The sequence below is a fragment of the Polynucleobacter sp. AP-Feld-500C-C5 genome, from assembly GCF_018882265.1.
Classification (GTDB): Bacteria; Pseudomonadota; Gammaproteobacteria; order Burkholderiales; family Burkholderiaceae; genus Polynucleobacter.
Genome location: NZ_JACVOW010000022.1, coordinates 114,964 through 170,734, shown reverse-complemented (window position 1 = coordinate 170,734; position 55,771 = coordinate 114,964). Strand labels below are relative to the sequence as shown.

The following is a 55,771-nucleotide window of genomic DNA, read 5'->3' as shown; positions in this document are numbered from 1 at the left end:
GTAACTGGGCCATACGAATTGCAAAATTACCTAGGCCACTGCCAATTTCCAAAATTCTGAGCTTTTTACCAGGCAAAAGCTCAGAAACTGCATTCCAAACCTCGGGCTTGGAGGGGTAAAAGGGCACTTGAGTGATAAAAACCGACCAAAAAAGGGCTGCGGTGAGTAGAAAGCCAATTAAAAAATAGCCAGTCGGAATATCCAGTGCCAGCGCAACCCAAATAGCCAAGGGAAAAAGCAGGTGAATATAGCGCCACCAATGGGCCATTCGAAAGGTAATGCTTAAAAAATAGGCAATGATTCCTTGTGCTATTAAAAGAACTGCCAGATTGGGAAAGGCACTAGGTAAAAAGCCTGGGAAATGAAAGTCTAGTTGTATCGCAAGCCAACATAAGGCAGCCGCCAGAACAAAAGCGCAGCCTTGGACTATCAGGGCAATCAGCGCATGCGGAACCTTGCCAAATAAAAAATGCTTTGCCATTAAATCGGTGACTTCTGAAAATTCATTTCACTAAATCCTCATCAATCGCAATTTTGAGCCGTAAAGGGAATATAGGAATCCATACAAGCGCGCCATATTAAGCAGTGCGGTATCAAAACGTTTGTTGGTATTGAAGTGTTCAAATGAAGCAGTGTCGAAGTTTTTGGGCTAAGGATATGTTGCGTTTAAATTATCTTTCATTATTGATTGCGAGTCTTCTGATTTGTTCAGGATGCACTTCTGCGAGCTCGCCCTATGCAGTCAATTGTGATAATTGCAACTCACAGCCTTACTATTCAGTCATGATTATTCAGCCAGGAATGTCCAGTGATTTTCCGGTGAGTTATCGCGTTCGACTGCCTGATAGCGATACCAAGGTCAATAAGATGATGCCAACTGAGACCGTAAGTTCTAGATCGGTTGCGCAATGAAACTACTATTAAGCACACTCTTCGCCATGGGGCGTGGCACCTTTGCCTGCACTTTATTGACTGCATTCACTTGCCTCACTTCTGCTCATGCACAGACCCAGCCAGGTCAAGAAAAGACAGTTTCACCTTATCCGTTTCGCTATGAGCCCATTTCTCTAGTGCCAAGTACTTCATCAACCGGGGCACTCAATACGGCTTCGATGTTTATTGCTGAGCAGCTTGAGCGCAATCTTTCCCCGGAGATGAGAAGTCGCGCTTTAGTAGTAACTGATTTTGTTGCTCTGAATACCTTGAATGAGACTTCTCAGTTGGGCCGTCTCTTAGCGCAAAACTTAATGCATGAAATGCAATTAAGAAATTGGTCCGTCACAGATATCACCTTCAGAAAAAATATTCTGATTGAAGCTAGTGGTGAGTTTTCTTTGAGTAGGGATGTCAAACAACTCAAGCCACCAGTGCAAACTGGCAGCATCATCACTGGTACTTATGTGAATACTGCTGAAGGTTTGATTTTGAACGTCAGAATGATTCAGGTGATCAGTGGCACGGTGGTCTCTACGGCGCAAGTGAAGTTGCCTGCTGACCGTCTGATCTCGCATTTGTTGGATGGTCCTCCAAGACCGCCAACCATGACAGTCTTAAATCTCACTAATTAATCGTACTAGCATCCACTAGTAGAATACGACTTTTATTGATATTCTGAATCGATATGTCTATTCGTCCTGCCTCTCGCTTTACTTTCTTACCTCTAGCCGTTGTTTTGCTGAGCGTGCTTTTAGGTCTGACAGCTTGTGGCACTACCAGTCGCAGTGATGCGCAATGCCTCACGTTTGAAGATAAGCTGCAAGCAACCGATTTGACTGCGCTGGTATCCGGCATGGCAACCGAACTGAATACGGCATTACCTAAGTTTGATCCTAATGGCCCAGATGAATATGGCGTATTGCTCGTTGCCGATTTTGTGAATGTCAATACACTCAAAGCAGAACCAAATGTCTTAGTGATGAGCGAGATGATGCGTACTTATTTAGCGCGCATACCAGGCAAGAGAGTTGTGCAAGTTGAGTTTGGTAAAGATATTCGTATCAGCGATACCGGTATTGTGTCTTTGACTCGTAAGATTGGTCAGACTGGCAATACTAAGGTTGGCGCTAGCCAGGTGATTGTTGGCACTTATCTCAACATGCCTAATAAGCTGGTGATTAATGTCAAAGCCATTGACCCAAGCAATCAAATTATTAGTGCAGCGATTGTGCGCGAGTTGAACTACACGTGCAGCGGTGGCAAATTAAGACTAGATAAATAGCAGGCTATTTCATCCAAAGAGCGAGTTGCTTGACTAGCTCTTGAGGGGCCACTGTTTTAGCAATACAGCCATTCATTCCGTGATCAAGGCATTGCTGAGAGGTATCAGCGCATACTCTGGCACTCAGCCCAATAATTGGTAAATGCTGAAGATGTTCTTGTTGTCGAATGAGTTTGCATGCTTGCAAGCCATCCAATACAGGCATGTGAATATCCATCAACACCGCGTCGTATTGCTTAGTCTTGAGTAGCTCTAAAGCATCTTGACCATTGCTGGCCACGTCAATGCTCGCCCCAAAGATTTCTAAAAATTCTTTGAGAGCCTCTTGTGCTGTCACATTATCTTCAGTGAGAAGAATGATGCGATCTTGCAGTAGCTTATCTTGGAGATCTTGCTTGACAGTACTGCGCTCTGAGCGCGCTTCCGATTGATCAAGATATTGTTTTACTTTGATCCGCGTGGTCGTGAGTGTCTCTAAAAAATGGTGGTAGTTCTCTGTTTGGAGTTGACCTAGTTTTAAATCTGCCTCTAGAAATTCAGCGGCAGCAAAAACTGCTTCAGCACCAATCGTGGCTGCAGATCCTTTAAACCCATGAATGCGACTTTGTGCAGCTTGGTAATCGTTCATGGCAATTTCATTTTGAAGGCCCACACTGCAATCGCGACAATCTAATGCAAAGAGATTCAGTAGTTTATGAGTCAAAGAAATATCAGCCATGAAGAGGGCTAGTTTTTTGAGGTTAAATCCCGATAGTTCTCCCAGGGGACCGTCGGCAAGATCTTGCTCGGGCGCCATGCTTGAATAGGGAGTATGTAAATCAGTATCGGAAACCTTCAATTGCGAAATCCAACTCACCAATGTTTGATATAGCTTGTCTGGGTCGATGGGTTTGCTAATAAAGTCATTCATCCCATGGTCAAGGCATTGCTGAACTTCATCTGCAAATACCCCTGCACTGAGTCCAATGATAGGTAAAGACTTCAGATGTTCTTGTTCTCGAATTTGTTTGCATGCTTGCAAGCCATCGAGCACGGGCATCTGAATATCCATTAAGACTGCGTCATATTGCTTGATCTTTAATAGCGCTAAAGCATCTTGGCCATTACTAGCGATATCAATACGAGCGCCCGCGCGAATTAAAAATTGCTTTATGACGGTTTGATTGATGAGGTTGTCCTCAACAATCAGGACTTGAGACCTTGCTAACACCAAATGGGGGTGATTTTTTAAATCCTCAGCAGATGTGGTGTTGTTTATAGTCACAACTTCACGCTTTATTTGCTGTGAATTGAGTGAGGTAAATCTGCTGATCTTGACTTACAGGCTGCAGAGCAGGGCAGTAGAGCAATGTACCCAAGTCTTTGTTGGCAGCTAAGTTTTGAATGCTTTGCGGCGTATGCAAAATCTAGTCTCCATGTCTGCTCTAGCTTGATGGCTCGGGCTTCTGCTGGCTATTTGAATAGCCATTCTTGTATCCATTTTCTAAGATCAACTGCGCGACATTGCCGCTCATTAATCCCTACTCAAAATGGATTTTATACATATTTGTAAGTATTTTCCTTACTAAATTTGTAGCATTTATCTCATTTAGAAAAAAAATGGGTCGGGCAAACTACATCCATCGCGAAAGTACTAAATCGCATAAATTAAGTGAGATAGAACATGCAACTGATTGATAAATCACAAGAAAGCATTATGACAGAAATTCGTGAAGCGAATCTGAATTATTTAATGCTGGCTCAACAGATGATTCAAGCAGACAAGGAGCAGGCTGTTTTCCGCCTTGGCGTGAGCATGGATATCGCTGATTTAATTGGGGATTTAAGCAATTCTCAGCTGATTAAGTTGGCCAGCTCCAACATGATGCTGATGCGCTTCCGCTTTGACGATGCTGCTATGTTGGGTATGCTGACCAAAAATACTAAGGGTTTATCCCAATCTATCGTCCACAGCTCTATTTTGATGGCCGGCCAAAAAGCCGAAGCCATTGCCTAAGTTCTGCAATATTCATAACGAAAGCGGAATTTAGATCATGAAAGTCAAAAGCATTGTTGGTGAAACTAAGCAGCTGCAATTAGCGATTCAGTTAATTAATTTGGGTGCGCGTCTACAGTTGTTGGAGTCACACACCTCTCTATCACGCGAGCGTTTGACTAAGCTTTATAAAGAATTAAAGGGAATCTCGCCTCCCAAAGGCATGCTGCCATTTTCAACCGATTGGTTTTTGACCTGGCAGCCGAATATCCATTCTTCTTTATTTCTCAATATTTACAATTTCTTAAAAGAAAATACTGGTGTGACCGGTATTCAGGCACTCATTAAGTCATATCAGCTCTACCTTGAGCAATATCACATCATTGAGCAGGCTGATGACCATCCGATCAGCGATGAGCCAGTCATTAGTTTGATTCGCGCTTGGACACTGATTCGTTTTGTAGAGCAAAAACTCCTGAAAACTGAAACTTGTTCATGTTGTAAAGGCAAGTTTGTGGTTGATGTGTATGACCTCCACGAAGAGTACGAGTGCAATCTGTGCAATGTGCCCTCTAGAGCCGGCAAGTATCAGAAGAACAAGAAGTATCTTCTAGCTGCCTAAAACTGCCTAAGGTAAGTTATCTAAATGGGCTTTGCCCGCCTGTAAGACCCTCTAAAGGAATTATTTCCCAAAAAGTTTAGAAGTTAAGACGATTAACTCCGTTTTTTTCTAGGCATTGTCTTCAGCATTTTCATCTCGATGAGCCTCAAATTGTTCAGGCAGGCCAGCAATCTTCAGAATGGCATTAGCAGTATGGTGCGAGAGTATTTTGCTATCTAATGGGAAGTAGACGCTTGTTATTGGTGAAAACCAAATATCGTGATTGCCTCTGTGAGCTGGCGCATGATAGTGGCAGCCAGCCTCTTTAAGTATTGCAACTAAATCTGGAGAAAAAGAGTTTCCACGATAAGATCCGATGACTTTAGCCATGATTACACCTCAGTTGGGATATGAGCGGTAGCGCATTTACGGGCCAGCACTTCATACACAATTTCAGGTTGATCCGTCAGTTTATTTAAGAGCATTAATTCTGGAAGCATGGAAGAGAGTTTATTAAAAAGGACTTCAATTGAATCGGCTTCGGTTGCTAATCCCGCCACATCATCCGAGGTAGCTGACCAAATGCTTGCATCGTTGTCCCATTCTGCGCGAATGATAAATACTTTTTGCATATGATCTCCAGTAACTAGCGTATGGCAGTCTTAAGGTGATAAAAAGCCTTCTGTGGTCAATATAATAGAACGAAAAAAGTTTCTAATAGAAAAACTTATTGGGTTTAAAGAATTTCTCAATACTATTTCATCTACGCTGCAAAATTCGCTTGCTTAAGTTATACATTTCATTCGTCAGAATTTCTGCTCTAGAATGAAGTTTTGCCAAATCGGTGGGTAAATCTATAATTCGACCTTATGACTAGCTCCAATCATTCCCCCGATATTAGCAATCAAGCGGCGAAGTTACTCGAGGATCCCTCTTTCTCCATTGTTGATCGCGAGGAATTTGTCAGGTTGGCTGGCGTCGTGATTGCGAATACGAATGATATTGTCGTGATCACAGATATTCCCACTGACGATCAAGAGCCTCGCATTGTGTATGTGAATGAAGCTTTTGTACGCGAAACAGGTTATGCGCCACACGAAGTGTTAGGAAAAAATCCTCGCATGCTTCAAGGGCCAAGATCTAACCCGGAGACTAAAAACAGAATTTTTAAAGCTCTGGGAGAGTGGAAGCATATTCGTGAAGAAATCTTAAATTACAGAAAAAATGGTGAAGAGTTCTGGCAAGAGCTCAATATTTTTCCGATTGCCAATGAATCCGGTTGGTTTACCCATTGGGTTTCGATTCAGCGTGATATCACTGAGCGCAAAGTATCCGAAAAGATTATTTTTGAAACCAAGAATCGCTTAGAGCTAGCAGCTCGTGCGGGTGGTGTCGGTATTTGGGAATACGACTTCTTTAACAATCGCTTGGTTTGGGACGGGCAAATGCTCAAGCTCTACGGCATTACTCGGGATCAGTTTGCCGGTACCTATGCTGATTGGGCTGAAAGGCTTCACCGGGATGATAGGGAGAGTGCGGAGTCGGCAATTACCAAAGCTCTTGAAGGGGCTAGTGAATTTAATACTCAATTTAGAACGATTTGGCCCAACGGTAGCATCCACTTTATTCGTGGTTTAGCACTTGTAGAAAGAGATGCTGACAATAAACCCCTGCGGATGGTCGGCACTAATTGGGAAATTACTGAGCTAGTGCAGGCAAAGACCGATGCTGAGTCTGCACTCAATATCAAAACCCAGTTTTTAATGAATATGTCTCATGAGATTCGCACTCCTATGACGGGGATTATTGGCTTATCTGCTTTGGCCTTGTATGAGCCTTTAAGCCCGGTAGTTCGAGAGTATTTGCAAGGAATTGAATCTTCAGCCAAGTTACTGCTTGAGATTGTGAACGACATTCTGGATTTCTCTAAATTAGAAGCTGATAAGGCGCATATTAATACTGCGCCATTCACCATTGAAGACCTCTTTACTAGGGTGCGTGCTTTATTTTTAGAAAGTGCCAAGGCTAAGGGCTTACAATTGAATCTTATTTGCAACTTAGAACCTAAAACACAATTGATTGGTGATTTTTTTAATCTCAGTCTTGTAGTTAATAATCTGGTTGGTAACGCAATCAAGTTTACTGAGCAAGGTTCAGTAGATCTATCGATTCAGACGCTTAAGCTAGAGAATTCCACATTAACTTTGCGCTTTACCGTCAAAGATAGCGGGATTGGTATTTCACAAGAGGCTCAACAAAAAGTACTTGAGCCATTTGCTCAAGCCGACGGATCAATCTCTCGGCGCTTTGGAGGTACGGGCTTGGGCTTGACGATTGGCAATCGTATTTTGGAGCTGATGGGTAGTAAGCTCAATATCCACAGTATTGAAGGGCAGGGATCAAGCTTTAGTTTTGACCTGGTATTGGTCCAAGAGCGTCGTAAATAAAGAATGTCTAAACAAACTTACTAGCTTATTTAGGTCTGCACAAATAAGTAAATGCTTTGAAATTTAGCACGTTAGGTGGAATGCTGATCCAATTTTCTGGTTTGTTAGATGAAAAGATGCGATCACCTTCCCCATTCTTTTCGGTATAGGCATATTTTTCTAGAAAACGGGCTTTATTTTCTGTGCAGTCATATTCGTAAAGCGCTACCCCAGAATAAAAATCTCTATCGCCTTCAAAGATTTGTTGTGGTTTCTTAAGGTCGTATAAAACCCAAGCTTGAATGGAGTAGGGGTTACGTTTAATCGTGCTGGTATCGATCTTGATCACGGCGGTATCGTTGCTACCCAGTTCTAACCAATTAGCCATAGCTACAGAACTAAAACAACACAGCATGATGATGACTAATTTTTTCATTGAGGCGCTCTCATTCAATTGAAGAATTGGATACTTCAAAATATTTTATTCTGTATTTTATGATCAATGTAGTCCTCATCTTTGATTTGGGTCCAAGCCATTCCCTGGAAGAGGGTATCAAGCCAATCTGGATATGACCTCAAAGAGGAAAAGGGTTCGGATTTAGTGCAGATAAACGGCTAAATTATGAGCCAATTGTGGTAAAAATGAGGTTAACGCTTTACTCGTTTTTATTACTTTAGTTATGGCACTCTTCAAGAAAAAAGCGCAATCTGAACCAATTCAGGCTCCTAAAGGGCCGGAGAAAATTGTGCCTGAAAATCCTTATCTTGGACGCGAACCTATTATCAGCAGGGAACAAGCGATTATTGGGTATGAGCTTTTCTTTCGACCAGGTACCACACTCAAGGCTAAACGGCTGAACGATCGCAATGAGGTATTGGCACAAATTGCTAAACGCTTTGCTGAGGACCCTAAGGCCGAAGTAAGTTACCCAGAAGATGTGACTGACGCCAACCTAAGGGATGACGATGGCAAAGAGGTGACCCAAGTCACTCTCCCTGAAATCTTCTATTCCCTCAAGACCAAGGGTGTCACCCAATCTTTAGGTCAGCACTTAGGTTTTATTGATATTCGCGTCGATCAACTAGGTGATGAACTCAGAGGTTTTCCGGCGATTAAGTTTCCGCTGCAAATTCATCTTGCAGAGATCCTAGAGGCAATCAAGACAGAAGCAAGTCAGGCTGCAGAAGCTGTAGAAGATCCTGAGGCCAAGAAAGATCTTGATGATTCTGGCGAGCCCCCCGTTCCTGAAATTTTGCAAAAGCTTGAGCGACTGAGAAGCGCTGGCTATAAATTTGTATTAACGGGACTGACCGAAGTCTTTGATGGCCTTGATGATATATTGCCCAAATTTCGTTATATCAAATTGGATCTACAAAAAGTCGCTAAGCCATCCAGTCTGATTGATTACTGCAAAGGCATTCCACTGCCGCGCGATGAAAAGTCCAAGGGTGCTACCAATGTATTACAAATTATTGCAGTGAACGTTCATGAGCCAGAAGAATTTCATCAGGCGCGTGATGTAGGTTGTGATGCATTCGAAGGTTTCTACTTCGTTAAGCCCGATCCCGAGCTTTCTTTGCATCGAGGTGAGGAGTATCGCAAGTTATTACAGCTGTTGACCTTGTTGCTTTCTTCTCCAGAGTTAAAAGACTTGGTGACTGCAATTGAGGCTAACCCAGTTGTTTCTAAGCATCTGATGGTAATTGCTGAGATTGACTCGCGTCGCAAGCGCGATAAGCCTGAGAATATCCGAGATGCTGCTGTGATCTCTGGGGTCAAGCGGATTACTCGCTGGACGCAGCTTTTGCTTTATGCAGATGCTAAGGCCAAGGTGGCTTTGGATGCTACACCTTTGTTGCAACTGGTTTGTGTGCGAGCTTTCTTTATGGAATCTCTATCGACTAAGTTGGGAGCAGGTGGCGGTTTAGGTTCTAGCGATTTAGCCTTCTTGGTAGGTGGCTTATCCTTAATTGATAACCTGTTTGATGAGTCAGCCCGTGAGTTGCTATCGCACTTCAATCTGCCCAGTGTGGTGGTTGACGCCATTGTTGATCGGTCAGGCATTTTGGGTCAGTTGCTCTCTCTAGCTGAAGCGGCAGAAGTGGGTGATCTGGAAAAATGTCGTCACCTTTGCGCCGATGAGTTAAAGACGGTGACCTTGGATGATGTTGCCCAAGATTCATTATTGGCAATTAAGAACTTCGTCTCCCAAACCCAGTTTGCACCTGAAGAGGATGTTTGGGAAAACGCCAATTCGGTGCCTGAGGAATCAAGCCAAGAGCTATGAGGCCGTTGAACGCCCGATCACTCATGCTGAACCTAAAAATTGTCATCCAATTGAAATACTTGCATTGTGACAATTAGTGTATACACTATCCTAAGTTTATGATTGTTATGGGCAATGTGCAGCAGGATCCGGTTTTCCATATCCACTATTGATGGTCATGATTGCTAAAAATATGTTTCGACATCAGTTGATTTAGCGATGGCGTTGTTGGGCAAGCAATCGATGATTTGCTAACCCTTTAAGGAGATTTTGTTGTCCGACAAGCAGAAAAATCCATTGCCCAAAATCCTGGGAGAGCGTTTTAAGGATGCTAGAGAAACGCTGGGCTTGTCGGTCGAGGAGTTAGCAAAAAAAGCTATTCTGTCGAATAGTCAAATTCGGCAAATTGAAGGTAAAGAGCAGGGCGCATTTTATTCACCGCTCATCAAGTATTCGAGCGCTCAGAAGGTTGCTAAAATTCTGGGGCTACCTGAAGATCAAGCATTTGATGCAAGCCAAGCAGTGCTAGAAGATGAACAAACACTCCAAGAGCAAAAAGAGCTTAAAGAGATTGAAGCTATGTTGGCTCAAAAAATGATCAATGAGCTTAAATTTGAAAAACCTAGCTTGATTCAAAAGATCATTGGCAAGCAAACCTCTGCGCAATTGCCAATCCAAGGCATTGAGGTACCCAAAACTACTCCATCTAAATCATTTTTTAAGCTCGCCGTCTTTATATTACTGTTGATTGCGGCGCTGGGATTTGGATATTGGTTTCTCAATCCCTACTTGAATATCTCTTAAGTAAAAAATCATGCTCAGTATCCTCAATACATTAGAGAGTCTTTTCTGCGAGGGGTTGGCACGTGATTAAACGATTTTTGTTGCTTGTATTGATGATGTCTTCTGGCCTGGCCTACGCTGATTGGACTAAGGTGACCGCCAATCAAGATATTTCTGTTTATATTGATGCTCAGGCCATTCAAAGAAATAAAGGCCTAGTCAAGGTCAAAGTATTAGTCAATGAAGCTAAGGAATTGGTTGTCGATAAGGACAAGTATTCCTATCAATCCTTTAGAACTTACATTGAGTACAACTGCAAAAAAGACCTCCAAAGAGCGCTTTCGACTAAATGGTTTTCTGAGTCAATGGGGGAGGGCAATATGATCTATCAAGATAAGCACCCTTATCCTTTTGCGCCCGTAGCCGAAGGCACCCTTGGTCTGGTTGTAATGAAGCGTGTTTGCAAGGGAAGTTGATGCGCAATCCCTTGCCAGTTGAGCCCCAGACTGCCCCGATATTTAATCCATTAACATCTTCTGATTCTTTTTATTTCTGCTAAAACATGCAAACACCAGTCAATCTATACCTCCCCATTGGCATTGCAATTGGAATTCTTCTCATCGCTGCCTTTTTGTATTGGTCTTGGTCAAAGGTTATTTCTCAATCTAGCGCTGAAATTAAAGATCTTGCTGCTGGGCTTAATAGCAAGGATAACGCCGGCGGGGATATTTTCACAACAGCTATTGGGTCAACAAGCAATACACGCATCATTGATTTACTCCAAGAGAGCCAAAGAAATCTCATTACGATTCGAGGGGATTTGGGGTCTAAACAATACTGCCTGAAACCCTACTCAGATATTTGGACTGCCAGAAACATCCTAGCGGGAAAAATTAATCTCTCGCTCTATGAAACCATGCCTAATATATTGATTGGTGTGGGCTTGATGTTTACCTTCATATTCCTGGCATTAGCATTAAATGATGCAGGTCAGGCAATGACAGGCAATCAAGAATCTCGTGATGCAGCGCTCAAGGGTTTGATTGCTACTGCAGGTGGTAAGTTTATTACCTCGATTGCTGGATTGCTGTCTTCCTTAGTCTGGAACTGGGCTGCCAAGCTTACGCTGGAAAAGTTAGAAGCGTCCATTGATGATTTGCAAACTCAGCTTAGAACAATCGTTCCTGATAATGCCCCGCAAGCAGTCATTCAAGCACAGCTAGGCATGTTCCATGAAATGCTGCAGCAAAACCGTGAACAAGTAAATCAATTAAAACGTTTTGAAACAGATTTTGCACTCTCGATCTCTAAAGCAATCGGTAATGCACTCGAGCCTTTATTTAACGATCTCAGTGTCAAGCTGATTGATGCTTTTGATAACTTAACGGAGCGGATTAGTCGCATTAATGAAGAAGCTCTGAAAAATATTATGGAGAAATTCTTAGAGGCGATTAAGGGTGACTCTGCAAAAGAGATGGAGCAGTTCAGAAAAACCCTGGTTGAAGTGACTGAAAAACTCAATACTGCTGGGGTAGGTGCTGGAGTCTCCCTTGCCCAGGCTGGCGATTCTTTTGGAAGCGCCATTAATGCCCTCGAAAAAACGGTTACCAAGACCAATGAAACCATGCTTGGCTTAGAGTCTGGTTTGCAAAGAGCAAAAGAGTTCACCAGTGAAGGGGCTACCAAATTAGAGTTTGTCTTGGGTGGATTAATCGGTTCGGTAAACGGTATTGATAAAGTCATTGTAAATGTTGACTCTTTTGTGAAAAAAATTCAGTCGAGCACAGAGTCTCTTGGTTTAATAGCCCGCAGTTTAGATGGCACAGTGGCCTCGCAAGAAGTCATTAGTAAAGAGTTTGGGGTGGGTATTCCTGCGATGTCGAGCGCCTTAAAAGATGCTGTTAATGAAATTAAACTAGGCACTGACGCTTCTCGTGCAGCGCTCAGTTCTTTGCGCACCGAGTTTGAGGCGACTAAGAGTTCGATTGATCAAACCGTCAATCATTTAACTAGCGGAGTATCAGATTATTCCAATAAGGTAGTGCAGCTGCACTTTAAGTTAGATGAAAAATTAGCCCAAGCTATTACATCGATCCACACCACCATTACGACCTTAGAGCAAACGATGGACGATTTTGTTGAATCTTTGCCCAAAACCTAATCAAATCCAAAATAAAGTCAAAGTAAAGTTAGAGTATCGCAATGATCTTTTTGCCATCTAGTCATAATAAGCAAGCTGAACGGGTTGAAGAGGCGGGTTATCTCGCCTCTGCGAGTGATTTGATGATCGGTCTATTGTTTGTGTTCATCATCATGGTAGTGATGCTCTCTCAAAGAGTAGATTCCATTCAAAGAGGTGAGAGTGTGAATGATCCGCTGGCTAGTGCTGTGCTGATCATTGGGCAAAAGTTTAAAGAAGCAGGTTTGAATGTGGTGATTGACCCGCAATCAGGCGTTATTGGTCTACCAGCAGATGCCTTGTTTGGATTTAATAGTGCTGTCCTGAATGACAATTCAACTCAAACCTTAAAAAAGGCTAGAGAGTCCCTCATTAAGATTCTGCCTTGCTATGTTCACTCTGAAAGAGCGGCTAGACCACTAGACTGCCCACCCAATGATGAGCAAGCCGAAATTGAAACTATATTCATTGAGGGGCACACTGACTCTAAGCCACTTCAACAAGGCAATTACACTAACTGGCACTTAGGCCTAGATCGTGCGCGGGCGGTATACGAAGTTCTTACTGAAGGTAAGCCTCAGTCCTATCAAAATGAACGCAAGTTAGATGTCTTTGGTATTAGTTCTTATGCCGATAAGCGGGTAGTCAAAAGCTTTGGTTTAGAAGATGCAGAAAAAAGCCGGCGGGTAGAGTTGCGCTTTATCTTGGCGTTCAAACCCGATTCTAAAAAAGGCAAAGCGGCGAGAGATGCTTTGGATGCCGCTAGCAGTTCATCGGCTCCCCTAACTCAAACAGCGCCCATCATGCCCGCAACTTCTATTGCTCCCGGCTCTAATACCAAGCCTATTACTTTACCAAAATGAACTTAGCGGCGTTACCAGAAGATTTTCCTCTGCTAGCTAGTGCTGTTCAAAGTATTGCTTCACAAAAAATATCAATTGAAAGAATTGGTCTGCCACCCGATATTTTTGCAGTGGGTGAACGCACTTTTATTCGTTTTTCCTTGGCGCAGCTCTCGGGCCATCAAGTCGATCAACGCTATTGGCGTTATTTTCCCTATGCGATTTGGCTGGAGCCAGAGCGCAGCTTATCCACCCGAGCTGATTATTTAAACGAATACTTTGAGATGTATCTTCCTCGTTCTCTAAAGATTGCCAAAAGAGCGATGAAATGGGCTGAGCCCCTATTCTATGTTTATCTCTATCACTTTAAGCTAAATGATCCCGTGTTTGAAAAGCTGGCTCAAACAGCGCAGCGTTTTTTTACCAGCGGCGCCATTAAATCTGGTTCTCCACTGAAATCCTTAGCGCATGAGTTAAATTGTTTTAATACTGCTGATGGTCCTCGTTTGGTAGCTGAGTCGATTCTCAAAACCAAAAGAGGATTAATGGGGTGGATCAATCAATTTGATCTCTGGCCCGGATTTACAACCACCCCCTTTGCTAAAAGCGCCTTCATTGAATTGCTTAAATTTCCTAAAGAAAAAAGACGGCAAACGGACTATATCCATCTAGCATTTGATTGGGGCATTGATGCACAAAATCAATTTCGCTATCCTGAAGTGAAAGCACTCTTTACTGATGCCTTGCTATTAGCTTGGAAGGGAGTTAAGCCGCCAGAGGATTTGAAGATAGCTATGAGTGCAAAACTGACCAGTGTGATTAGTGACCCCAGGGTTGATCAAGAAGCCTGGCTTGGTACCAGTAACGAGGCAGTGCAGGTACTCGTGGACTGGCTGAATACGAAAACAAGCTAAGAATCTTCAGTAAGTAGTCAAAATTGAATCATGATGATGATTTAAATCAAACGCTGACATGATTTCTCCGCATACTAGAGGTATGCTGAGCTAGTTACTTTTTATCAATTGTGGAGAGCGTTATGACAAAAGCATCAAAATCGGAATCAAAATCAGAGTTAGGTCCTGATGGCCTGCCAGGTCATGATTATTTCCTAGATGCCGTCAATCATATTGATGAAGCAGTAGCCAACCAGTCGATTGCAATTGGTGCGGCAAAGGGCATTGTCTTTAGTCTAGTGGAAACATTGGGTGCCATGGTTGGAGACCCTGATTTACCAGCTCACCTCAAGTCTGGTTACATGGGAGCTCTTGATTTAGCCGTTGAGTTAGAGGCAAAACTTTCTAAATAAGTTGTAACTAATCTGCAAGGATTTTAGAGTTAGGGCAGCTTCGGCTGCCCTGATACATTTAAAATCGAGAATATAGCCATTTAATTAAAGTTAATGATCAACATTCCAAAACGCCTAGCAGTTGCTCCCATGATGGAGTGGACTGATCGTCACTGCCGATCTTTTCATCGGACGCTCACTCAAGAGGCAGTTTTATATACCGAAATGGTCACAACAGGAGCGCTGATGCATGGCGATGTGCCACGTCACTTGGATTATTCACAGGATCAACATCCAGTGGTACTTCAGTTAGGTGGTTCAGAGCCTAATGATTTAGCAAGGTCAGCTGAGTTGGCACAGCAGTGGGGCTATGATGAGATTGATCTCAATTGCGGTTGTCCCTCAGAGCGAGTGCAACGCGGAGCCTTTGGTGCTTGCTTGATGGCTGAGCCTAATTTAGTAGCTGAGTGCGTTAAAGCAATGAAGAACGCGGTGGATATTCCGATCTCAGTGAAGCATCGCTTGGGTTTGGATTCGATGGATGCAGCAAGTTCACAAAAAGATTACCAATTTGCCTTAGATTTTATATTGGCGGTTGCTGACGCAGGTGCGAGTCAAGTCACCATTCATGCACGTAATGCGGTGCTCAAGGGACTTTCGCCGAAAGAGAATCGCAGCAAGCCACCACTACATTATGAAGTGGCTGCCAAACTCAGATTGGATGCTCAAAAACAATTTCCTGATCTTAAAGTCTTGCTGAATGGCGGTCTAGAAACCAATGAACAGATTGCTGGACATTGGGATGACTTTGATGGCTTCATGGTGGGTAGGGCGGCGTATCACTTCCCGGCAATGTTGTTGGGTTGGGATGATCTGATAAATACGAATGGAGACGCCGCTGGTTATCTCTTTAGTGAAACTGAATGGCATAGAATTCAGATTGCACTGGTAAGGCAAGTGCAGTCATGGTTTGAGGAATGCCAAGCAAAACAAAAACTGTTTTATATAGGCGCATTCACAAGACATATTTTAGGTTTAGCTCACGGCAGAGCAGGGTCGCGCTACTGGCGTCAACGCCTCTCGGATCATCATGCTTTAGCTAAAGTGCAGAGCAAAGCAGCCATTGCAGATTTCTTTCTAGATGCCAGCTTATGCCTTGGCGATTGGGCTGCTTTTGACTTAGAAACCGCAGATTAAGGCTGTTTTAGTGGGATTTCTCCTAAAAAGGATATAATTTCTTCTTCTACAACGGCGGACGTAGCTCAGTTGGTAGAGTCCCAGATTGTGATTCTGGTTGTCGCGGGTTCGAGCCCCGTCGTTCGCCCCAAAAAATTCCCTGAGAGCCTCCATGAGGTGTTTTATTCAAAAAGCTAATGCCTTGGAATACCTGCGCATAAGCTATTTTCTTTGATGATCACTTGATGTGCTAACGAGATTCTTTCATTAGAATAGTTTCTTTGCCCTAGCTCACATTCCCATATGAAAAAGTTTGATATTTACCAAATCCTTTTTGGGCTATTGCTCACAGTCATTGCTCTGTATTTCATGCTGCGTCCCTCTAGTGGTCAAAGTGCCCCTGCATCCTCTATTCCTACTGTGCAAATTGGTAATCTCATTTGGGATCAAACCGAGATGAATATCGCTGATGTCAAAGGCTTTGCTGCTACCGGATTTGTGAGTGCTGCCGAGAAGAATGGTGGGGGTCTTACTTATGAAGGTGGCTTTGTGCAAAAGCCAGGGTGGACTTGGAAGACACCTTATGGTGTTCCTGCAGGAGATTTTGAGCCTGCAGTGCATCTCAATCAAAAAGAAGCAGAGTCAATTTGTCGTTACTACGGCAAACGTTTGCCAACAGAGGCTGAGTGGATTTCAGCGGCATTCCTAGAGCAAAGAGTGAATCCGCCAGCTGGATATACTAAAGGACAGCGTTACCCATTTCCAGGTGGCAGTACACCAGCAGTTTCTCATTGCTTAAGTGGCTGTGGTGACTACAAGGGTTTAGCTCCTGCTGGGGCTCTGAATCGCGGTACAGGGCATGTCAACACTAAAACGACTAAACCCGGTGTGAATGGCCTGTATGACATGGGTGGTAATGTTTGGGAATGGACTGCTACTGAGCGTAACGGTGGATACATCACCCGCGGTGCTTCATGGTGGTATGGCCCAGAAAGACAGCAAGAGTCTGATATCGAATCTAAACCAGGTGATATTGCCGTGGTGTATATCGGATTTCGGTGTGTAGCCGATGCCGTGAAACAATAGGGGATGACTAGTCCTGTAGTAGATTCATCCGAAATTGAAGTTACCCCCGATTACGAGGCGGTAATAGAGGCCATTGAGCGTCATGATCCTTATATCTTTGTCAGCGGTAAGGCCGGCACTGGTAAGACAACTCTGATTGGTTACCTCCGAGAAACGATTTCTGGCAACGTTGTCGTGGTGGCGCCAACAGGCGTTGCAGCACTCCAGGTAAAAGGAGTGACGATTCATTCCTTCTTTCGTTTACCACCCCGTTTAATTTTTCCGGAAGAAGATATCAAGCCATTGCGTGATAAGCGTCTTTATAAAGATATCCGCTTACTCATTATTGATGAGATTTCAATGGTACGCGCCGATGTGGTCGATGCGATGGACTTGTTCTTACGTGAGAACGGTCCACAAAAAGGCAAACCTTTTGGGGGTATTCAGGTGATGTTTGTCGGGGACTTATTTCAATTGCCGCCAGTCGTATCGAGCGGTGATATGCAAGTCCTGGCTGATCGTGGCTACGAGGGGCCTTATTTCTTTTGCGCAATGGCTCTGCATCGTAAAGAAGTCACTATGGTGGAATTGTCGAAGATCTTTCGTCAAAAAGATGAGCACTTTGCCAGCCTCCTGAATCGCATCCGCATTAATCAAGATGTCGATGAAGCCATCGATACGCTCAATGCTCAGTGTTATCGAGCAAATCCAGCAGTAGATGAAGAAACGATCACACTGACTACCACCAATGCAAGAGCAGATCAAATCAATGGAGCAGGATTGCGTGCCATTGATTCAGATATTAAGGTGTATGCCGGTAAAACGACCGGCAAGTTTAATGTTGATGAGCGTAACTTACCTTCAGCAAATAACCTAGCGCTAAAGGTAGGCGCTAAGGTGATGTTCACTGCAACTGACCCAGGTTTTCCGAAGCGTTGGGTGAATGGCACGATTGGGGTTGTTAGAGAATTGCTTGCCGATAAAGTCAAGGTGATGGTTAAAAACGGTCCATATTCCAATACGGTTGAAGTTACTGGTCATCAATGGGAATCATATCGCTACGATCATGACATGATGTCTGGCAAGATCTCTCCCAGCATTATTGGTACCTATGTACAGATTCCCTTAATGCTCGCTTGGGCAGTCACTATTCATAAAAGCCAGGGTAAGACGCTTGATAAGGTGAAGGTGGACTTATCTTCTGGCGCCTTTGCATCAGGGCAGGTCTACGTAGCACTCAGTCGCTGTAAAACGATTGAAGGGATTTCTCTGCAAAGACCGATTGAGCCCAGAGACGTCAGCTGTGATCAAGAGATCAAACGGTTTTATATGAACTGCTTGCCCTCTAAATAGGGGTATTCGCTCTTATTTGACCTCTTTCGATTTATGTAATAACATTGTTATTACTATGAATAAAAGCTATAAATCTAATGTTGCAACCAGAGTACCACTACAGGTGGCTATTAGGGCTATTGGCAACTCTAAAGGCGTGGTCATTCCAAAGATTATTCTTGAGCAATCTGGAATACAGGAGCTCGTTGAGATGTCGGTCGATGGAGAAAAAATCATTCTAAGCAAGCCAAAAAATACCGTGAGAGAAAATTGGTCTCAGGATGCGCAAAGTCTTGCAAAATCTGGCGAGGATAAATTAGTGCTTGGAGATTTTTCTAATGATGAAGATGGAGATTGGGTTTGGTAAGAAGTATTGTTTCTCGTGGAGAAATTTGGCTTATCAATTTAGAACCAACAATTGGGAGTGAAATTAAAAAAACACGCCCATGTATCGTGGTGTCACCCCAAGAGTTAAATGACCATTTGCGAACAGTCATTATTGCTCCCATAACAAGCAAGGGCAGGGCGGCAGGATTTCGAGTGCCTATTACGCATGATGGCAAGAAGGGTCTTATTCTTTTGGATCAAATTAGAGCTGTTGATAAAGCACGCTTAGTCAAAAAGGTGGGGAAGGCTAATCCCAAAACCTTAACTACTAGTCTTGGCGTACTGCAAGAGGCTTTTGCGATTTAGCGAGAACTTAAAACCCAGCCGCCAATCCATCTCGGCGGTGGTCGCTACCAGCAATATAGACAGAGTCAGTCTCTTCACTTAACTTCGCAATCGCTTGAGCGCTCCCAAAGTCCAAACTATTAGCGGGCTGTATAGCAACTTCATGACCTATTGCGATTAGTCCATCTACTATGCTTTGAGGCATGGATGCTTCAACAGTGAGTTTTCCTAAGTCATCTATACGCCATCGTGGAGCATCAGAACAAGCTTGGGGATTGAGATATTCATCGACAAAGCGCATGACAAATTGAATATGACCTTGTGGTTGCATATTGCCACCCATCACCCCAAATGCCATGCTAGGTTTACCAGCCTTGGTGAGGAATGCGGGCAAGATCGTATGGAAAGGGCGCTTACCAGGTGCCACTTGATTGGGGTGACCAGCAACCAAGCTAAAGCTCATACCGCGATTATGAAAGGCAATGCCACCAGGAGCAACAACACCAGAACCAAAGCCTTTGAAGTTCGACTGAATATAAGAAATCATCATGCCCGATTCATCAGCAGCGCAAAGATAGACGGTGCCTCCAGAATGCGGGTCACCAGCACCATAACTACCAGCTTTAGTGTGATCGATCATGGCGGCACGGCTTGCGAGGTAATCTTTATCTAATAAGCTAGATACCGGCACCTCCATCGAGCGTGCATCTGATACATAGGCATAAGCATCGGCAAATGCCAGGCGCATAGCTTCAATCTGTAGATGAATACGTTGCGCTGAATTGGCAGGATATTGCTTGACATTGGCAGCATGCAAAATTCCTAAAGCCATTTGTGCGGCAATGCCAGAACCATTTGGGGGAATTTCTAAGAGCGTGTAGTCACCATAATCAAAGGCGAGGGGCTCAACCCATTCTGGCCGGTTATCAGCAAAGTCTTGCATGGAAAAGCATCCGCCGGTTGCCTTAGCAAAACCGACCATGCTTTGGGCGAGAGGACCTTTATAAAAAGATTCACCTTCGGTAGCGGCAATGTCTTTTAAGGTTTTTGCTTGAGCGGGGTATTTCCAAATTTGTCCTGCTGCAGGTGCTTTACCATCGATTAAAAATGATTCACTAAATCCCGGTTGATTTTTCAGAATCGGAATGGCTTCGCGCCATTGACGCGCGATTACTGGAGAAACCGGAAAACCATTTTCTGCGTAATTAATGGCGCGCTTAAATAATTGTGCAAAGGGGAGCTTGCCAAATTTTCTGGAGAGTTCAATCCAGCCAGCGACCATGCCTGGCACAGTGACCGTATTCCAGCCAATGAGATCCATCGCAGTCTTACCTGCAAAATATTCCGGAGTCCATGCTGCAGGCGCACGACCTGAAGCATTGAGGCCATGAATTTTCGTACCATCCCACAAAATTGCGAAGCTGTCACCACCAAGACCGTTCATAGTAGGCTCAACAACGGTTAGCGTAATGGCAGTTGCTAGAGCGGCATCAACGGCGTTGCCGCCATTTTGTAGCGCCTCAATACCTGCTTGAGTGGCTAAGGGCTGAGAGCTTGCAACAGTATTTCTGGCGAGAACAGGGGCGCGGCCGCCACCAAAAGGAGGAGAAATAAGCATGGATTTAGTAGTCAGAATAAAAGGTCAATCAACTTTGATATTGGCTGACTTTACTACTTTCCCCCACTTGTTCGCTTCGTTGGCGGTAATTTCAGCAAGTTTTTCTGAGTTAGCAAACTCTGGATGAATACCTTGTGCCGCCATACGCGCCTTAAAGTCAGGGTTAGTCAGAATCTTGCGAATCTCTCTTTCTAGCTTGGCAACAATGGCTGGGGACGTTCCTTTCGGAACATAAACAGCATAGAAATTTTCCACGTCAAATTGCTTCATACCGTCTTGCCCTAGTGTTGGGACATTGGGCATCAATGGTGAGCGCTCTGCAGCAGCAATGGCAATTGGGCGCAGTTTGCCACTCTGAATATGGGGCAAAGAAGCCGTGACACTGTCAAACATCATGAGTGTGTTACCAGCAATCAAGTCGGGCAGAGCAAAGCTGCTGCCTTTATATGGAATATGGGTGCCCGTAGCGCCAATGCGTTGCATAAACAAAGTGGACTCTAAATGGGAGAGGCTGCCATTACCTTGTGAGGCGTAATTGAAGTCACCCTTCTTGGATTTAATGTAGGCAATTAACTCAGGCAGATTTTTTGCAGGAACACTTGGATTGATCACAATTAAGTGAGGCACCGTTCCAATCAAAGCTACTGGTACAAAATCCTTTTGTAAATCAGCGGGTGGGTTTTTAAATAGCGCCGAAGAAATCGATTGGTTGGTGAGAGCGCTAATGTGAATCGTGTAGCCATCTGGCACTGCTTTCGAGGCGGCTTGTAAGCCAATCATGCCACCAGCACCAGGTTTGTTTTCTACTACGATAGATTGGCCAAGCGCTTCAGCTAAGGGGGCGGTTACGCTGCGTGCAAAGATGTCTGTAGAGCCGCCAGCTGGAAAAGCGAGGATAGCGACGATCGGTTTTTTAGGCCAATCGGTCTCTGGAGCCGCGAAAGCAGAGCTGAGAAAGCCAAGCAGGGTACAACTGATCAACAGAAGGGATTTAAAGATAGTCATTTCATGGTCCGTAAGGAGTCTATGGTGTTAATGGGTAATATAGTATGGGATATTCAAATAATGTTTCAACCAGACTCTAAGAGACGCTCATGACAGCAGCAAATCAAACTGTAAATGGTGTAGATATGTCAGCTTACTGGCTGCCATTTACACCGAATCGCTATTTTCATCAGCATCCCAAGATCATGCAGTCTGCCAAGGGAGCTTACTACTATGACGACCATGGGCGAAAGCTGTTTGATGGCCTTTCTGGGTTGTGGTGCTCCCCCTTGGGGCATGCTGATCCACGTATTGGTGCAGCGATCTCCAAACAATATGAAACCATGGACTATTGCCCAGCTTTTCAGATGGCAAGTGAGGCTACTTTTAGTCTGGCCACTCGCATTGCCAAAATGGCACCAGCCGGCTTAGATAAAGTTTTTTTTACGAACTCCGGTTCTGAGGCAGTAGACACTGCACTCAAAATTGCGGTTGGCTATCACCGGGTGATGGGAAATGCCTCACGCATTCGGATGATCGGTCGTGATCGTGCCTATCACGGTGTTGGTATCGGTGGCATCTCTGTTGGTGGGATGGTATCGAATCGCAAAATGTTTGCGAGCATGATGATGCCCGGTGTCGATCATTTGCCACACACCCTCAATCTCTCACAAATGGCTTTTTCAAAAGGTCAGCCCACTTGGGGCGCGCACCTCGCAGATGAATTAGAAAAGATCGTAGCTTTGCAGGATGCCAATACGATTGCTGCCGTCATTCTTGAGCCGGTGCAAGGATCTACTGGTGTGATCGTTCCCCCAGCAGGCTACCTACAAAAAATCCGAGAGATCTGTACTAAGCATGGCATCTTGTTGATCTTTGACGAGGTCATTACTGGCTTTGGCCGTCTAGGTGCTAATTTTGGCGCTGATCGATTTGGCGTAGTCCCTGACATGATTACCTTTGCCAAAGCCATTACGAATGGTGTGATTCCATTGGGTGGTGTGATTGTCCGCGGTGATATCTATGACAGCATTATTGCCGCTGGTGGACAAGATCAAGCGATTGAATTTTTCCATGGCTATACCTATTCAGGGCACCCCATTCCAACTGCTGCTGGTCATGCAGTGCTGGATATTTTTGAATCAGATGATTTAGTCAATCGCGCAAAAGCATTGGAACCCATTTTGGAAAATAGCCTACATGCTATGAAAGGCAAAACAGGGTTGCTCGATATTCGTAACTTTGGTTTATCTGGCGCAGTAGAGCTAGACCCCATCCCAGGCAAGCCCGGACTGCGCGCTCTTAAAGTCCTGGAAGCCTGTATTGAAAGAGGCGCCTTAGTGCGCGTTGCAGGAGACGTTATTGCAGTAGGCCCCCCATTCATATCAGAGCCTAAAGAAGTGGAGTTCTTGTGTAGTGTATTGGGTGATGCAGTTGATGCTGCCATGAAGATCAATGCTTAACAATCAATTGGCAATGAGACCAATATAGCAATCGGGAGATACATGACTACGCAAAGAGCTTTATTTAATGAGCGATTAAGCAAACCAGGCTTAATTGTTGCACCTGGAGTTTATGAGATGGTTTCATTGCGGCTTGCTGATCGCATGAACTTTGACGCTCTCTACATGACAGGTTATGGCACCGTTGCCTCATTATTGGGTTTGCCAGATGCTGGCTTGGCAACCTACACCGAGATGGTTGGTCGAGTCACTGCAATGGCTGGTATGGCAAAGACTCCCTTAATCGCGGATGGCGATACTGGTTACGGTGGATTACTCAATGTGCGTCACACCATTCGTGGATATGAAGCTGCGGGCGCAGTTGCTATTCAACTTGAAGATCAAGAATTTCCTAAGAAATGTGGACATACGCCTGGTCGTCGAGTCATTCCGTTAGACGACATGGTAAAGAAGATCGAGGTTGCAGTCGCAACGCGCACTGACCCCCATTTCAAAATTATTGCCAGGACGGACGCAAGAACTACCCTCGGATTGGATGAGGCGCTAAGACGTGGCGAGGCTTATGCACGTGCTGGTGCTGATATCTTATTTATTGAATCTCCTGAGACCCAAGAAGAAATGCAACAGATAGGGAAAACTTTCCCTAACCATCCTTTGATTGCGAATATGGTGGAAAAGGGTAGAACACCCGTTTTGTCTAAAGCGGAATTAGAGCAATTAGGCTACAAGATTGCTATCTTTCCAGTCACTGCTTTGCTCGCTTCTGTGCAAGCAATGACCCAGGTTTATGAGCACTTTAAAGACTCAGGATCATCTATCAATAATCCAGTAGATTTATATGACTTTGGAGATTTATCAAAGTTAATGGGCTTTGAGGACGTTTGGGAATTCGAAAAATGTTTTGTAGAAACGAAGTAAAACTCAATAAAGGGTCAGCATGAAATTGCATCGTTACCTATCATCAGCTATTTTTTTACTTACAGTACTCGTTTCGACTGCTAGCTTTGCTCAATCGAATTACCCCAATCGCCCGATACGCTTAATCATTCCCTTTACTCCGGGCGGTGTCACCGATACCTCGGGCCGTTTTATTGCTGAGCAACTTTCATTAAAGCTAGGCCAGCAAGTGATTGCGGATAACAAGCCAGGCGCCTCTGGAAATATCGGCTCACAAATGGTTGCATCCGCCGAGCCTGATGGTTACACCTTGTTGTTGGGATATGCCGGTACGTTGTCGATTAATCCCTCGCTCTTTGATAAGGTCCCTTTTGATAGCGTCAAAGACTTTGCGCCAATTGGAAAAATTGGTGATGCTATTTTGATCGTGGTCGCTAACAATGATTTTCAAGGTAAAACTTTGGCCGATGTCATTGCCATCTCTAAAAAGGACCCCAACGGCCTTTCCTATGGGACCTCAGGATCAGGTGGTACACCCCATATTGCTGGCGAGCTATTTAAGCAAAAGACTGGCGCCAATTTAGTTCATGTCCCTTACAAAGGGGGGGGTCAAGCTTTATTAGATTTATTGGGTGGCAATATTCCTTTGGTCTACACAGCAGTTGCGGGAGCAAATCAATATGTAGCGACAGGGCGTATTAAAGCGATTGCAGTCTCTAGCGCAAAGAGAAGTCCCAGCATGCCCGACGTGCCTACTTTTATCGAGAGTGGCGTGAAAGACTTTGTGATTGATGATTGGGTGGGTTTACTGGCTCCAGCAAAAACGCCTAAGCCAATCATTGCCAAATTGAACCAAGCATTAAATGAGATATTGAATTCACCAGAAGGTAAAGCCAAGCTTCTATCGATGGGTATCTTTCCATCTCCTGGTACTCCCGAGAAATTTGGTGAGCAAATTAAGGGTGATTTAATTCGCTTTGCACCAATTGTGAGAGCCGCTCAAATCAAGTCTGAATAATTAACCATTGTTGTTTTGTGTGCATATATTGCTATTTAATAGTGTAACGTTATGCTATACAATATGGTATGATCAAATCGTTCCGCCACAAAGGGTTGCAGCTATTTTTTGAAACGGGCAGTAGGGCTGGCATCCAAAGTTCGCATGCGTCACGTTTAGCTAGACAGCTTGCAAGATTGAATGAGTCAAGAACCTGGGAGGATATGAATTTACCTGGCTGGCGCCTTCATTCTCTTCAGGGAAAGTCTGTGGGCCATTACTCAATTGTTGTTAGTGGGAATTGGCGAATCACATTTAGATTTGAAGGAGAAGATGCAATACTGGTGAATTATCAGGATTACCATTGATGATAAAAATGAGAAAAATGCACAACCCACCTCATCCAGGGCTCACATTACGAGATGATATCTTGCCTGCTCTTGAGTTGACTGTTACAGCTGCAGCAGAGCAGTTAGGGGTGACTCGTCCTGCCTTATCACGTGTATTGAATGGTAGAGCCGCAATATCCCCAGAGATGGCTTTACGTATTGAGGCTTGGTTAGGTGTTGAGAATGGCGGTAGCGCCAGCGTTTGGTTAGCTCAACAATCTGCTTATGACTTATGGAGAGCAAGAAAGACTATCAAGCCCAAAGTAAAACATGCCCGAATTCCTTTATTACATGTTAATTAGACTCACTGTTTAAATAAGTAATAAACCGTCGGGATTGCAACAGCGATAATGACACCGTTTATTCCCATTGTCAGGTTTGCATAGGTTTCTGAATTTGGTTGAATACTATATGCACGAGAGACGCCGATCCCGATGTCAAAACCGCTTTGCCACTAAGCTTTCATCCCCAATGCATTCAAAATAAACAAGGTCTTGAAATAGGTTGATCTGGACAAGACCTTAAATCATCCTCTCATCTTCAGCCTTGATTTTATGTTGCATCGCAATATATCGATTCTTGTTTAATATAAGCACAACATAAGTAGGGTATAAAAAACAGAGGACTTATTCTGAAAAGAAAATTTCCTGCGATCTAACACTAATAGGAGACCGCTCATGGCTGAGTTAAATGTCAATGGTAAGAAGTACAAAGTAGATGTAGATCCAGATACCCCATTGCTGTGGGCCATCCGTGAGCAAGTTGGACTCACTGGTACTAAGTATGGATGCGGTATCGGTGTTTGCGGCGCTTGTACTGTCCTATTTGAAGGTCAAGCTTTACGTAGTTGCTCACTCCCTGTTTCTGCAGCCTTTGGCAAAAAAATTGAGACCATTGAGAGCCTAGAAAAGAGTGGTCTGCTTTCAAAAGTACAAAAAGCATGGGTTGATAACCAAGTGCCACAGTGTGGCTACTGCCAGTCCGGCATGGTCATGGCAACTACTGCTTTGTTACGTAACAACCCCAAGCCAACGGATGCGCAAATCGATGAGTCGATTACCAATATCTGCCGTTGTGGCACATTCCAACAAGTGCGTGCAGCGATTCATGCTGCTAGCAAGGCTTAAGGAGGCATCATGACTACTACTATTAATACCTCCCGCCGCCACTTTGTGGTTGGCTCTAGTGCAATTGCAACAGGTCTTGCAATTGGTTTTGATCTGGCATTGATGTCTTCGGCTAATGCTGCTGTAGGAACAGGTACTACCGCTATGGCACCGCTGGCCAACCCTGAGATTGGTGTTTGGGTTGTGGTGAAGCCGAACGATGATGTGATCGTCCGTATTGTTCGCTCAGAAATGGGTCAGGGCACGATTACTGGTTTGGCACAAATGGTCGCTGAAGAACTCGAGTGCGATTGGAAAAAAGTGTCATATGACTACCCATCTCCAGCTGAAAATCTAAAACGAAACAAAGTATGGGGTAGTTACTCCACCGGTGGTAGCCGCGGTATTCGCACCTCTGAACAGTACGTTCGTAAAGGCGGTGCAGCGGCACGCATGATGCTGATTCAGGCGGCGGCCAATCAGTGGAACGTGCCAGTAACAGAGTGCGTAGCAGCCAATAGCGTGATTACGCATACTCCTTCTGGCCGTAAGATCACTTTCGGTAAAGTTTCTGTTGCGGCATCGCAATTACCTGTACCTACTGAAGTTCCATTGAAGGATCCTAAAGAGTGGAAGCTCATTGGCAAATCAGTTAATCGTATTGATGGAACAGCCGATAAGGTGACTGGCCGTCAGGTTTATGCCATCGACTTGAAGATGCCTGGCATGTTGGTTGCCAACATTAAAGAATCACCTGTGTTTGGTGGTAAGGTCAAAAGCTACGACGCCGCTAAAGCACAGAGTATGAAGGGTGTTAAAAAAGTGGTTCAGGTTGGTGACTCTGCTGTTGCGGTTGTAGCAGAAACTTTCTGGCAGGCTAAGACTGCCTTAGATCAAGTGAATATCGTTTGGGATAACGGCGCTAATGGTAATGTTTCAAGTGCCTCTATTAAGAAGATGCTTGAAGACGGTCTGAATGCGGATGACGCCTTTGTTCACAACAGCAATGGTGATGTCAACGCAGCTTTTTCTAGCGCATCTAAAAAAATCGAAGCCACTTATTTCTATCCGTTCTTGAATCATGCCACTCTAGAGCCACAAACGGCTACTGCTAAGTGGACTGCAGACTCTTGCGAAGCATGGGTACCCACTCAAGACGGTGAGGCATCATTAGCAGCAGTTATTGCAGCCTCTGGTTTACCTAGTGAGAAATGCAATGTGTACAAGGTGAACTTAGGTGGTGGCTTTGGTCGTCGCGGTGCATTCCAGGATTACACCACTCAGGCCGTCAATATTGCCAAGCAAATGCCTGGCACACCTATTAAGTTGATCTGGACTCGCGACGAGGATATGACGCAAGGTCGTTACCATCCTGTGATGATGTGCAAGATGTCCGCAGCCATTGATGACAAGAAAAATGTCACCGGCTTGAATATGCGTTTATCTGGTCAGTCGATTTTGGCTGCAGTACGTCCTGCGGTGGTGGCTGCAAATAAAGGTAAAGATCCTTTGGCATTCCAAGGTGTTGAGCCCACTGGTGAGCATGGCATTACGTATAGCTTCCCTAATCTCAATATTGATCACGCTATGCGGAATACGCATGTGCCTCCAGGATTTTGGCGTGGTGTGAACGTTAACCAAAATGCTGTCTTTATTGAAACATTTATGGATGAGTTAGCTGAAGCTACTGGCATGGATGCTGTAGAGTTCCGCCGTAAGCATATGAAAGAGTTCCCGCGCGCGGTGGCTGTACTGAATGCGGTTGCAGATGGCATTGGCTGGACTAAACCTGCTGCACCAGGCGTATATCGTGGGGTTGCGCAGATGCGCTCCTTCGGTAGTTATGTTGCTGCTGCGTGTGAACTCTCTGTAAAAAATGGTAACGAGGTGAAGATTCATCGCATTGTTGCTGCTACTGATCCAGGCTATATTGTCAATCCTGCTCAGGTAAGTCGTCAGGTTTCCGGTTCATTTGTATATGGCCTTTCTGCCTTGTTCGAAGAAGAGATCACGATTGAAAAAGGTGCAGTAGTGCAGAAGAATTTTGATACCTTTGGTTCTATCCGTCTTGCGCAAATGCCCCCTGTTGAAACCATTGTTATTCAAGGTGGTGGTAAGGACTGGGGTGGAGTGGGCGAGCCTACGATTGCCGTTGCAGCACCAGCAGTACTCAATGCGTTCTACCGCGCTACCGGCAAACGTTTGCGCACTGTGCCATTGAAAAACAGCGGTATTAAGTTGGTCTAATTTGAGTTCAGTGACTCGACGTTTATGAGAAAGAGGTGCGCACTAGCAATACTGTTGCTAGTCGCCCTCAATTCCCATTGGGTAGTAGCGCAAACGATTGTGAATGGCGTCATTGCTGAGCCACTCACTTCAACACCAGGGGATTCGATGCGGGGACGCGCTATTGTGGCGAGTCGTCAATCGGGTTTGTGCCTCTTATGTCATAGTGGGCCCTTTCCAGAGGAGCGCTTTCAGGGTAATTTAGCCCCTGAACTCGGTAGCAGCGTTGCTCGATATACAGCACCTCAACTGAGAGCCAGAATTGTGGATGCAAGTTACTTTAATTCCAAGACCATCATGCCAGCGTATTACCGTACCGATCATTTAAATCGAGTAGCTCCGAAATTTGCAGGTCAGACTATCCTCAATGGACAAGAGATTGAGGATGTTGTGGCCTTTTTACTGACCTTAAATACCACTGTCCAATGATGCGTAAAGATTTCATCGTTCAAAAGAGTCGGCGTGCTTGGCTTAAGAAAATCCAAAAGCTTGCTTTTTTAACTCTCGGCGCTTGGTTTAGTCCCTTCACTGTATTTGCTAAACCTGAAGATGCAACGAAGGCGATTACAGAGATTACGGGTGGCAAGCCAGTAATCAATGGAAAAGTGAACTTGGTTATTCCCCCGCTCGTTGAGAACGGTAACTTGGTGGTACTCAAGGTGAGTGTTGAGAGCCCCATGACGCCCAATGATTACGTAAAGGCAATTCATGTCATCGCTGAAGGTAATCCATTGCCCAATATCTTCACTGTCTACTTAACACCCCGTTCAGGTTCTGCCAATATTACGACTCGTGTGCGTCTAGCAGATAGTCAAATTGTCAGAGCGATTGCGCAGATGAGTAATGGAAGTTTTTATCAAGGGCAGGCTGAGACCTTAGTTACTCTCTCTGCATGTACTGAAATGGTATGAGGAAAGATTATGAGTAAAACTTCCCGTACATCCATCTCTATGCCATCGAGCGCTAAGAAAGGCTCAATCATTGAGATCCGGGCGATTGCCCAGCACGACATGGAATCAGGCTTTCGTTATACAGAAGGTGGTAAATTAATTCCACGTGACATCATTCGTGTCTTTACCTGCACCTATAACAATGTCGAAGTCTTCAAAGCAGATTTTTATTCTGGCATCGGCGCTAACCCATTAATTATTTTCACTACGCTTGCTACGGAAACAGGTACTCTAGAATTTAAGTGGACTGGTGATGATGGATATGAGGCGGTAAATCAAGCGAATCTCACTGTTACATGAAGCAGTGGCAGCTTCTATTCACTGGCTGTTTAATCTTTAGTGCACCGATTGTTTTTGCAGCAACGGATGCTGGAAAGCAAAAACTACAGTCAAGCTATGAGCTCATGTCTGCTGAAAATAAGGCTATGCAGGATGATCCTAGTTTAAATCCAGCGATGTTTTGGGTGGGTGATGGCGAAGCTCTATGGAATAAACCTTCTGCTCAAAACAACAAATCTTGTGCTAGTTGTCATGGGAATGTCCAGAAATCAATGCGTGGCGTTGCAACAGCATTCCCGAAAATGATCAAAGGACGATTGCAGACGCTCGAGGGTCAAATCAATCAATGTAGAGTTGGTGCGCAGGGTGCTCCAGTACTTCCCTATGACAGTAAGGAGCTTCTATCGTTAACAGCCTTGATTGCAAATCAATCCAAAGGAATGCCGATTGCTGTTAGAGAAACACCTGAAAATAAAGCAGCCATGCAAAAAGGGCGTCAATCTTTTTACGAGAGAATGGGTCAGTTAAATTTGTCCTGCGCCCAATGTCATGAAGAGAGAGCTGGCTTGAAATTGGGCGGTAGTTTTATTCCCCAAGGTCATCCGAACGCTTATCCCATCTATCGCCTGGAGTGGCAAACCTTGGGTTCACTTCAGCGTCGCTTACGAAACTGCATGAGCGGTGTGAGGGCGCAGCAATACGAATATGGCTCGCCAGAAATGGCTCAACTCGAATTATTCCTGATGTGGCGCGCGCGCGGGCTCCCTATGGAGTCCCCAGGGGTCAGACCTTAATTAGTCAGAGAAAACGACAGAAGTAGTGCCGTTAATTAAAACCCGATCGTGCAAGTAATAGCGCAGAGCGCGTGAGAGAACTGTGCGCTCTAAATCACGTCCTTTGCGTACTAAATCATCTGGCGTATCGCCATGAGTAACGCGAGTCACGTCTTGTTCAATAATTGGACCCTCATCTAAATCGCTCGTAACAAAATGCGAGGTCGCCCCAATCAACTTAATACCGCGGGCATGGGCTTGATGATAGGGCTTAGCTCCCTTAAAGCTAGGCAGGAATGAGTGGTGTACGTTAATGCAACGTCCTGATAATTTGGTAGACAAGTCATCCGACAAGATTTGCATATAGCGCGCCAAAATGACCATATCTACTTTAGAGTCAGCCATGATTTCTAAAAGCTTGGTTTCTTGCGCTGGCTTAGTTTCTGGCGTTACTGGCAAGTGATGAAAAGGAATGTCTGCAAAATCAATGCTGGCATAAACCTCTTGAGGATGATTAGAGACAATGCCGCAGATGATCATTGGTAATTCACCAATGCGCCAGCGATACAGCAGATCAACTAGGCAGTGATCCAATTTAGAGGCCATGATCAATACCCGCTTCAAGTCTTTCACCGCGCGCAGATTCCAGGTGAGCTCAAAACGTTTTGCAATCTCCACAAAACCAGAGCACAAGGTATTACCATCAGTTGGGCAGCTAAAGCTCACGCGCATAAAAAATCGTTTGGAAGCCTTATCGTCAAATTGCTGGGCTTCCTCAATATCACCACCTGCCTGAAAGATATAAGTTGAAACTGCGGCTACGATGCCAGGTTTATTAGGGCAGGTAAGGGTGAGGTAATAGTTTTCTATAGTCATTACTTAAATCATTCATATTGCTGGTAAACCACTATTTTAGTCTGTGATGGCCGGTATTCAGATAATGCGATTACTGTTTGGCAGTCTCTTTAATCTTTTCTTGGGGACCCAGTAGCGGACTACTGTTATCAATAATCTTGGGCAGAACTACCTCTTCACAGATGGGCTTAGGTCCTACTATATTCATAAAGTTACATTCTTTTTTAGTGGCTGCAGAGGCAGCATGTTCTAAAGGGGATTTACCGGTAGTAGCGGTTGAGGCAATACTGGTTGCCGTTACTGGGTTTGCTACTGCAGCACTTGTTACTGCACCACCTGCTGAACTAGCTGCGGCAGTTCCGGTACTACCGAGAGCAGCTAAGGGAGCCGCACATCCTTGCAGTAAAGCAAGATTAAGAGATAAACAAATCCAAATCCAGGGCTGTGATGACATTCAAGAAAGGGTTACTTTGCCTTACACACAGAATTAAATACGCCTGCCGTCCAAGTTTCACTTAATACGGGCTCAAACTTGCTATCGGGCGTATTGTTATCGGATACCACTTTACCCGTCCCTTTGCTACCAGAAAATTCTTTAAAAGCGATTGGGCGATAACTCACCGTAGGACAGTCATATTCATTCAGACCAATGATGGAACTGACGGGTTGCTTATTGTTTGGATTAACGCCAGGCTTCTTGAAATCTAACATCGACAGGATTTGTGTTTTTTCACCCTGAGTCTGAACAGTTTCCAGATCTACATACACCACCATTAATTCATTTGCACCCAATTCTTTCCATGCAGCATTGGCATTGCTATGAGCACATAGGAGGGTTGAAGCGGAGATGCTAGCAAGTAGAATTTTTTTCATTGGATGTCTTTCAAAAAGAGCTTTCAGGTGCTTTGGAATATTTTATACGCCTCATGACTTATGCAATTACTTATTGTTGAGCTCCAGCGTGCGTTTACTGGTTTCAGGTTTCATTTGCAAAGGGAGGTATTCATTCTTAGCCCACAGCGGGTTCATATTGCGATACAGCTTGCTCTGGACCCATCCAGATTGGCCTGCCTGATAGATAAATAGCGATTTTTCAAGATCAGAAAAGTCGTAAATGGCTCGTAGGCTTGGAGCTTGCAAGGTTTGATAGGGATTGTTTGAGCGTAATAATTCTAATCTGCCGACGTTAATTGAATTACTGTCCCCTGGAAATGGCGTTTCTATATTAAATAACTTACCAAGAGCGGGAATTTTGCTCAAGGGGCGATGCTCTGAGATAGCAATATGCGCTTTGCCCCATGACCATTTTTTAGGATCATTGCCATATTGATTGCTGAGATAGTCAAGCGCTTTGTTAAAGGCGTCATTGGAAGACTCAAGGCAGGTTTCGATCGCATCTGTTTTTGGATTGTCACACCATGGGCTATTGGGGTTCTGAACTTGGGCAATTAAGGCACCTCGATAATTGCGCTCACCATAATTTTCAGAGAATAAATAGCTCAATCGAGAAAAGAGATTGCGTGTTAATTGATCAGCCCAGGCATTGAATATGAGTGCGGCAGCACTATCTACTCGCATGTCACCATGAAAGTCTTTTGAGATCTCCAACGCTTGTGCTGCCAATGGATGAGTTGGCGTGCTAGATTTAAATAGCTCTAAGAGTGGTGTGGCACCCAAAGAAACAGTATCTGCCTGCATTGTTTTCATGTAATCGGCATCATGCGAATTGCGTGCTTTAATTAAATCTACAATGCGGTCATAACGTGCCGATAAATCCCAATCAGCTGTTAAGGGGTTTGGATCATTGGCGGCAATGATCCGTTGATTGGCTGTCGCTATCCAACCTTGTTCTGGATTATTGCTGGCGGGTAACTGTTCAAAAGGTACGTAGCCATTCCAGTCATACTGTTTTTCCCATCCCGGGGCTGGAGCAACGCCATATAGACCTTGATGTAATAGGCGCTTTGGAGCAATGCCAGCCGCTTGGTAGGCAATATTGCCATCGCTATCCGCCATCACTACGTTTTGCATGGGCGCATAATTTTTACGTAGTGCTTGCTTAAAAGCATCTATATCTTTAGCGCGATTTATTTCCAATAAACCAGCGACCGATTGATTTTCAATGTCGAGAGCGGTCCAACGTAATGCCAGAGCATAGCGACTGGTATCAATGGCGCGTTTAGCCCGTGCATATGAATCAGAAATCACTGGACCATGACGGGTCTCTTTCACAATGAAATGGAGGGGTGGCGCACCTTTGATATCAATAATCTCTTGACGAACTTTAAATGGTAGCAAGCCATCAGGTCCGCGATACATGCCAGGATTTTTTTCATCGATCTGCTCAATATACAAATCTTGTACGTCGGGATTAGTGTTTGTAAAACTCCAAGCAAATTTATCGGTCCTCCCTAAAACTACCGCCGGAATTCCAGGCAGGGTTGCGCCCAGGACATTCAAGCCGGGGGCGTCTAGATGGGCAAAGTACCAAATGGCAGGTGCTGATAAGCCTAAATGGGGGTCATTTGCTAATAATGGTTTGCCACTGGCAGTGAGTTTGCCGCTGAGAGCCCAGTTGTTTGAGCCAACACCATCTTTCCCTCCCATTAGGTCAACATGACTTAACTCTGTTGCTGGAAGATTTTTAGATCTACTATTGATGGGTCCAGCCTTGGGGTTAAAGACCTTGAGGTCCTGATAGATCTTGGCAAAATCCATATTGGTCACAGGCTCACCAACTTCAAATGGTGGCATGACCTCCCAAATCTGTTTAGTCGTCAAAAATTGAGATAGCTCGAGCCTTTGTAATTCTTTATGCCAGTTGCCTCCAAGATCGTAGGCCATCATCAGCATCCAGGCGACACTATCGGTTGGAGACCAGTGACCTGGCTTGGAACCAGTTAAGTAGTATTCCACTGGCAGTACCCAGCCAAGTTGTGTATTGCCAGCATTGACACCATCAGCATAGGCTTGCAGTAAGCGCTTTGCGGTCACTGGGTATTTATCGAATTGCTGTTCAGCAGCGTGCTTGACTCCAAGTGTGCGAATGAATCGATCAATGCTGACAGTTTCGCTACCTAAGATTTCAGAGAGGCGACCACTGGCGATGCGACGATTCATTTCCATTTGCCACGACCGCTCGGTAGCATGCAAATATCCTAGAGCAAATAGCGCATCGGATTGACTATTGGCTTTGATATGAGGAATATCCGCCTCATCAAAGGTGATCACCACGCCGTCCCCAAGACTCTTAATGACACGTTTACCCGATGGATTCGATTGTGCGAGATAAAGGTAACTGAGTGTGATGGCTAAAACGATCAGTAGGACGGTTCCAAGCGTCCACAGAATAGGGCGTAAGAATCGACGTGGTCCGGTTGAATTACCAATGGGCTTCATTTAGATATTTTAGTATTTTTGGGGTGGGCTGCCCTTAGTCTTCAGCGATATGGGCTTCCCAAGGGTATTTAGGGTGTACATGCTAAAATTTCGTTTGTCTTGATTTATATAGCGCGGCAGTGACTGCTAGTGCGAGCCCGAGTGGTGAAATCGGTAGACACAGCAGATTTAAAATCTGCCGACTCAAAAAAGTCGTGCCGGTTCGATTCCGGCCTCGGGCACCAATCGTCTTCAGTTCTTATTTCAAAGGGCAATCACTATTTTGCTTCGCACGCCTAAATTTGATCAAGATGTTGGCTTTGTACCCATAGATAGCATCAACATGAATTTACTCAAACTCCTACTGTGCTTTTGCCTGACTTTTTCATCTTTCACTGCATGGGGTGTTGATGTTCTGGAATTTCATTGCAAACGTTCAGAAAAAGGATATACAGAAGAGTATGAGATGAAGATCACTCTTGCATCCGGTGCTCAAAAAGCAAGAGTATTTCTAGATGATCGTGACCTAGATCAGTCGGACGCGTATGGCAAGCAAGTGGTAAAGAGTGTGACTCTAGCTCGCCCTAATATTTTTATATTGATCGAAGCCAATTTCGAGCCAGAAAATCTGATGGGCGTAGCTTACTCTGCTGGAACGGTCTCTACACACATGACGCTTGACCCAGTCACTGGCAAGTTAAAAAAGGTGGAGAAAATTCAGGGTGGGATCTTGGGTGAGACGATGGGCGATGGCACTTACATTACCGAAGAAACATGCTTGCCTTCTAAGATGCCCTATAAGTCAAAATAGAATCGCAACAAAGTTTAATCAGGCTCAGTCACAAATCCTAGCTTAGTCAGGCCGGCGCGACGAGAAGCCGCCAGGACTTGAGCAACATATTCATATTTCACGGATTTATCAGCCCGTAAATTAATCTCTGGTTGGGGGTTTTTCTGTGCTGCCTTCTCGGCATAGCCATCAAATGTCTTTAAATCAATCGGTGTGCTATTCCAGAAGATTTGACCCTTTGCATCAATGCTGAGTTGAACAGACTCGGGTTTGATTTCATTACGAACACTATTGGCTTTGGGTAGTTCAACCTTGACTGCTTGCTGAATCACGGGCAGGGTGATGATAAAAATAATCAGTAACACCAACATAACGTCTACCATCGGCGTCATGTTGATTTCCGCCATGATGGCGTCTTCGTTCTGATCGTCTGACATATGGAAAGACATACTTATTCTCCAGACTTCACACGTGCACCAGTCACAAAATAGGCAAGCAAGTCATTACCAAAGCGATTGAGCTCTGCAACCAGTAATTTATTAGCGCGATTAATCGCGTTAAATCCGAGTACCGCAGGGATAGCCACTGCAAGGCCTAAGGCAGTCATGATCAAGGCTTCCCCGATTGGTCCTGCTACTTGATCGATTTGCGCGCTCCCTGAGCTGCTAATGGAGATCAGTGCATGATAGATGCCCCAGACGGTACCGAATAAACCAATAAAAGGGGCAACTGCTCCAGTTGATCCTAAAAAAGTGAGACCTTTCTGAAGACTGGCAGCTATATTATCAATGCCATTCTTAATGCTTCTAGCCATCCACTCTGAATAATTCAAAGTTTGCAAAAGCTCACGGCGATCACTCGATTGACTCTGATGGTGAATGGAAGCATCAGTAGCTGATTTAGCAATCTGATAGTAAGGGTTCATGCTCGGATTGCTAAAGGATTGCAGTCCTTGTTCATAGGAGCTTGCATGCCAGAACTGATCAAGCTCAGGTCTCAATTTGCGCAGGTTGCGCAGTTCCCAAAAGCGGGTGAGCAAGATCACCCAAGTCACGATTGAGCAAGTGAGCAACACAATCGCCACAAAGCGAGTGATGGCATCGCCCTCAAGCCATAGATTTGCAATTCCAAATGGTGTATTCATAGTCCTTAATTCTTGAGATTAAATTTAATTAAAAGATTAGTGGAAATTCTTTGGGGTGAGCCATTGACTAAAAAAGGTTTAAACCGGTAACGTCTGCCAATATCGGTTGCCGCACGGTCCAGTCTGGGAAAAGCGCTTGATTGCAATATGGCAACATCTTCTACTTCTCCCGCCTCAGAAATAATTAATCGGACAACTACGGTACCTTGTTCACCAGATCGTTTGGAGAACGAAGGGTAATAAGCATCAGCATCAGGTTGATATACAACGACCAGTTTACCAATGTCCGTCTGTATGGGTGTGCCGCTAGCACCCCCTGTCGTAGAAGGGGCAACAGCCGCATTTTGCATCTGGGTTTCACTCTTGGTTTGCTGCTGAGTTTGTTGGCTAGTGTTCTGAGTCTGTGGAGGCGTTGGTTTTTGTGATGATTTATCCTCCACAGTTTTTTTCTTAGGCTCTTCCTTGGGTTTGGGTGGCGGAGTAGCAGGAGCTTGCTGACTTTTATTGGCAGCGGTATCAGGGCTGACTAAATTAGCCATGACCCGTGCATCATCCATTTTGGGCGGACGTGATGAAAAATGTAAAAACTCTAAAGCCGGCAGGGCATGCAATAGCAGCACGATGCCAATAATGATGCGTTCCGTTTTCGTAAACGGAAGACGTGCATCGATCTTCTCCAATAAAGTGCTCATTGAATGCTACCCAATAAACTTGAGCTGACATCGTGAGAATCGAGATCACTCTGCATTAAATCTTGCGCCATCTTGAGTAAGGTAACAGCATCTTTGCTGCTCACAAAGTGCACTGCCCCATGATCTCTTAAGGATGTACCTTTTGTTAATTTACTAGCGGAGTCTAGTTGCTCTAATTGACGCTTTAATTGTCGAACGACGGCTTCGCTCGTATCGATTAGGGTGATCGTGTCACCTAATAATTTACGAATCGCGTTTCTCAAGAATGGGTAATGAGTGCAACCTAAAACCAAAGTATCTGAACCTGCATCTTGAATGGGCTCCAGATGCTTTGCAAGCAGCTCCAAGGTTTCTTCACTATCCGCTTTGCCAGCTTCAATCAATGGCACTAGTCCAGCGCCAGCTTGTTTGATGAAACGACAATGATTGGGGAGGGTGGCTAATAATGCATTGAATTTATCGCTCTTGAGAGTGGCTTCAGTTGCCAAGACACCCACAATGCCATTTCCAGATTGCATAGCAGCAGGCTTGATGCCTGGTTCAACACCGATGACGGGCACTAGCACTTCAGCTCGAATATGTTTGATGGCTTCAGCAGTAGCAGTATTACAAGCAACCACAATGGCATCACATCCGGCATCGGCTAAATATTTGCAAAGACTTAAGCTACGCGCAGAAATCCATTCACTAGATTTTTCACCATATGGTGCGTTTGCAGAATCTGCTAAATAAATATAGTCATGTTGCGGAAGCTGACGTAGGGCTTCATCCAAAATGGATAAGCCACCCACGCCAGAATCAAAAACGCCTATAAGCGACAATTCGGTGCCAATTCAAAAGCCAACATGTATTACGCAATCGTGACTGGAATATTGCCAATCTTCGCTTGCCATTCTTTCGGGCCAGTCTCATGCATTGAGATACCTTCGGAGTTCACGGCAACGGTCACTGGCATATCTTTGACATCAAACTCATAAATTGCTTCCATGCCGAGATCAGCAAAGCCAACTACTTTAGAAGTTTGTATTGCCTTAGATACTAAGTAAGCAGCACCTCCTACAGCCATGAGATAAGCAGATTTATGTTTCTTGATCGCTTCAATTGCTGCAGGACCACGCTCAGCTTTTCCAATCATGGAAATCAAACCTGTTTTAGATAACATCATCTCAGTGAACTTATCCATGCGGGTGGAAGTGGTGGGACCTGCTGGACCAACCACTTCATTGCCAACTGGATCAACTGGGCCAACATAGTAGATCACCCGATTCTTAAAGCTGACTGGCAATTCTTCGCCTTTAGCCAACATATCCTGAATGCGTTTATGAGCGGCATCGCGTCCCGTCAAGATTTTGCCGTTTAACAATAGTGTCTGTCCCGGTTTCCAGCTCGCTACTTCCTCGGCGGTCAAAGTATCTAAATTGATGCGTTTGGATTTTTGTACATCAGGTGTCCAGGTAACATCTGGCCAATCGGACAGTGAGGGGATCTCTAATTTTGCTGGGCCATCGCCGTGTAAATGGAAATGCACGTGACGAGTTGCCGCACAGTTAGGAATCATGGCGACGGGTAAGGAAGCTGCGTGGGTTGGGTAGTCCAAGATCTTAATATCAAGCACAGTAGCTAAGCCACCTAAACCTTGCGCACCGATGCCTAATTTATTGACCTTGTCGTAAATCTCGAGACGCAATTCTTCTACGCGATTTTTTGCTCCACGCACAATTAGTTCTTGAATGTCGACTGGACCCATCAGAGCTTCTTTGGCCATCAACATCGCTTTTTCTGGAGTACCCCCAATACCAATACCGAGGATGCCGGGAGGGCACCAACCGGCGCCCATCGTCGGAACAGTCTTCACTACCCAGTCAACGATAGAGTCGGAAGGATTAAGCATGACCATCTTGGCTTTGTTTTCTGAGCCACCTCCTTTAGCGGCGCATATCACTTCAACATCATCGCCCGGAACGATTTCATAATGAATCACTGCGGGGGTGTTATCGCCAGTATTTTTGCGTTTGCCTGCAGGGTCAGCTAACACTGAAGCACGCAAAGTGTTTTCTGGATTGAGGTAGGCACGACGAACACCTTCGTTCACCATGTCAGTGACGCTCATCGTGGCATCTGACCACTGTACATTCATACCAATTTTGAGGAAGACCACAGCAATACCGGTATCTTGGCAAAGTGGGCGATGACCTTCAGCGCACATCCGACTATTGGTCAAAATTTGGGCAATCGCATCTTTGGCAGCTTCGCCTTTTTCAAGGGAGTAAGCCTTGCCCATCGCATCAATGAAATCTTTGGGGTGGTAGTAAGAAATGAACTGGAATGCATCTGCAACGCTTTGAATGAGATCGTTTTGTTTGATATTTGTCATGGCTTTCTAGCTTATTTCCACATTAATAGTAAGGTTTGACCTATTTTAAGGGTTTGCCATAGAGCAAATCCCGAGTGTTTTCACTTATCTTTGAAGGTTCTGAAGGTCTAAACCCGCCATTTTGCGACATTTTGCGCATTTTGAGATGTAAAGGCCATTGATTGTTAGATAGAGGGCTGCGAAGCATGGAACCATTAAAGCAAGAAAACCGCGTATTTCACCCACCTGCAGATTTTGTAAAGGGTGCGGCAATTCCAGGTATGGATGCCTATACCAAGCTTTGTGCTGAAGCGGAAAAAGATTATGACGGTTTCTGGGGGCGTCTTGCAAAAGAAAATATTTATTGGAAAAAGCCGTTTACCAAAGTTTTAGATGAATCTAAAGCGCCTTTCTATAAATGGTTTGAAGATGGCACAACAAACGCTTCTTATAACTGCTTAGATCGTCAAGTCGAAGCCGGCTTAGGCGATAAAACTGCTATCATTTTTGAGTCTGATGACGGTAGCGTTACTAAGGTCACTTACAAAGAGTTGCTTGAGCGCGTGTGCAAAATGGCAAACGCACTGCGCAAAATGGGCGTGAAGTCTGGTGACAGCGTCATTATTTATATGGCAATGACTATCGAGGGCATTGTAGCCATGCAAGCATGTGCTCGTATCGGTGCAATTCACTCTGTAGTGTTTGGTGGATTCTCGGCGCAAGCCTTGCGCGATCGCATTATGGATGTTGGTGCAGTTGCAGTGATTACTGCTGATGGCCAGTTCCGTGGTGGCAAAGCATTACCTTTAAAGGCAATTTGCGATGAAGCCCTTTCCACTGGCGAATGTCCTAAGGTAAAGCACGTGATTGTGAGCAAGCGTACTGGTGCTGATATTGCCATGACGGCAGGGCGTGATGTTTGGATGCAAGACATCATGGCTCAGGAAGCGACGACTTGTGAGCCGGAGTGGGTCAGTGCTGAGCACCCATTGTTTATTCTGTATACATCAGGCTCTACTGGTAAACCTAAGGGTGTGCAACACTCTACAGGGGGCTACCTCTTGTGGGCGATCCTCACAATGAAGTGGACCTTTGATATCAAACCTAGCGATGTGTTCTGGTGTACTGCTGACATTGGTTGGGTAACAGGACACTCCTATATTACTTATGGCCCACTCGCAGTGGGTGCCACTGAGATTGTGTTTGAGGGTGTGCCAACCTATCCTAATGCGGGTCGCTTCTGGGACATGATTCAAAAGCACAATGCCACTATTTTTTACACAGCACCAACTGCAATTCGGTCTTTGATCAAAGCGTCGAGCAATGATGAGGCCGTTCATCCAAAGAGCTACAACTTAACTTCCTTACGCCTCTTGGGTTCTGTTGGTGAACCAATCAATCCAGAAGCGTGGATCTGGTACTACGAGAATGTGGGTGGTTCACGTTGTCCAATCGCAGATACGTTCTGGCAAACCGAAACTGGTGGTCATATGATTTCTCCATTGCCAGGTGCAACGCCAATGGTTCCAGGTTCATGTACCTTGCCATTGCCAGGCATTCAAGCAGCCATTGTGGATGAAGCGGGTGTAGACGTGCCTAATGGTCAAGGCGGTATTTTGGTTGTGAAGCGTCCATGGCCTTCCATGATCCGCAACATTTGGGGTGATCCAGATCGCTTTGTGAAGTCTTACTTCCCTGAAGAGTTGGGCGGCACTTTATATCTCGCTGGTGACGGTGCTATTCGTAATAAAGATACTGGTTACTTCACCATTACTGGCCGTATTGATGACGTCTTGAACGTTTCTGGTCACCGCATGGGAACTATGGAAATCGAATCTTGCTTGGTGGCTAATCCATTAGTTGCTGAAGCCGCAGTGGTTGGTCGTCCAGATGAGCTCACTGGTGAAGCGATTTGTGTATTCGTGGTTCTCAAAGGCGGTCGCCCAACAGGTGATGAGGCTAAAAAGCTTGCAACAGAATTGCGTAACTGGGTTGGTAAAGAGATTGGTCCAATTGCTAAACCAAAAGATGTACGTTTTGGTGATAACTTACCTAAGACCCGTTCGGGCAAGATCATGCGCCGTCTATTGCGTGTAATCGCGAAGGGCGAGGAAGTCACTCAAGATACCTCTACGCTAGAAAACCCAGCGATTTTGGATCAACTCAAAGAGTCTCTCTAAGCTGTCTTCATGGGGGTTTGAGGCGAATCCCTTTCGGCAATCGTATAATCAACGGTTCCGGAAGGGTGGATGAGCGGTTTAAGTCACACGCCTGGAAAGCGTGCGTAGGTTAATAGCCTACCGCGGGTTCGAATCCCGCCCCTTCCGCCATTTATCACGAAAACCACCTGCGGGTGGTTTTTGCTTGATGGTTTACCGTAATATCCGAGTGACTAAGGTAAATAAAGTTAATAAGCTTAATAAAATATTTGGAGGCAATATGATTTTTGCAATTCTATTAATGGATCGTCCTGGTACATCAGAGCTGCGAGTACAAATACGTCCAGAGCATCGTGCTTACTTGGCACAACAAGCGGAGCGCATGGCTTTTGCTGGACCCCTCACTTCTGAAGATGGCAATACCGTAGTGGGTAGTTTGCTGGCAATGGATTTTCCAAGTAGGGCAGCTGTGGATGCTTGGTTGAAAGATGAGCCTTTCACTAAAGCAGGCGTATATGAAAAACCGGTGATTCATGTGTTTAATAACATGTGGGCACAGAAGGCTGGATTTCCACCTGCATAAAAAGATCCCTATATTGAGGATGGGTTGTTACTTTTGGTATATCATTAGCTGATATAGTTTGGAGATGAAGAATGTCGGCATCTCCACATTACTAGACCTGCATCAACAGGTGATAGATCAAGAGGATGGTTACTGGGTGAAGATTGAGGCTTGGCAGGTTGAGGTTACAACTGCAATTCCACATGGTGTCCGGTATTCGTTGACACTCCATGATCCTCAGGGCTTGAGGATTATGGGCTATGACAATGCCCATGCCCTAAAGACTAGATCTGGTTATGCTGGAAGAAAATTACCATATGACCATAAGCATCGTAGTTCTCATGATCAAGGGGTTCACTATGTATTTAAAGATGCATATCAGCTACTAGGCGATTTCTTCCTTGATGTTGATAGAGCATTAAAGGTGGCTAAAGGGAAATGAAAGTTATCAAAATTGGCATTGCATCACAAGAAGAAATTCGAAAACGCATACTTGCAATTGCAAGAGGCGATTTGAAGGCTAAGTCGAGTGATCCTAAAATATGGTTTACCTCTATGCGCTCTTTAGCTCAGGTTTTAAGTGATGAAAACCGGGCCCTGTTGGAAGTCATTAGATCATCTAAGCCCGTGTCGATCTCTGAGTTAGCAGACCTCACTGGTCGCAAGCAAGGTAATTTATCTAGAACACTAAAAACGATGTCGAATTACGGGCTTGTAAAAATGAAAAAGCAGGATAGGGCATTAAAACCCATAGCCTGCGGCGATCGTATTGAGATTTTTGTATAAATCTTAAATTGGCTTGATCTGAACTTTCCTGAACTTGATCGTTCCGCCTGCAGATTGCAGGGCAATGGGACCTTCAGCAAAGCGACTGTCTTGCGCATCGGCGACAGTAACAACCCCATTCATCGTCACTTTGAAATGCGACCCATTGGCAACGATCTCCATTGTGTTCCAACGTCCACCAGCTTTATGAATCGGATCCACTTTAGCGACATCCACAATTGCGCCGGTAGCATAAGCTTGTTCTGGACGAGTATCCCAGATATTGATTTCATAAGAGTTATTTGCAGAGACTTTATTGGGGTCTTGGCAGCGAATAAAGATGCCACTATTTGTATTGGATTCAGCCCAAAATTCTGCTTTGATAACAAAGTTCTTATAAGTTTTGGTGCTTACCAAAAAACCGCTGGGCTTATTACCTTCAACAATTCCATTGCCAATGACCCAACTCGCGTTACCCACAATATTCCAGCCGTTGAGGCTCACCCCATCAATCATGTCTACAAAACCATCTTGATTTTGTGCATGAGCAACGCTGCTAAAAAGAATGGTTTGAGCACAAAGAAAGAGTGCGGCTAGGAATTTCAAGGTTGATTTCATAGGAGGTCTCCACTGAAGTTATATTATTTATTTGGAACCCATTGATTGTTGCTGATAATGGTGGCGAAGTGCAAGTAGCGGCTTTCCCTGAAAGTTGTCAGACAAAAGTTGATCTACTACGTCTATATTGACCTCAGAATCAAGTAGACTTGCATTATGAATTTGACAAAATCGCGCCTTCTCCTCATTTTTACTATTTTTGCTGCTTTAAACCTTACAGCCTGTGGCTCGATTGAGTCTGCCGCTCAGGATGACTGCACCTCCATTGGTTGGCAAATCGGTAGTAAAGGCTATCAAGACTGCTATAAGGCACGTCTTTACGAGCGGAAGCTAGACTACTCTTTACCCCCAGGCGATAAGCCATCTCCATCCCTTCTCTAATATCAGGGTTTACCCTGATTTCAATCCCTTGAGCGCCGTCAAGGACTTAGGGGTTGAAATAACCCAAAATCAAGCGTTATTTTGCGTTTTAGCTAGTTTTGAGTAGCGCAAATGGATGCATTAAAACGATAAAGATTAGAGAATATGAATCACCCAAAGCCTTCACAAGAAGTTAAAGCAGTTGCAGTGGCTACTGCAGATGATTTGAGGGAGACCATTCGCCGAAAAAGTAAATTAAAAGGTCGTCAAGCAGATGACACATCTTTGGCAGAGGTTCGACAGCTGATTGGTGAGGCAGCCCATCGTCGCGACTTGCTGATTGAAAATCTTCATAAGCTGAATGATGAGTATCGTGCATTACATGATCGACATTTGGTTGCTCTGGCAAAAGAAATGAATTTGCCTATGGCTGAGGTTTATGAAGTCGCCACCTTCTATCATCACTTTGAGGTAGTGCGCGGCAACGATCCTGTGGCGGATATTACTGTGCGCGTATGCGATGGAATTGCTTGTGAATTAGCTGGTGCACAAAACCTATTGGCTAAACTTCCTGCGATTTTAGGAAATCCCAAGGTCAAAGTAATAGCAGCTCCTTGTGTGGGTCGTTGCGAGCAAGCGCCTGTAGCGGTAGTGCATCAATATCCAGTGCTATTTGCTACAGCAGAAAAAGTTAAGGCTGCGGTCAGCAACCAATTAACTACCCAGCCAATGGCAAAAGATGATGCCAGCTTTGATCCGGCGGCATTAGCAGAGCATGGTATATCGCCGCAAGGTGAGAACCAAGCAGTTTCACCTGACTATGTTGGCTATGAGGCTTACCGTGCTCAAGGTGGTTACACATTAGCTAGAGAAATTCATGAAGGCAAGAGAGAAGCTGAGAGTGTAATCAAGGCGATGGAGAGTTCTGGTCTGCGTGGCTTGGGTGGCGCAGGTTTTCCAGCAGGTCGCAAGTGGCGCATCGTGAAAGATCAAACGGCACCTAAACTCATGGCTGTCAATATTGACGAGGGTGAGCCTGGCACTTTTAAGGACCGAACCTATTTAGAGCGTGATCCCCATCGTTTCCTTGAGGGCTTATTCATTGCAGCAAATGTCGTTGGGATTGATGCTTGCTACATTTACTTGCGTGATGAGTATCACGGCTGCCGTGAATTGCTCGAAAAAGAATTAGCAAAGCTCAAAGCAAATCCACCATTTCCGATTCCTAATATTGAATTGCGTCGCGGTGCAGGGGCCTATATCTGCGGTGAAGAATCCGCCATGATTGAAAGTATTGAAGGTAAGCGTGGTGAACCCCGGATGCGTCCGCCATACATCGCACAAGTGGGTTTATTTGGTAGACCAACTCTTGAGCACAACTTTGAAACTCTGTATTGGGTGCGTGACATTGTTCAACGCGGTCCGGAGTGGTTCAGTTCTTTCGGTCGTCATGATCGTAAAGGCTTGCGGAGTTTTAGTGTAAGTGGGCGCGTGAAAATGCCAGGTGTGAAGTTGGCACCAGCTGGTATCACGATTCAAGAATTGATTGATGAGTACTGTGGTGGCATGCAAGATGGTCATCAGTTCTATGGTTATTTACCGGGTGGCGCATCGGGTGGTATTTTGCCGGCGACCATGAATGATATTCCGCTGGACTTTGATACCCTGCAACCGTACGGCTGTTTCATCGGTTCTGCTGCAGTGATGGTGTTTAGTGACAAAGATAAAGCACGTGATATGGCTTTGAATGTGATGTACTTCTTTGAGCACGAGAGTTGTGGTCAGTGCACTCCATGCCGAGTTGGTACCGGTAAAGCTGCGAAATTGATGCAAGCGAAATCATGGGATCAAGAAACCCTCGAAGATTTGGCTACTGTCATGGTAGATGCGTCGATTTGTGGCTTAGGTCAAGCCGCACCAAATCCGATTCGTTGTATTCATAAATATTTCCCACAAGAAATCGTATAAAAAGGGAAGAACGAGACACCTATGAACGCACCAACCAATCCAAAAGAAATCGAACTCCAAACCGTTGAGTTCAAGCTCGACGGCAAGACGATTGTTTCTTATGAAGGCGAAACTATTCTCAAGGCTGCAAAACGTCATGGGATTGATATTCCCCATCTCTGTTTCAAAGATGGTTACCGTCCTGATGGTAACTGCCGAGCTTGCGTTGTGGAAATCAATGGTGAGCGTACCTTAGCTCCAAGTTGCTGCAGAAGTGCAACATCAGGTATGGAAGTTAAAGCCAATAGCGAGCGCGCTATAAAAAGTCAAAAACTGGTACTGGAGATGTTGCTCTCCGATATGCCTGATGAAGGTTTTAAGTGGGTTGGTGATAGCAAAGCAGAAGAACAAAAGCATCAACATGGTGAGCTTAGTACTTGGGCTGCGCGGATGGATGTCACAGTGCGCCCAGAGCTGAAAGCCTTACGGCGTGAAAAAGTTGCTCACGATATTTCCCATCCAGCAATGGCAGTTAATCTTGATGCCTGTATTCAATGTAATCGTTGCGTGCGTGCTTGCCGTGAAGAGCAGGTCAATGATGTCATTGGCTACGCGATGCGTGGGGCCCACAGCGAGATTGTGTTTGATCTCAATGATCCAATGGGTGACAGCACTTGCGTTGCCTGTGGCGAGTGTGTACAAGCATGTCCTACTGGTGCATTGATGCCAAAAGGCTTAATTGGCTCACAAATAGTAGATCGCAAAGTGGATTCTGTATGTCCGTTTTGTGGCGTGGGTTGCCAGATAGCTTACAACGTCAAAGATGAAAAGATTGTGAGTGTTGAGGGTCGCGATGGCCCAGCCAACCATAATCGTTTATGCGTCAAGGGCCGCTTCGGCATGGATTACATCCATAATCCACAGCGCTTAACAAAACCACTCATTCGTAAACCAGGGGTGCCTAAGGATGAATCTATTCTAGAAGGTAAGCAAGACTGGTCAGATATCTTCCGTGAAGCAACTTGGGAAGAGGCTTTGGATTTTGCTGGCGGCAAGCTTAAAGAGTTAAAAGACAAACACGGCCTTAAGGTCTTGGCTGGCTTCGGCTCTGCTAAAGGTAGTAATGAAGAGGCGTATTTATTCCAGAAATTAGTTCGTACTGGATTTGGTAGCAACAACGTTGATCACTGCACTCGTCTTTGCCATGCCTCATCTGTTGCAGCGCTATTAGAAGGTGTTGGTTCGGGCGCTGTTAGTAACCAAGTCAATGATGTTGAGCACTCCAGTTTGATTTTCTTGATTGGATCAAACCCAACAGCTAATCATCCTGTTGCTGCAACTTGGTTTAAGAATGCTGCTAAACGCGGTGCCAAGATTGTGCTGTGCGATCCTCGTATGACCGAGATCAGTAAACATGCTTGGCGCACCATGCAATTCAAGCCAGATACCGATGTGGCAATGCTCAATGCCATGATCTATACGATTATTGAAGAAGGTTTGGCAGACAAAGACTTCATTACGAATCGTGCCAATAATTATGAAGCGCTAAAAGACAATATCAAGGGCTATAGCCCTGAAGCTATGGCGCCGATCTGCGGTATTCCACCCGAAAATCTGCGTGAAGTGGCTAGAGAGTTTGCCACTACAAAATCAGCGATGATTTTGTGGGGTATGGGTATTAGCCAGCACGTTCATGGCACAGATAATGCACGCTGCTTAATCGCCTTGGTGAGCATCACCGGCCAAATTGGCAAGCCTGGCTCAGGACTGCATCCACTGCGCGGTCAAAATAACGTGCAGGGTGCTAGTGATGCTGGTTTGATTCCGATGATGTTCCCTAACTATCAACGAGTTGATAATCCAGAAGCGCATGCTTGGTTTGAAAAATTCTGGGGAACGCCTCTTGATAAGAAGCCTGGCTATACCGTGGTAGAGATCATGCATAAGATTACTGCGCCTGATAGTGATCCAGATAAAATTCGCGGTATGTATGTCGAGGGTGAAAACCCAGCAATGAGCGACCCCGATCTTAATCATGCTCGCCATGCACTAGCCTCTCTAGAGCATTTGGTAGTGCAGGATATCTTTATGACTGAAACCGCATTGCTCGCTGACGTTGTTTTACCTGCAAGTGCTTGGCCTGAGAAGGTCGGTACTGCAAGCAATACGGACCGTATGGTGCAGATGGGTAAAAAAGCAATCAATCCTCCTGGCGAAGCTAAGCCAGATCTGTGGATCATTCAAGAGATTGCTAAGCGTATGGACCTCAATTGGAATTACCCAGGTCCTGATGCTGGAGTTGCAGCAGTCTATGAAGAAATGCGTCAAGCAATGCATGGCGCAATTAAAGGCATTACTTGGGAGCGCCTTGAAAAAGAATCGAGTGTCACTTACCCTTGTTTATCACTTGAAGATCCTGGTCGTCCAATTGTTTTTGATGACTCTTTTGATACTCCTGACGGCAAAGTCAAACTCGTTCCTGCGGATATCATTCCTGCAAATGAGCGCCCCGATACTGAATATCCATTTGTACTGATTACTGGTCGTCAGTTGGAGCATTGGCATACCGGTAGTATGACGCGCCGTGCAACCATACTGGATGCAATCGAGCCCATGGCAACTGTCTCAATGCATGGGGAAGATATGACCCAGTTAGGCGTTTCTGCTGGTGATGTCATTACTGTGCAATCACGTCGTGGCGAAGTTGGTATCCATGTACGTAGAGATGATGGTACGCCAAGGGGTGTGATCTTCATACCATTTGCTTACTATGAAGCTGCGGCAAATTTGATTACCAATTCAGCATTAGATCCATTTGGCAAAATCCCAGAATTTAAATATTGTGCAGTCAAGCTCGCTAAGGGCGGTGATGTTGCCAAGATTATGGGCTACGGCACTAATGCACCAAATGGACCAGAGTTAACCGTCAATATCTAAGCGTCTATCCGTTCAGATTTATTGCAGTAAAAAGACTCCAAAAATGGAGCCTTTTTACCTAGAGCTCACGAATTTGATTTGCCCTTTAGAATGATCCCTCTATGGCAAGTTCATCACCATCACCCTCACCCTCCCAAAACCAAGCTGAGTTACCAGTTCTCATTATTGGGGCAGGATTAGCCGGTTTAACCGTTGCTCTACACATGGCTGAGAACCAGCCAGTCATCTTGATGGCCAAACGGGGCTTGAGTGAAGCTGCCACTGCTTGGGCCCAAGGTGGCATTGTTGGCGTGGTGGATAAAGAACATGACAGTATTGACTCTCATGTGGCCGACACTATAGATGCCGGTGCTGGACTGGTAGTGGAGTCAACTGCTCGCTACATCGCTGAAGAGAGTGCTGAAGCCATTAAATGGTTGGTGGAGCAAGGCGTTCCCTTTACCGAAGATAAGTCTGGTCCCATGGGTTTGCATCTCACTCGTGAAGGTGGCCATAGTCATCGTCGAATTGCGCATGCTGCTGATGCAACTGGTAAGGCGATTCATGAAGTGTTGCTGGATAAAGCAAGGGCCCATAAAAATATCCGAATTTTGGAACATTGGATTGCACTCGATCTCATTACCAATCGTCAACTAGATGCTAAGACACAGCGTAGCAAGCCAAATCGGTGTTATGGCGTATATGCCTTAGATATTCAAAAGAATCGTGTTGAAACAATTGAAGCCAAGTCAGTAGTCTTAGCTACCGGTGGTGTTGGCAAAGTCTATCGCTACACTAGTAATCCTGATACTGCCACTGGCGATGGTATTGCCATGGCTTGGCGTGCAGGTTGCCGTGTTGGCAATATGGAATTTATTCAATTTCATCCTACCTGTTTGTATCACCCCAGTGATCGTACCTTCCTCATTACTGAAGCAATGCGTGGTGAGGGTGGCTTATTGAAACTGCCCGATGGCACTCGTTTTATGCCAGCCCATGATGAGCGCAATGAATTAGCTCCCCGCGATATCGTGGCGCGTGCCATCGACTTTGAAATGAAGAAGCATGGTCTTGATTATGTTCATTTAGATGCGACTCATCTTGGCGAAGCATTTATTAAAGAGCATTTCCCAATGATTTACGCGCGTTGCTTAAGTCTTGGCTTGGATATCACCAAAAAGCCAATACCGGTTGTACCTGCAGCGCATTACACCTGTGGTGGCGTCGTAACCGATCTTAAGGGCCGCACTGATTTACCAGGCCTATATGCAGTTGGTGAAGCAACCTACACAGGTTTGCATGGCGCCAATCGTTTGGCGAGTAATTCACTTCTCGAGTGCGTGGTGATTGGTAAAGCTGCAGCAGAAGATATCTCGAATCTAAAGACTCCAGTAATGCCACATCTTCCTCTTTGGGATGAGAGTCAGGTAGAAGATGCTGATGAGCAGGTGGTGATCTCTCATAACTGGGATGAATTACGTTCTTTGATGTGGAACTACGTTGGCATTGTGAGAACCAATCGCCGATTAGAGCGCGCGCTCCACCGAATTAAACTTCTCAGATATGAAGTGCAAGAATATTACGCCAACTTTAAAGTGACGCGAGATCTGATTGAGTTGCGGAACTTGCTGGAGTGTGCTGAGCTCATTGTCAGATCAGCACTCATGCGCAGAGAAAGCAGGGGATTGCATTACAGCCGCGATTACCCAGGTACTTGGGCGGTCTCATATCCAACGATTTTGACCCCTCAAGCTGAGGGTAGCTCAGAAAATTCTGAGACCTAAGCGATTTATAGAGTGCCCTTTAGAACGGCCTCTTTAATATGTTTACTCAAGCGGGTTTGCCAGCCTTTACCGCTCGCACGTAATTTTTCTAAGATATCTGAATCCAATCTAAGACTTAGCATTTCCTTTGCATTCTGAATTGGAGGGCGACCAACACCTCGCTTAATTAAAGTATCGCCAACATAAACATGTGCATCTCGAAACCACTGCTCATCCAGTTCGGGCGCGTCATCCGGATCAACCCAATCTTTCGATATATTTTTTAATTTCACGTTCATTTGCTCTCCTTAAGCTGATGATCCTTCTGGTGTTACCTCTATACGTCCAAACCAACACAACTGGAAGGTGATCTAAATAGCCAAAAGTGATCATCCTTGTTTCCCCATAATTCTTTCTATCGTCTAGCTGGTCCATATGGGACAAAGCAAAGACTTCGTTTGCTCTCGCCATGTCTAACCCCCTTACAAAAAGGGTAATTTCACGCTTCACATCATCAAACTCGATCACGTATCCACCCAATTAATGTATATACAAAAATAATCAATGTCAATACAAAAATTGAGAAAGAGACGGCGGGCCCAATTAATGCAAGGACATTAGTCTAGAAATGAAAAACCCCACTGCATATCAGTAGGGTTTGAAGAGTTTGTCAGTCAAAGACTGATGAAGAGAGGTGCTACAAAATTCTCATTGAGAAATCTACGGCATTCACATCCTTGGTTAGCTTGCCTAGTGAAATACGATCAACGCCAGTAGCAGCAATCGCGCGCATCTGATCTAAGTTAATGCCCCCCGAAGCCTCTAACAGTGCGCGACCTGCAGTAATGGCAACAGCTTGTTTCATTTGATCGGTATTAAAGTTATCAATCAAGATACTCTTGGCACCAGCAGCCAAAGCTTCTTCCAATTCCGCAAAGTTTTCTACTTCAATCTGAATCTCGACTCCAGCATTGAGTGCTTGGGCATTCTTTAAGGCTGCAGTAACACTACCTGCAGCAGCGATATGATTCTCTTTAATGAGGATGCCGTGCCATAGTGCGAGTCGTTGATTTTGGCCCCCGCCTATACGAACCGCATACTTCTGCGCCTGACGTAAACCAGGAATTGTTTTACGGGTATCCAATACAGTACAGCCTTTTGGATTAGGGCTGGCTCCGGCAATCGCATCAACGTGTTGACGAGTAATACTGGCAGTCCAAGATAAGGTTTGCAAGAAGTTAATGCAAGTACGCTCAGCAGACAGAAGGGCTTGAGAGTCAGCTTCTATATCGCATACCTTAGTATCAGGCTTCATCAAGTCCCCTTCGATGTAATGCCAAGTTACCCTTGCATTGGGATCGAGTTTCTTGAGCGTACCTTCAAACCAATCTACACCGCAGAGCACTGCTTCTTGGCGAACAATTAGTTGTGCCTGCACTGTTTTATTGGGAACTAACTTGGCAGTCCAATCACCCTTGCCAATATCTTCCATGAGCGCATCCTGAATATTGCGTTGGCGAGCTTGCTCTAAGGTTTCGTTGGTATCAAGCATGAAAGAATTATTAATATATAAAACTAAAAGTAAAAAAGCTAAGCAGCGCCAATATTCTTGACAAAGCCATGCTGTGCTTTGGCTAAAAGATCAGGGTGGTTTTTAGTAAAGTCCAGCATGCGCTCAATACAAACCAAAGCTTTTGTTCGAGTAGGTTCTTCAACAAAGATTTCACCAGAAGTATTTTCCAGGCAATCTAAAATACCTTGAAGACCATTCATCGCCATCCAAGGACAGTGAGCGCAACTCTTACAGGTGGCGCTATTACCGGCAGTGGGAGCCTCAATCAATTTCTTGTTAGGGGCTAACTGGCGCATGCGATGCAAGATACCCTTATCCGTGGCCACAATGTATTCGCTTGCAGTACCTTCAACCACTGCTTTGATCATGGCTGAAGTTGAGCCAACGACATCAGCCAAATCAACCACAGCTTGGGGTGACTCGGGATGCACCAAGATCATGGCATTGGGATGGGCAGCTTTGAGAATTTCTAATTCAGCCGCTTTAAATTCATCATGCACGATACAGGCACCATTCCATAACAACATATCAGCACCAGTCTGTTCTTGAATATACCTACCGAGATGTCGATCCGGTGCCCATAATATTTTTTTACCTTCAACTTTAAGTTGATGCACAATTGCTAAAGCGCAAGAGCTAGTGACCATCCAATCCGCTTGTGCTTTTACTGCAGCACTCGTATTGGCATACACCACCACAACTCGATCAGGATGGTCTGCACGAAATTTGGCAAAGTCATTGGCATCACAACCAAGATCTAAGGAGCAGGTTGCATCTAAGTCTGGCATAAAGATACGTTTTTCAGGGCTGAGAATCTTTGCTGACTCACCCATAAAACGAACGCCGGCAACAATGAGATTCTTGGCAGGATGGTTCTTGCCAAACCTTGCCATTTCTAGAGAGTCAGCTACAAAGCCACCAGTCTCCAAAGCCAAGTCTTGGATATCGCCATCAACATAGTAGTGAGCAATCAGAGCAGCATCTTTTTCAATCAAGAGCTGCTTGATGCGGGCAATGACAGTTGCTTTTTCAGGGGCTGCTAAATAAGGCGGGACCTTTGCCCATGCTTGGGCAGTACAGGTAACCCCAGCAGCATCTTGCTGAGGATAGTCAAAGGCAATCGGGGCGCTAACAGTTGAATTCATACGAAATCTTAATCCAGTCCCGATATTTTTGCGTCGTCACTAAAACGGCAACTTCGCATCTGGCTTGGCAGCCAACAGAACAGCTTTAAACTCTGCCTGAATACGCTTAATCGCTTCTTCACTATCTGCTTCAAAGCGCATCACGACCACTGGAGTGGTATTGGAGGGTCTTGCTAAGCCAAAGCCGTCGGCATATTCCACGCGCACACCATCAATCGTATTAATCGATTGAGAGCTGGGGAACTTAGCATTGGCTTTAATGCTGTCTAGCAAAGTAAATGGCTCACCCTCTGCACAAGCGAGCTGTAGTTCTGGAGTGCAAATAGCATTAGGCAGTTCATTGAGCGTCTTGCTAGGATCTTTTTCTTTAGAGAGGATTTCTAAAAGACGAGCAGCTGTATAGAGACCATCATCAAAACCAAACCAACGGTCCTTAAAGAAGATGTGACCCGACATTTCACCAGCAAGGGGTGCACCAGTTTCTTTAAGCTTGGCCTTCACTAAAGAGTGACCGGTTTTCCACATCAAGGGTTCGCCACCATGCTGCTTAACCCAGGTGGCTAAGTTACGCGTACATTTCACGTCATAAATAATCTGACCGCCAGGATTTCTAGAGAGAACATCCTTAGCAAAAAGCATCATTTGACGATCTGGAAAAATCACTTGGCCATCTTTAGTCACAACACCTAAACGATCAGCGTCACCATCAAAGGCAAGACCTAATTCGTTATCCGTGTTTTGCAAATTTTTAATCAGGTCCTGAAGATTCTCAAGATGTGCTGGGTCAGGGTGATGATTGGGAAAATGACCATCGACTTCACAAAACAGCTCTTGTACTTCGCAACCGAGAGCCCTAAAGAGTTTGCCAGCAAACGCACCGCCCACGCCATTACCGCAATCGACGGCAATTTTCATCGGGCGTGAAATTTTGACATCACCTACGATGTACTTGAGATACATCGGGAAAATATCAAAGCTACTGCGAGTGCCGAGTTTATTAGATTCGTCAGCAGCAAATTGTTTGGCTTCAATACGTTTACGCAAGGCCTGAATCTGATCCCCATAAATCGCAGCACCACCTAGAACCATTTTGAAGCCGTTGTAGTTTGGTGGATTATGGCTGCCGGTAATCATGATGCCGGACTTGGGCTGTTTACCATCAAGGATTTGATTCGCACCGAAGTAGACCATTGGGGTAGCAACCATACCCAGATCAATCACGTTAATGCCAGTGGGGAGTAGACCTTCAGTTAAGGCTTCAATCAGGCTCGGTCCAGATAAGCGACCATCACGACCAATCACAATTTCCGTCTCGCCAAGCTCGCGCATCTCAGTACCAAAGGCTTGACCAATGAGTTTGGCAATCGATGGATCTAGGGTTTCATTGATGATGCCGCGAATGTCATAAGCCTTAAAGATAGATGGAGAGAGTTGCATGAAACACCCTTAAATGAAAGGAAGCGCTGGGCGCAAAATAAATAAAAAAATTAAGAATTTGAATTCAGGAAATTAATGCGCTCGGCAGTGATAGCATCCACACTCTCATTGGCAACAACTTGGTCTGAGCCACTCGCTAATGCTTTTTCAATTGGCTTTGCCAACACCTTCCCATACTCAACACCAGGTTGATCAAAGCTATTGATATTCCAGAGCGCACCCAAAGTAGCAGCACGGTTCTCGTACAAGGCTAGTAATGCACCTAAATAGAAAGCATTGAGTTCAGGCAGTAGTAGTAAGTTGCTTGGGCGCTTACCTGGATAAACATTATTTGGATTGTTATCAGTCTTGCCGTGCGCTAAAGCCTGAGCCTGAGCCAAGCAGTTCGATAACAAAATACGATGATGCGCTTCGGACTCAGGTCGAGCGCTCATGGGTTTGCGTACAGCAATAAAATCAATCGGAATGATTTCAGGGCCTTGGTGGAATAGCTGGAAGTAGGAGTGTTGCGCATTGCTACCCGCACTACCAAATACTACTGGTGAAGAATTTTTCACTGGCTTGCCATCTTTACCAACACTCTTGCCATTGCTTTCCATGTCCAGTTGTTGCAACCATTTCGGAAACCAATCTAAAGCATCTGCATAGGGAATGGCGGCATACGCTTTAATACCATGCTTTTCTTGTTGATACAGTAAAGCTAGCGCCATGATGACGGGTAGATTATTTTCTAGGGGTGCATTCTTAAAAT

Annotated in this window: 61 protein-coding genes and 3 tRNA genes (2 of these 64 running past the window's edge); 41 read left to right on the top strand and 23 right to left on the bottom strand. The window is 45.0% G+C overall.

Translation table 11 applies throughout. The features are described 5' to 3' along the window. On the bottom strand, positions 1–481 hold the 5' portion of the coding sequence (locus tag ICN21_RS07265; RefSeq protein ID WP_216177884.1) for a bifunctional 2-polyprenyl-6-hydroxyphenol methylase/3-demethylubiquinol 3-O-methyltransferase UbiG. Its footprint begins 332 nt before the window's first position; the window shows 481 of its 813 coding nt (coding positions 1–481); its start codon is at positions 479–481; the stop codon falls past the left edge of the window. Between the two features lie 176 nt (positions 482–657). Here ICN21_RS07265 and ICN21_RS07260 point away from each other — a divergent pair, with 176 nt between their 5' ends. Genes ICN21_RS07260 through ICN21_RS07250 form a run of 3 tightly spaced genes read left to right on the top strand, consistent with a single transcriptional unit; the run spans position 658 to position 2,218 of the window. Further along, the gene (locus ICN21_RS07260) at positions 658–912 is read left to right on the top strand and encodes a hypothetical protein (protein WP_088525991.1); all 255 of its coding nucleotides are present in this window, start codon (positions 658–660) and stop codon (positions 910–912) included. After that, positions 909–1,568 carry a FlgO family outer membrane protein gene (locus ICN21_RS07255; protein ID WP_216177882.1) on the top strand — a complete coding sequence of 220 codons (660 nt, stop codon included), beginning with the start codon at positions 909–911 and terminating at the stop codon, positions 1,566–1,568. The genes ICN21_RS07260 and ICN21_RS07255 overlap by 4 nt, the downstream gene beginning before the upstream one ends. 53 nt (positions 1,569–1,621) lie before the next feature. Continuing rightward, entirely contained in the window at positions 1,622–2,218 is a 597-nt protein-coding gene (locus ICN21_RS07250) for a FlgO family outer membrane protein (protein WP_216177880.1), read from the top strand. 4 nt (positions 2,219–2,222) lie between these two features. Here ICN21_RS07250 and ICN21_RS07245 read toward each other — a convergent pair whose 3' ends face one another. Next, positions 2,223–3,482: a response regulator gene (locus tag ICN21_RS07245; RefSeq protein ID WP_216177878.1), complete on the bottom strand. Its 1,260-nt coding sequence runs from the start codon at positions 3,480–3,482 to the stop codon at positions 2,223–2,225. Positions 3,483–3,881: 399 nt separating this feature from the next. On the opposite strand from ICN21_RS07245, the gene flhD reads away from it, so the two are divergent. Both flhD and flhC read left to right on the top strand, forming a co-directional pair. Next, complete coding sequence (flhD, locus tag ICN21_RS07240; protein WP_088525987.1) at positions 3,882–4,214, top strand: flagellar transcriptional regulator FlhD; 333 nt, start codon at positions 3,882–3,884, stop codon at positions 4,212–4,214. A gap of 37 nt (positions 4,215–4,251) precedes the next feature. Next, entirely contained in the window at positions 4,252–4,815 is a 564-nt protein-coding gene (flhC, locus tag ICN21_RS07235; protein WP_216177876.1) for a flagellar transcriptional regulator FlhC, read from the top strand. 108 nt (positions 4,816–4,923) lie between these two features. On the opposite strand, the gene ICN21_RS07230 is transcribed toward flhC, so the two are convergent. Both ICN21_RS07230 and ICN21_RS07225 read right to left on the bottom strand, forming a co-directional pair. Next, positions 4,924–5,184, bottom strand: a complete 261-nt coding sequence (locus ICN21_RS07230) for a type II toxin-antitoxin system HicA family toxin (protein ID WP_216177875.1) — start codon at positions 5,182–5,184, stop codon at positions 4,924–4,926. 2 nt (positions 5,185–5,186) lie between these two features. Next, positions 5,187–5,426: a DUF1902 domain-containing protein gene (locus tag ICN21_RS07225; protein WP_216177873.1), complete on the bottom strand. Its 240-nt coding sequence runs from the start codon at positions 5,424–5,426 to the stop codon at positions 5,187–5,189. Between the two features lie 237 nt (positions 5,427–5,663). On the opposite strand from ICN21_RS07225, the gene ICN21_RS07220 reads away from it, so the two are divergent. Next, a complete protein-coding gene (locus tag ICN21_RS07220; protein ID WP_216177871.1) occupies positions 5,664–7,241 on the top strand; it encodes a PAS domain-containing protein in 1,578 nt (525 codons plus the stop codon). Positions 7,242–7,266: 25 nt separating this feature from the next. Here the strand turns inward: ICN21_RS07220 and ICN21_RS07215 are convergent, their stop codons facing one another. After that, positions 7,267–7,656 (bottom strand): surface-adhesin E family protein, encoded by a 390-nt coding sequence (locus ICN21_RS07215; RefSeq protein WP_215296795.1) that lies wholly within the window; start codon positions 7,654–7,656, stop codon positions 7,267–7,269. A gap of 244 nt (positions 7,657–7,900) precedes the next feature. On the opposite strand from ICN21_RS07215, the gene ICN21_RS07210 reads away from it, so the two are divergent. The 13 genes from ICN21_RS07210 to ICN21_RS07150 all read left to right on the top strand — a co-directional run bounded on the left by ICN21_RS07210 (position 7,901) and on the right by ICN21_RS07150 (position 18,842). Continuing rightward, on the top strand, positions 7,901–9,508 hold the full coding sequence (locus ICN21_RS07210; RefSeq protein WP_216177869.1) for an EAL and HDOD domain-containing protein: 1,608 nt from the start codon (positions 7,901–7,903) through the stop codon (positions 9,506–9,508). A gap of 252 nt (positions 9,509–9,760) precedes the next feature. Continuing rightward, complete coding sequence (locus tag ICN21_RS07205) at positions 9,761–10,291, top strand: helix-turn-helix domain-containing protein (RefSeq protein WP_216177867.1); 531 nt, start codon at positions 9,761–9,763, stop codon at positions 10,289–10,291. 62 nt (positions 10,292–10,353) lie between these two features. Next, positions 10,354–10,746 (top strand): surface-adhesin E family protein, encoded by a 393-nt coding sequence (locus ICN21_RS07200; RefSeq protein WP_216177865.1) that lies wholly within the window; start codon positions 10,354–10,356, stop codon positions 10,744–10,746. A gap of 86 nt (positions 10,747–10,832) precedes the next feature. Further along, positions 10,833–12,431 carry a hypothetical protein gene (locus ICN21_RS07195; protein ID WP_216177863.1) on the top strand — a complete coding sequence of 533 codons (1,599 nt, stop codon included), beginning with the start codon at positions 10,833–10,835 and terminating at the stop codon, positions 12,429–12,431. Between the two features lie 41 nt (positions 12,432–12,472). Then, positions 12,473–13,312, top strand: a complete 840-nt coding sequence (locus ICN21_RS07190) for an OmpA family protein (RefSeq protein WP_216127287.1) — start codon at positions 12,473–12,475, stop codon at positions 13,310–13,312. Next, entirely contained in the window at positions 13,309–14,205 is an 897-nt protein-coding gene (locus tag ICN21_RS07185; protein ID WP_216177862.1) for a hypothetical protein, read from the top strand. The genes ICN21_RS07190 and ICN21_RS07185 overlap by 4 nt, the downstream gene beginning before the upstream one ends. A 122-nt stretch (positions 14,206–14,327) precedes the next feature. Continuing rightward, on the top strand, positions 14,328–14,597 hold the full coding sequence (locus ICN21_RS07180) for a hypothetical protein (RefSeq protein WP_215296808.1): 270 nt from the start codon (positions 14,328–14,330) through the stop codon (positions 14,595–14,597). 93 nt (positions 14,598–14,690) lie between these two features. Next, on the top strand, positions 14,691–15,773 hold the full coding sequence (gene dusA / locus ICN21_RS07175; protein WP_216177860.1) for a tRNA dihydrouridine(20/20a) synthase DusA: 1,083 nt from the start codon (positions 14,691–14,693) through the stop codon (positions 15,771–15,773). A gap of 54 nt (positions 15,774–15,827) precedes the next feature. Beyond that, positions 15,828–15,903, top strand: a tRNA-His gene (locus ICN21_RS07170). Positions 15,904–16,055: 152 nt separating this feature from the next. Beyond that, positions 16,056–16,838: an SUMF1/EgtB/PvdO family nonheme iron enzyme gene (locus ICN21_RS07165; protein WP_216177858.1), complete on the top strand. Its 783-nt coding sequence runs from the start codon at positions 16,056–16,058 to the stop codon at positions 16,836–16,838. A gap of 3 nt (positions 16,839–16,841) precedes the next feature. Continuing rightward, positions 16,842–18,170, top strand: a complete 1,329-nt coding sequence (locus tag ICN21_RS11135; RefSeq protein WP_216177856.1) for an ATP-dependent RecD-like DNA helicase — start codon at positions 16,842–16,844, stop codon at positions 18,168–18,170. A 55-nt stretch (positions 18,171–18,225) separates the two neighbouring features. Continuing rightward, positions 18,226–18,516, top strand: coding sequence for an AbrB/MazE/SpoVT family DNA-binding domain-containing protein (locus tag ICN21_RS07155; RefSeq protein ID WP_216127360.1), 291 nt, complete (start codon positions 18,226–18,228; stop codon positions 18,514–18,516). 5 nt (positions 18,517–18,521) lie between these two features. Further along, positions 18,522–18,842, top strand: coding sequence for a type II toxin-antitoxin system PemK/MazF family toxin (locus tag ICN21_RS07150; protein ID WP_216177996.1), 321 nt, complete (start codon positions 18,522–18,524; stop codon positions 18,840–18,842). Between the two features lie 7 nt (positions 18,843–18,849). Here ICN21_RS07150 and ICN21_RS07145 read toward each other — a convergent pair whose 3' ends face one another. Then, positions 18,850–20,439, bottom strand: a complete 1,590-nt coding sequence (locus ICN21_RS07145) for a gamma-glutamyltransferase family protein (protein WP_216177853.1) — start codon at positions 20,437–20,439, stop codon at positions 18,850–18,852. A 24-nt stretch (positions 20,440–20,463) separates the two neighbouring features. Next, complete coding sequence (locus ICN21_RS07140; protein WP_215296842.1) at positions 20,464–21,444, bottom strand: tripartite tricarboxylate transporter substrate binding protein; 981 nt, start codon at positions 21,442–21,444, stop codon at positions 20,464–20,466. Between the two features lie 89 nt (positions 21,445–21,533). Between ICN21_RS07140 and ICN21_RS07135 the strand changes: the two genes are divergently transcribed. From ICN21_RS07135 to soxA, 11 genes are all read left to right on the top strand, one after another. Then, positions 21,534–22,886 (top strand): aminotransferase class III-fold pyridoxal phosphate-dependent enzyme, encoded by a 1,353-nt coding sequence (locus ICN21_RS07135; RefSeq protein WP_216177852.1) that lies wholly within the window; start codon positions 21,534–21,536, stop codon positions 22,884–22,886. Between the two features lie 42 nt (positions 22,887–22,928). Further along, positions 22,929–23,804 carry an oxaloacetate decarboxylase gene (locus tag ICN21_RS07130; protein ID WP_216177849.1) on the top strand — a complete coding sequence of 292 codons (876 nt, stop codon included), beginning with the start codon at positions 22,929–22,931 and terminating at the stop codon, positions 23,802–23,804. A gap of 19 nt (positions 23,805–23,823) precedes the next feature. Then, positions 23,824–24,801 carry a tripartite tricarboxylate transporter substrate binding protein gene (locus ICN21_RS07125; RefSeq protein WP_216177847.1) on the top strand — a complete coding sequence of 326 codons (978 nt, stop codon included), beginning with the start codon at positions 23,824–23,826 and terminating at the stop codon, positions 24,799–24,801. A 68-nt stretch (positions 24,802–24,869) separates the two neighbouring features. Continuing rightward, a complete protein-coding gene (locus tag ICN21_RS07120) occupies positions 24,870–25,148 on the top strand; it encodes a type II toxin-antitoxin system RelE/ParE family toxin (protein ID WP_215320291.1) in 279 nt (92 codons plus the stop codon). An 8-nt stretch (positions 25,149–25,156) separates the two neighbouring features. After that, positions 25,157–25,471 carry a HigA family addiction module antitoxin gene (locus tag ICN21_RS07115; RefSeq protein ID WP_216177846.1) on the top strand — a complete coding sequence of 105 codons (315 nt, stop codon included), beginning with the start codon at positions 25,157–25,159 and terminating at the stop codon, positions 25,469–25,471. 375 nt (positions 25,472–25,846) lie between these two features. Then, entirely contained in the window at positions 25,847–26,296 is a 450-nt protein-coding gene (locus ICN21_RS07110; protein ID WP_216177844.1) for a (2Fe-2S)-binding protein, read from the top strand. Between the two features lie 9 nt (positions 26,297–26,305). Further along, positions 26,306–28,522: a xanthine dehydrogenase family protein molybdopterin-binding subunit gene (locus ICN21_RS07105; RefSeq protein WP_216177842.1), complete on the top strand. Its 2,217-nt coding sequence runs from the start codon at positions 26,306–26,308 to the stop codon at positions 28,520–28,522. A gap of 24 nt (positions 28,523–28,546) precedes the next feature. Then, positions 28,547–28,990 carry a sulfur oxidation c-type cytochrome SoxX gene (gene soxX, locus ICN21_RS07100; protein ID WP_216177840.1) on the top strand — a complete coding sequence of 148 codons (444 nt, stop codon included), beginning with the start codon at positions 28,547–28,549 and terminating at the stop codon, positions 28,988–28,990. Continuing rightward, positions 28,987–29,472 carry a SoxY-related AACIE arm protein gene (locus ICN21_RS07095; protein WP_215296855.1) on the top strand — a complete coding sequence of 162 codons (486 nt, stop codon included), beginning with the start codon at positions 28,987–28,989 and terminating at the stop codon, positions 29,470–29,472. The genes soxX and ICN21_RS07095 overlap by 4 nt, the downstream gene beginning before the upstream one ends. A gap of 9 nt (positions 29,473–29,481) precedes the next feature. After that, positions 29,482–29,811: a thiosulfate oxidation carrier complex protein SoxZ gene (locus ICN21_RS07090; protein ID WP_215296856.1), complete on the top strand. Its 330-nt coding sequence runs from the start codon at positions 29,482–29,484 to the stop codon at positions 29,809–29,811. Further along, on the top strand, positions 29,808–30,584 hold the full coding sequence (gene soxA / locus ICN21_RS07085; protein ID WP_216177838.1) for a sulfur oxidation c-type cytochrome SoxA: 777 nt from the start codon (positions 29,808–29,810) through the stop codon (positions 30,582–30,584). The genes ICN21_RS07090 and soxA overlap by 4 nt, the downstream gene beginning before the upstream one ends. On the opposite strand, the gene purU is transcribed toward soxA, so the two are convergent. From purU to ICN21_RS07065, 4 genes are all read right to left on the bottom strand, one after another. After that, on the bottom strand, positions 30,585–31,439 hold the full coding sequence (gene purU / locus ICN21_RS07080; RefSeq protein ID WP_216177835.1) for a formyltetrahydrofolate deformylase: 855 nt from the start codon (positions 31,437–31,439) through the stop codon (positions 30,585–30,587). It abuts the gene before it with no gap. Between the two features lie 70 nt (positions 31,440–31,509). Continuing rightward, entirely contained in the window at positions 31,510–31,872 is a 363-nt protein-coding gene (locus ICN21_RS07075; RefSeq protein WP_215296862.1) for a hypothetical protein, read from the bottom strand. Positions 31,873–31,883: 11 nt separating this feature from the next. Beyond that, positions 31,884–32,291, bottom strand: a complete 408-nt coding sequence (locus ICN21_RS07070; RefSeq protein WP_216177833.1) for a surface-adhesin E family protein — start codon at positions 32,289–32,291, stop codon at positions 31,884–31,886. Between the two features lie 66 nt (positions 32,292–32,357). Then, entirely contained in the window at positions 32,358–34,817 is a 2,460-nt protein-coding gene (locus ICN21_RS07065) for a penicillin acylase family protein (RefSeq protein ID WP_216177831.1), read from the bottom strand. 135 nt (positions 34,818–34,952) lie between these two features. Here ICN21_RS07065 and ICN21_RS07060 point away from each other — a divergent pair. Then, positions 34,953–35,041 (top strand) — tRNA-Leu (locus ICN21_RS07060). Between the two features lie 38 nt (positions 35,042–35,079). Further along, positions 35,080–35,607, top strand: coding sequence for a hypothetical protein (locus ICN21_RS07055; RefSeq protein WP_251370067.1), 528 nt, complete (start codon positions 35,080–35,082; stop codon positions 35,605–35,607). 14 nt (positions 35,608–35,621) lie between these two features. Here the strand turns inward: ICN21_RS07055 and ICN21_RS07050 are convergent, their stop codons facing one another. The 5 genes from ICN21_RS07050 to ICN21_RS07030 are packed head-to-tail and all read right to left on the bottom strand — an operon-like array spanning position 35,622 to position 39,796. Further along, positions 35,622–36,035, bottom strand: coding sequence for a biopolymer transporter ExbD (locus ICN21_RS07050; RefSeq protein WP_215296868.1), 414 nt, complete (start codon positions 36,033–36,035; stop codon positions 35,622–35,624). Positions 36,036–36,037: 2 nt separating this feature from the next. Continuing rightward, positions 36,038–36,730 (bottom strand): MotA/TolQ/ExbB proton channel family protein, encoded by a 693-nt coding sequence (locus ICN21_RS07045; protein ID WP_215296870.1) that lies wholly within the window; start codon positions 36,728–36,730, stop codon positions 36,038–36,040. Between the two features lie 5 nt (positions 36,731–36,735). Continuing rightward, positions 36,736–37,422 carry an energy transducer TonB gene (locus ICN21_RS07040; RefSeq protein ID WP_216177829.1) on the bottom strand — a complete coding sequence of 229 codons (687 nt, stop codon included), beginning with the start codon at positions 37,420–37,422 and terminating at the stop codon, positions 36,736–36,738. Beyond that, positions 37,419–38,243, bottom strand: a complete 825-nt coding sequence (murI, locus tag ICN21_RS07035; RefSeq protein ID WP_216177827.1) for a glutamate racemase — start codon at positions 38,241–38,243, stop codon at positions 37,419–37,421. The genes ICN21_RS07040 and murI overlap by 4 nt, the downstream gene beginning before the upstream one ends. A 29-nt stretch (positions 38,244–38,272) precedes the next feature. After that, on the bottom strand, positions 38,273–39,796 hold the full coding sequence (locus ICN21_RS07030; protein ID WP_216177826.1) for a fumarate hydratase: 1,524 nt from the start codon (positions 39,794–39,796) through the stop codon (positions 38,273–38,275). Positions 39,797–39,981: 185 nt separating this feature from the next. Between ICN21_RS07030 and acs the strand changes: the two genes are divergently transcribed. The 5 genes from acs (at position 39,982) to ICN21_RS07005 (ending at position 43,282) form a co-directional block, all read left to right on the top strand. Further along, positions 39,982–41,955, top strand: coding sequence for an acetate--CoA ligase (acs, locus tag ICN21_RS07025; RefSeq protein ID WP_215296877.1), 1,974 nt, complete (start codon positions 39,982–39,984; stop codon positions 41,953–41,955). Between the two features lie 59 nt (positions 41,956–42,014). Continuing rightward, positions 42,015–42,105 (top strand) — tRNA-Ser (locus ICN21_RS07020). A 109-nt stretch (positions 42,106–42,214) separates the two neighbouring features. Beyond that, on the top strand, positions 42,215–42,517 hold the full coding sequence (locus tag ICN21_RS07015; protein WP_216177824.1) for a YciI family protein: 303 nt from the start codon (positions 42,215–42,217) through the stop codon (positions 42,515–42,517). Positions 42,518–42,581: 64 nt separating this feature from the next. Then, positions 42,582–42,938 carry a DUF6516 family protein gene (locus tag ICN21_RS07010; RefSeq protein WP_216177822.1) on the top strand — a complete coding sequence of 119 codons (357 nt, stop codon included), beginning with the start codon at positions 42,582–42,584 and terminating at the stop codon, positions 42,936–42,938. Then, the gene (locus ICN21_RS07005; protein ID WP_215296882.1) at positions 42,935–43,282 is read left to right on the top strand and encodes a winged helix DNA-binding protein; all 348 of its coding nucleotides are present in this window, start codon (positions 42,935–42,937) and stop codon (positions 43,280–43,282) included. Before ICN21_RS07010 ends, ICN21_RS07005 begins: the two co-directional genes overlap by 4 nt. A gap of 3 nt (positions 43,283–43,285) precedes the next feature. Here ICN21_RS07005 and ICN21_RS07000 read toward each other — a convergent pair whose 3' ends face one another. Next, positions 43,286–43,879 (bottom strand): DUF1080 domain-containing protein, encoded by a 594-nt coding sequence (locus tag ICN21_RS07000; RefSeq protein WP_215296884.1) that lies wholly within the window; start codon positions 43,877–43,879, stop codon positions 43,286–43,288. Positions 43,880–44,035: 156 nt separating this feature from the next. On the opposite strand from ICN21_RS07000, the gene ICN21_RS06995 reads away from it, so the two are divergent. The 4 genes from ICN21_RS06995 (at position 44,036) to nadB (ending at position 50,886) form a co-directional block, all read left to right on the top strand. Continuing rightward, entirely contained in the window at positions 44,036–44,260 is a 225-nt protein-coding gene (locus ICN21_RS06995; RefSeq protein WP_216127391.1) for a hypothetical protein, read from the top strand. 144 nt (positions 44,261–44,404) lie between these two features. Next, positions 44,405–46,207, top strand: coding sequence for an NAD(P)H-dependent oxidoreductase subunit E (locus tag ICN21_RS06990; RefSeq protein ID WP_216177820.1), 1,803 nt, complete (start codon positions 44,405–44,407; stop codon positions 46,205–46,207). 21 nt (positions 46,208–46,228) lie between these two features. Next, positions 46,229–49,123: a formate dehydrogenase subunit alpha gene (gene fdhF, locus ICN21_RS06985; protein WP_216177819.1), complete on the top strand. Its 2,895-nt coding sequence runs from the start codon at positions 46,229–46,231 to the stop codon at positions 49,121–49,123. 101 nt (positions 49,124–49,224) lie between these two features. Next, entirely contained in the window at positions 49,225–50,886 is a 1,662-nt protein-coding gene (gene nadB, locus ICN21_RS06980; RefSeq protein WP_216177818.1) for an L-aspartate oxidase, read from the top strand. A 5-nt stretch (positions 50,887–50,891) separates the two neighbouring features. Here the strand turns inward: nadB and ICN21_RS06975 are convergent, their stop codons facing one another. The 6 genes from ICN21_RS06975 to pgi form a co-directional block, all read right to left on the bottom strand. Continuing rightward, entirely contained in the window at positions 50,892–51,164 is a 273-nt protein-coding gene (locus ICN21_RS06975) for a BrnA antitoxin family protein (protein WP_215320336.1), read from the bottom strand. Next, positions 51,124–51,336: a BrnT family toxin gene (locus ICN21_RS06970; protein ID WP_251370098.1), complete on the bottom strand. Its 213-nt coding sequence runs from the start codon at positions 51,334–51,336 to the stop codon at positions 51,124–51,126. The genes ICN21_RS06975 and ICN21_RS06970 overlap by 41 nt, the downstream gene beginning before the upstream one ends. 226 nt (positions 51,337–51,562) lie before the next feature. After that, positions 51,563–52,417 (bottom strand): carboxylating nicotinate-nucleotide diphosphorylase, encoded by an 855-nt coding sequence (nadC, locus tag ICN21_RS06965; RefSeq protein WP_216177817.1) that lies wholly within the window; start codon positions 52,415–52,417, stop codon positions 51,563–51,565. A gap of 38 nt (positions 52,418–52,455) precedes the next feature. After that, complete coding sequence (gene nadA, locus ICN21_RS06960) at positions 52,456–53,583, bottom strand: quinolinate synthase NadA (protein ID WP_216177816.1); 1,128 nt, start codon at positions 53,581–53,583, stop codon at positions 52,456–52,458. 39 nt (positions 53,584–53,622) lie between these two features. Beyond that, positions 53,623–55,020, bottom strand: a complete 1,398-nt coding sequence (locus ICN21_RS06955) for a phosphomannomutase/phosphoglucomutase (RefSeq protein WP_216177815.1) — start codon at positions 55,018–55,020, stop codon at positions 53,623–53,625. 50 nt (positions 55,021–55,070) lie between these two features. Beyond that, positions 55,071–55,771, bottom strand: the 3' portion of a protein-coding gene (gene pgi, locus ICN21_RS06950) for a glucose-6-phosphate isomerase (protein ID WP_216177814.1). 832 nt of this gene lie beyond the right edge of the window; only the last 701 of its 1,533 coding nucleotides appear in the window; its start codon lies off the right edge, out of view; the stop codon is at positions 55,071–55,073.

What these genes read in the sequence shown, in the direction of transcription:
- ICN21_RS07260 (WP_088525991.1), top strand. Translation starts at nt 658, where the DNA reads ATGTTGCGTTTAAATTATCTTTCATTATTGATTGCGAGTCTTCTGATT.
- ICN21_RS07255 (WP_216177882.1), top strand. Translation starts at nt 909, where the DNA reads ATGAAACTACTATTAAGCACACTCTTCGCCATGGGGCGTGGCACCTTT.
- ICN21_RS07250 (WP_216177880.1), top strand. Translation starts at nt 1,622, where the DNA reads ATGTCTATTCGTCCTGCCTCTCGCTTTACTTTCTTACCTCTAGCCGTT.
- flhD (WP_088525987.1), top strand. Translation starts at nt 3,882, where the DNA reads ATGCAACTGATTGATAAATCACAAGAAAGCATTATGACAGAAATTCGT.
- flhC (WP_216177876.1), top strand. Translation starts at nt 4,252, where the DNA reads ATGAAAGTCAAAAGCATTGTTGGTGAAACTAAGCAGCTGCAATTAGCG.
- ICN21_RS07230 (WP_216177875.1), bottom strand. Translation starts at nt 5,184, where the DNA reads ATGGCTAAAGTCATCGGATCTTATCGTGGAAACTCTTTTTCTCCAGAT.
- ICN21_RS07225 (WP_216177873.1), bottom strand. Translation starts at nt 5,426, where the DNA reads ATGCAAAAAGTATTTATCATTCGCGCAGAATGGGACAACGATGCAAGC.
- ICN21_RS07220 (WP_216177871.1), top strand. Translation starts at nt 5,664, where the DNA reads ATGACTAGCTCCAATCATTCCCCCGATATTAGCAATCAAGCGGCGAAG.
- ICN21_RS07215 (WP_215296795.1), bottom strand. Translation starts at nt 7,656, where the DNA reads ATGAAAAAATTAGTCATCATCATGCTGTGTTGTTTTAGTTCTGTAGCT.
- ICN21_RS07210 (WP_216177869.1), top strand. Translation starts at nt 7,901, where the DNA reads ATGGCACTCTTCAAGAAAAAAGCGCAATCTGAACCAATTCAGGCTCCT.
- ICN21_RS07195 (WP_216177863.1), top strand. Translation starts at nt 10,833, where the DNA reads ATGCAAACACCAGTCAATCTATACCTCCCCATTGGCATTGCAATTGGA.
- ICN21_RS07190 (WP_216127287.1), top strand. Translation starts at nt 12,473, where the DNA reads ATGATCTTTTTGCCATCTAGTCATAATAAGCAAGCTGAACGGGTTGAA.
- ICN21_RS07185 (WP_216177862.1), top strand. Translation starts at nt 13,309, where the DNA reads ATGAACTTAGCGGCGTTACCAGAAGATTTTCCTCTGCTAGCTAGTGCT.
- ICN21_RS07180 (WP_215296808.1), top strand. Translation starts at nt 14,328, where the DNA reads ATGACAAAAGCATCAAAATCGGAATCAAAATCAGAGTTAGGTCCTGAT.
- dusA (WP_216177860.1), top strand. Translation starts at nt 14,691, where the DNA reads ATGATCAACATTCCAAAACGCCTAGCAGTTGCTCCCATGATGGAGTGG.
- ICN21_RS07165 (WP_216177858.1), top strand. Translation starts at nt 16,056, where the DNA reads ATGAAAAAGTTTGATATTTACCAAATCCTTTTTGGGCTATTGCTCACA.
- ICN21_RS11135 (WP_216177856.1), top strand. Translation starts at nt 16,842, where the DNA reads ATGACTAGTCCTGTAGTAGATTCATCCGAAATTGAAGTTACCCCCGAT.
- ICN21_RS07155 (WP_216127360.1), top strand. Translation starts at nt 18,226, where the DNA reads ATGAATAAAAGCTATAAATCTAATGTTGCAACCAGAGTACCACTACAG.
- ICN21_RS07145 (WP_216177853.1), bottom strand. Translation starts at nt 20,439, where the DNA reads ATGCTTATTTCTCCTCCTTTTGGTGGCGGCCGCGCCCCTGTTCTCGCC.
- ICN21_RS07140 (WP_215296842.1), bottom strand. Translation starts at nt 21,444, where the DNA reads ATGACTATCTTTAAATCCCTTCTGTTGATCAGTTGTACCCTGCTTGGC.
- ICN21_RS07135 (WP_216177852.1), top strand. Translation starts at nt 21,534, where the DNA reads ATGACAGCAGCAAATCAAACTGTAAATGGTGTAGATATGTCAGCTTAC.
- ICN21_RS07130 (WP_216177849.1), top strand. Translation starts at nt 22,929, where the DNA reads ATGACTACGCAAAGAGCTTTATTTAATGAGCGATTAAGCAAACCAGGC.
- ICN21_RS07125 (WP_216177847.1), top strand. Translation starts at nt 23,824, where the DNA reads ATGAAATTGCATCGTTACCTATCATCAGCTATTTTTTTACTTACAGTA.
- ICN21_RS07120 (WP_215320291.1), top strand. Translation starts at nt 24,870, where the DNA reads ATGATCAAATCGTTCCGCCACAAAGGGTTGCAGCTATTTTTTGAAACG.
- ICN21_RS07115 (WP_216177846.1), top strand. Translation starts at nt 25,157, where the DNA reads ATGAGAAAAATGCACAACCCACCTCATCCAGGGCTCACATTACGAGAT.
- ICN21_RS07110 (WP_216177844.1), top strand. Translation starts at nt 25,847, where the DNA reads ATGGCTGAGTTAAATGTCAATGGTAAGAAGTACAAAGTAGATGTAGAT.
- ICN21_RS07105 (WP_216177842.1), top strand. Translation starts at nt 26,306, where the DNA reads ATGACTACTACTATTAATACCTCCCGCCGCCACTTTGTGGTTGGCTCT.
- soxX (WP_216177840.1), top strand. Translation starts at nt 28,547, where the DNA reads ATGAGAAAGAGGTGCGCACTAGCAATACTGTTGCTAGTCGCCCTCAAT.
- ICN21_RS07095 (WP_215296855.1), top strand. Translation starts at nt 28,987, where the DNA reads ATGATGCGTAAAGATTTCATCGTTCAAAAGAGTCGGCGTGCTTGGCTT.
- ICN21_RS07090 (WP_215296856.1), top strand. Translation starts at nt 29,482, where the DNA reads ATGAGTAAAACTTCCCGTACATCCATCTCTATGCCATCGAGCGCTAAG.
- soxA (WP_216177838.1), top strand. Translation starts at nt 29,808, where the DNA reads ATGAAGCAGTGGCAGCTTCTATTCACTGGCTGTTTAATCTTTAGTGCA.
- purU (WP_216177835.1), bottom strand. Translation starts at nt 31,439, where the DNA reads ATGACTATAGAAAACTATTACCTCACCCTTACCTGCCCTAATAAACCT.
- ICN21_RS07075 (WP_215296862.1), bottom strand. Translation starts at nt 31,872, where the DNA reads ATGTCATCACAGCCCTGGATTTGGATTTGTTTATCTCTTAATCTTGCT.
- ICN21_RS07070 (WP_216177833.1), bottom strand. Translation starts at nt 32,291, where the DNA reads ATGAAAAAAATTCTACTTGCTAGCATCTCCGCTTCAACCCTCCTATGT.
- ICN21_RS07065 (WP_216177831.1), bottom strand. Translation starts at nt 34,817, where the DNA reads ATGAAGCCCATTGGTAATTCAACCGGACCACGTCGATTCTTACGCCCT.
- ICN21_RS07050 (WP_215296868.1), bottom strand. Translation starts at nt 36,035, where the DNA reads ATGTCTTTCCATATGTCAGACGATCAGAACGAAGACGCCATCATGGCG.
- ICN21_RS07045 (WP_215296870.1), bottom strand. Translation starts at nt 36,730, where the DNA reads ATGAATACACCATTTGGAATTGCAAATCTATGGCTTGAGGGCGATGCC.
- ICN21_RS07040 (WP_216177829.1), bottom strand. Translation starts at nt 37,422, where the DNA reads ATGAGCACTTTATTGGAGAAGATCGATGCACGTCTTCCGTTTACGAAA.
- ICN21_RS07030 (WP_216177826.1), bottom strand. Translation starts at nt 39,796, where the DNA reads ATGACAAATATCAAACAAAACGATCTCATTCAAAGCGTTGCAGATGCA.
- acs (WP_215296877.1), top strand. Translation starts at nt 39,982, where the DNA reads ATGGAACCATTAAAGCAAGAAAACCGCGTATTTCACCCACCTGCAGAT.
- ICN21_RS07015 (WP_216177824.1), top strand. Translation starts at nt 42,215, where the DNA reads ATGATTTTTGCAATTCTATTAATGGATCGTCCTGGTACATCAGAGCTG.
- ICN21_RS07010 (WP_216177822.1), top strand. Translation starts at nt 42,582, where the DNA reads ATGAAGAATGTCGGCATCTCCACATTACTAGACCTGCATCAACAGGTG.
- ICN21_RS07005 (WP_215296882.1), top strand. Translation starts at nt 42,935, where the DNA reads ATGAAAGTTATCAAAATTGGCATTGCATCACAAGAAGAAATTCGAAAA.
- ICN21_RS07000 (WP_215296884.1), bottom strand. Translation starts at nt 43,879, where the DNA reads ATGAAATCAACCTTGAAATTCCTAGCCGCACTCTTTCTTTGTGCTCAA.
- ICN21_RS06995 (WP_216127391.1), top strand. Translation starts at nt 44,036, where the DNA reads ATGAATTTGACAAAATCGCGCCTTCTCCTCATTTTTACTATTTTTGCT.
- ICN21_RS06990 (WP_216177820.1), top strand. Translation starts at nt 44,405, where the DNA reads ATGAATCACCCAAAGCCTTCACAAGAAGTTAAAGCAGTTGCAGTGGCT.
- fdhF (WP_216177819.1), top strand. Translation starts at nt 46,229, where the DNA reads ATGAACGCACCAACCAATCCAAAAGAAATCGAACTCCAAACCGTTGAG.
- nadB (WP_216177818.1), top strand. Translation starts at nt 49,225, where the DNA reads ATGGCAAGTTCATCACCATCACCCTCACCCTCCCAAAACCAAGCTGAG.
- ICN21_RS06975 (WP_215320336.1), bottom strand. Translation starts at nt 51,164, where the DNA reads ATGAACGTGAAATTAAAAAATATATCGAAAGATTGGGTTGATCCGGAT.
- ICN21_RS06970 (WP_251370098.1), bottom strand. Translation starts at nt 51,336, where the DNA reads ATGGCGAGAGCAAACGAAGTCTTTGCTTTGTCCCATATGGACCAGCTA.
- nadC (WP_216177817.1), bottom strand. Translation starts at nt 52,417, where the DNA reads ATGCTTGATACCAACGAAACCTTAGAGCAAGCTCGCCAACGCAATATT.
- nadA (WP_216177816.1), bottom strand. Translation starts at nt 53,583, where the DNA reads ATGAATTCAACTGTTAGCGCCCCGATTGCCTTTGACTATCCTCAGCAA.
- ICN21_RS06955 (WP_216177815.1), bottom strand. Translation starts at nt 55,020, where the DNA reads ATGCAACTCTCTCCATCTATCTTTAAGGCTTATGACATTCGCGGCATC.